This is a genomic window from Nonomuraea sp. NPDC050643 (assembly GCF_040654715.1).
GTDB lineage: Bacteria > Actinomycetota > Actinomycetes > Streptosporangiales > Streptosporangiaceae > Nonomuraea.
Genome location: NZ_JBFAIM010000053.1, coordinates 1 through 57,671 on the forward strand (window position 1 = coordinate 1; position 57,671 = coordinate 57,671).

Annotated in this window: 42 protein-coding genes, 1 pseudogene and 3 riboswitches; of the genes and pseudogenes, 15 read left to right on the plus strand and 28 right to left on the minus strand. The window is 72.6% G+C overall.

Annotation, left to right across the window (positions count from 1 at the left end; translation table 11 throughout):
- Window positions 1-15: 15 nt before the first annotated feature.
- Window positions 16-7,944 carry an amino acid adenylation domain-containing protein gene (locus AB0I15_RS46585; protein WP_358111981.1) on the plus strand — a complete coding sequence of 2,643 codons (7,929 nt, stop codon included), beginning with the start codon at window positions 16-18 and terminating at the stop codon, window positions 7,942-7,944.
- 63 nt (window positions 7,945-8,007) lie between these two features.
- Here AB0I15_RS46585 and sbnB read toward each other — a convergent pair whose 3' ends face one another.
- Window positions 8,008-9,033 (minus strand): 2,3-diaminopropionate biosynthesis protein SbnB, encoded by a 1,026-nt coding sequence (gene sbnB / locus AB0I15_RS46590; protein WP_358111731.1) that lies wholly within the window; start codon window positions 9,031-9,033, stop codon window positions 8,008-8,010.
- Window positions 9,030-10,013 carry a 2,3-diaminopropionate biosynthesis protein SbnA gene (gene sbnA / locus AB0I15_RS46595; protein WP_358111734.1) on the minus strand — a complete coding sequence of 328 codons (984 nt, stop codon included), beginning with the start codon at window positions 10,011-10,013 and terminating at the stop codon, window positions 9,030-9,032. Before sbnA ends, sbnB begins: the two co-directional genes overlap by 4 nt.
- Before the next feature lie 186 nt (window positions 10,014-10,199).
- Between sbnA and AB0I15_RS46600 the strand changes: the two genes are divergently transcribed.
- Complete coding sequence (locus AB0I15_RS46600) at window positions 10,200-11,675, plus strand: amino acid adenylation domain-containing protein (RefSeq protein WP_358111737.1); 1,476 nt, start codon at window positions 10,200-10,202, stop codon at window positions 11,673-11,675.
- Between the two features lie 51 nt (window positions 11,676-11,726).
- On the opposite strand, the gene AB0I15_RS46605 is transcribed toward AB0I15_RS46600, so the two are convergent.
- Window positions 11,727-12,128, minus strand: coding sequence for a cold shock domain-containing protein (locus tag AB0I15_RS46605; protein WP_358111740.1), 402 nt, complete (start codon window positions 12,126-12,128; stop codon window positions 11,727-11,729).
- A gap of 100 nt (window positions 12,129-12,228) precedes the next feature.
- A complete protein-coding gene (locus AB0I15_RS46610) occupies window positions 12,229-14,103 on the minus strand; it encodes an ABC transporter ATP-binding protein (protein WP_358111743.1) in 1,875 nt (624 codons plus the stop codon).
- A gap of 275 nt (window positions 14,104-14,378) precedes the next feature.
- Here AB0I15_RS46610 and AB0I15_RS46615 point away from each other — a divergent pair, with 275 nt between their 5' ends.
- Window positions 14,379-14,591, plus strand: a complete 213-nt coding sequence (locus AB0I15_RS46615) for an MbtH family protein (protein ID WP_345572647.1) — start codon at window positions 14,379-14,381, stop codon at window positions 14,589-14,591.
- A gap of 106 nt (window positions 14,592-14,697) precedes the next feature.
- Here the strand turns inward: AB0I15_RS46615 and AB0I15_RS46620 are convergent, their stop codons facing one another.
- The gene (locus AB0I15_RS46620; protein WP_358111747.1) at window positions 14,698-15,795 is read right to left on the minus strand and encodes a ParB N-terminal domain-containing protein; all 1,098 of its coding nucleotides are present in this window, start codon (window positions 15,793-15,795) and stop codon (window positions 14,698-14,700) included.
- 903 nt (window positions 15,796-16,698) lie between these two features.
- On the opposite strand from AB0I15_RS46620, the gene AB0I15_RS46625 reads away from it, so the two are divergent.
- On the plus strand, window positions 16,699-18,309 hold the full coding sequence (locus tag AB0I15_RS46625; RefSeq protein ID WP_358111750.1) for a transposase: 1,611 nt from the start codon (window positions 16,699-16,701) through the stop codon (window positions 18,307-18,309).
- 57 nt (window positions 18,310-18,366) lie between these two features.
- Here the strand turns inward: AB0I15_RS46625 and AB0I15_RS46630 are convergent, their stop codons facing one another.
- A complete protein-coding gene (locus AB0I15_RS46630) occupies window positions 18,367-19,527 on the minus strand; it encodes a cytochrome P450 (RefSeq protein ID WP_358111753.1) in 1,161 nt (386 codons plus the stop codon).
- A 171-nt stretch (window positions 19,528-19,698) separates the two neighbouring features.
- On the opposite strand from AB0I15_RS46630, the gene AB0I15_RS46635 reads away from it, so the two are divergent.
- Both AB0I15_RS46635 and AB0I15_RS46640 read left to right on the plus strand, forming a co-directional pair.
- Window positions 19,699-20,772, plus strand: coding sequence for a hypothetical protein (locus AB0I15_RS46635; RefSeq protein WP_358111755.1), 1,074 nt, complete (start codon window positions 19,699-19,701; stop codon window positions 20,770-20,772).
- Window positions 20,769-21,356, plus strand: a complete 588-nt coding sequence (locus AB0I15_RS46640) for a type VII secretion system-associated protein (RefSeq protein WP_358111758.1) — start codon at window positions 20,769-20,771, stop codon at window positions 21,354-21,356. Before AB0I15_RS46635 ends, AB0I15_RS46640 begins: the two co-directional genes overlap by 4 nt.
- A 27-nt stretch (window positions 21,357-21,383) precedes the next feature.
- On the opposite strand, the gene AB0I15_RS46645 is transcribed toward AB0I15_RS46640, so the two are convergent.
- The 5 genes from AB0I15_RS46645 to AB0I15_RS46665 form a co-directional block, all read right to left on the minus strand.
- On the minus strand, window positions 21,384-21,725 hold the full coding sequence (locus AB0I15_RS46645; RefSeq protein WP_358111761.1) for a hypothetical protein: 342 nt from the start codon (window positions 21,723-21,725) through the stop codon (window positions 21,384-21,386).
- Window positions 21,722-22,126 carry a YbaB/EbfC family nucleoid-associated protein gene (locus tag AB0I15_RS46650; protein ID WP_358111763.1) on the minus strand — a complete coding sequence of 135 codons (405 nt, stop codon included), beginning with the start codon at window positions 22,124-22,126 and terminating at the stop codon, window positions 21,722-21,724. The genes AB0I15_RS46645 and AB0I15_RS46650 overlap by 4 nt, the downstream gene beginning before the upstream one ends.
- A gap of 45 nt (window positions 22,127-22,171) precedes the next feature.
- Window positions 22,172-25,867 carry a WD40 repeat domain-containing protein gene (locus tag AB0I15_RS46655; RefSeq protein WP_358111766.1) on the minus strand — a complete coding sequence of 1,232 codons (3,696 nt, stop codon included), beginning with the start codon at window positions 25,865-25,867 and terminating at the stop codon, window positions 22,172-22,174.
- 111 nt (window positions 25,868-25,978) lie between these two features.
- On the minus strand, window positions 25,979-26,308 hold the full coding sequence (locus AB0I15_RS46660) for a hypothetical protein (RefSeq protein WP_358111769.1): 330 nt from the start codon (window positions 26,306-26,308) through the stop codon (window positions 25,979-25,981).
- Window positions 26,309-26,454: 146 nt separating this feature from the next.
- Window positions 26,455-27,093, minus strand: coding sequence for a methyltransferase domain-containing protein (locus AB0I15_RS46665; RefSeq protein WP_358111772.1), 639 nt, complete (start codon window positions 27,091-27,093; stop codon window positions 26,455-26,457).
- A 254-nt stretch (window positions 27,094-27,347) separates the two neighbouring features.
- Here AB0I15_RS46665 and AB0I15_RS46670 point away from each other — a divergent pair, with 254 nt between their 5' ends.
- Entirely contained in the window at window positions 27,348-27,839 is a 492-nt protein-coding gene (locus AB0I15_RS46670; RefSeq protein ID WP_358111775.1) for a hypothetical protein, read from the plus strand.
- 108 nt (window positions 27,840-27,947) lie between these two features.
- On the opposite strand, the gene AB0I15_RS46675 is transcribed toward AB0I15_RS46670, so the two are convergent.
- The 11 genes and pseudogenes from AB0I15_RS46675 to AB0I15_RS46725 all read right to left on the minus strand — a co-directional run bounded on the left by AB0I15_RS46675 (window position 27,948) and on the right by AB0I15_RS46725 (window position 40,271).
- Window positions 27,948-28,970: a hypothetical protein gene (locus AB0I15_RS46675; protein ID WP_358111779.1), complete on the minus strand. Its 1,023-nt coding sequence runs from the start codon at window positions 28,968-28,970 to the stop codon at window positions 27,948-27,950.
- Between the two features lie 74 nt (window positions 28,971-29,044).
- Entirely contained in the window at window positions 29,045-30,319 is a 1,275-nt protein-coding gene (locus AB0I15_RS46680) for an amidohydrolase (protein ID WP_358111782.1), read from the minus strand.
- Window positions 30,316-32,319, minus strand: coding sequence for a hydantoinase B/oxoprolinase family protein (locus AB0I15_RS46685; RefSeq protein ID WP_358111785.1), 2,004 nt, complete (start codon window positions 32,317-32,319; stop codon window positions 30,316-30,318). The genes AB0I15_RS46680 and AB0I15_RS46685 overlap by 4 nt, the downstream gene beginning before the upstream one ends.
- Window positions 32,316-34,397: a hydantoinase/oxoprolinase family protein gene (locus AB0I15_RS46690; RefSeq protein WP_358111788.1), complete on the minus strand. Its 2,082-nt coding sequence runs from the start codon at window positions 34,395-34,397 to the stop codon at window positions 32,316-32,318. The genes AB0I15_RS46685 and AB0I15_RS46690 overlap by 4 nt, the downstream gene beginning before the upstream one ends.
- Before the next feature lie 17 nt (window positions 34,398-34,414).
- Window positions 34,415-35,215 (minus strand): ABC transporter permease, encoded by an 801-nt coding sequence (locus tag AB0I15_RS46695; RefSeq protein WP_358111791.1) that lies wholly within the window; start codon window positions 35,213-35,215, stop codon window positions 34,415-34,417.
- Window positions 35,208-36,113: an ABC transporter permease gene (locus AB0I15_RS46700; protein ID WP_358111794.1), complete on the minus strand. Its 906-nt coding sequence runs from the start codon at window positions 36,111-36,113 to the stop codon at window positions 35,208-35,210. Before AB0I15_RS46700 ends, AB0I15_RS46695 begins: the two co-directional genes overlap by 8 nt.
- Window positions 36,110-37,303, minus strand: coding sequence for an ABC transporter ATP-binding protein (locus AB0I15_RS46705; RefSeq protein ID WP_358111796.1), 1,194 nt, complete (start codon window positions 37,301-37,303; stop codon window positions 36,110-36,112). The genes AB0I15_RS46700 and AB0I15_RS46705 overlap by 4 nt, the downstream gene beginning before the upstream one ends.
- Window positions 37,282-38,382, minus strand: a complete 1,101-nt coding sequence (locus AB0I15_RS46710) for an ABC transporter substrate-binding protein (protein WP_358111799.1) — start codon at window positions 38,380-38,382, stop codon at window positions 37,282-37,284. The genes AB0I15_RS46705 and AB0I15_RS46710 overlap by 22 nt, the downstream gene beginning before the upstream one ends.
- A gap of 56 nt (window positions 38,383-38,438) precedes the next feature.
- Window positions 38,439-38,560: riboswitch (SAM riboswitch) on the minus strand.
- 128 nt (window positions 38,561-38,688) lie between these two features.
- The gene (locus tag AB0I15_RS46715; protein WP_358111984.1) at window positions 38,689-39,702 is read right to left on the minus strand and encodes a hypothetical protein; all 1,014 of its coding nucleotides are present in this window, start codon (window positions 39,700-39,702) and stop codon (window positions 38,689-38,691) included.
- A 124-nt stretch (window positions 39,703-39,826) separates the two neighbouring features.
- A pseudogene (locus AB0I15_RS46720) lies at window positions 39,827-40,033 on the minus strand (hypothetical protein); the annotation flags it as partial.
- A gap of 64 nt (window positions 40,034-40,097) precedes the next feature.
- Complete coding sequence (locus tag AB0I15_RS46725) at window positions 40,098-40,271, minus strand: hypothetical protein (RefSeq protein WP_358111802.1); 174 nt, start codon at window positions 40,269-40,271, stop codon at window positions 40,098-40,100.
- A 132-nt stretch (window positions 40,272-40,403) separates the two neighbouring features.
- A riboswitch (cobalamin riboswitch) is annotated at window positions 40,404-40,614 on the minus strand.
- Between the two features lie 74 nt (window positions 40,615-40,688).
- Window positions 40,689-40,813: riboswitch (cobalamin riboswitch) on the plus strand.
- 60 nt (window positions 40,814-40,873) lie between these two features.
- On the opposite strand from AB0I15_RS46725, the gene AB0I15_RS46730 reads away from it, so the two are divergent.
- On the plus strand, window positions 40,874-42,361 hold the full coding sequence (locus AB0I15_RS46730) for an ATP-binding cassette domain-containing protein (RefSeq protein WP_358111987.1): 1,488 nt from the start codon (window positions 40,874-40,876) through the stop codon (window positions 42,359-42,361).
- Between the two features lie 78 nt (window positions 42,362-42,439).
- On the opposite strand, the gene AB0I15_RS46735 is transcribed toward AB0I15_RS46730, so the two are convergent.
- Window positions 42,440-43,210, minus strand: a complete 771-nt coding sequence (locus AB0I15_RS46735; RefSeq protein ID WP_358111805.1) for a TetR/AcrR family transcriptional regulator — start codon at window positions 43,208-43,210, stop codon at window positions 42,440-42,442.
- A gap of 91 nt (window positions 43,211-43,301) precedes the next feature.
- On the opposite strand from AB0I15_RS46735, the gene AB0I15_RS46740 reads away from it, so the two are divergent.
- On the plus strand, window positions 43,302-44,042 hold the full coding sequence (locus tag AB0I15_RS46740) for an NAD(P)-binding domain-containing protein (protein WP_358111808.1): 741 nt from the start codon (window positions 43,302-43,304) through the stop codon (window positions 44,040-44,042).
- 65 nt (window positions 44,043-44,107) lie between these two features.
- Here the strand turns inward: AB0I15_RS46740 and AB0I15_RS46745 are convergent, their stop codons facing one another.
- Both AB0I15_RS46745 and AB0I15_RS46750 read right to left on the minus strand, forming a co-directional pair.
- Window positions 44,108-44,635, minus strand: a complete 528-nt coding sequence (locus tag AB0I15_RS46745) for an RICIN domain-containing protein (protein ID WP_358111811.1) — start codon at window positions 44,633-44,635, stop codon at window positions 44,108-44,110.
- Between the two features lie 129 nt (window positions 44,636-44,764).
- Window positions 44,765-46,819 (minus strand): glycogen debranching N-terminal domain-containing protein, encoded by a 2,055-nt coding sequence (locus tag AB0I15_RS46750; RefSeq protein ID WP_358111814.1) that lies wholly within the window; start codon window positions 46,817-46,819, stop codon window positions 44,765-44,767.
- Window positions 46,820-46,962: 143 nt separating this feature from the next.
- Between AB0I15_RS46750 and AB0I15_RS46755 the strand changes: the two genes are divergently transcribed.
- Genes AB0I15_RS46755 through AB0I15_RS46770 form a run of 4 tightly spaced genes read left to right on the plus strand, consistent with a single transcriptional unit; the run spans window position 46,963 to window position 51,127 of the window.
- Window positions 46,963-47,952, plus strand: a complete 990-nt coding sequence (locus tag AB0I15_RS46755; protein WP_358111817.1) for a LacI family DNA-binding transcriptional regulator — start codon at window positions 46,963-46,965, stop codon at window positions 47,950-47,952.
- 33 nt (window positions 47,953-47,985) lie between these two features.
- Complete coding sequence (locus tag AB0I15_RS46760; RefSeq protein ID WP_358111820.1) at window positions 47,986-49,236, plus strand: extracellular solute-binding protein; 1,251 nt, start codon at window positions 47,986-47,988, stop codon at window positions 49,234-49,236.
- Complete coding sequence (locus tag AB0I15_RS46765) at window positions 49,233-50,276, plus strand: sugar ABC transporter permease (protein ID WP_358111823.1); 1,044 nt, start codon at window positions 49,233-49,235, stop codon at window positions 50,274-50,276. The genes AB0I15_RS46760 and AB0I15_RS46765 overlap by 4 nt, the downstream gene beginning before the upstream one ends.
- Entirely contained in the window at window positions 50,273-51,127 is an 855-nt protein-coding gene (locus AB0I15_RS46770; protein WP_358111826.1) for a carbohydrate ABC transporter permease, read from the plus strand. Before AB0I15_RS46765 ends, AB0I15_RS46770 begins: the two co-directional genes overlap by 4 nt.
- Window positions 51,128-51,139: 12 nt before the next feature.
- Here the strand turns inward: AB0I15_RS46770 and AB0I15_RS46775 are convergent, their stop codons facing one another.
- The 3 genes from AB0I15_RS46775 to AB0I15_RS46785 all read right to left on the minus strand — a co-directional run bounded on the left by AB0I15_RS46775 (window position 51,140) and on the right by AB0I15_RS46785 (window position 55,301).
- A complete protein-coding gene (locus tag AB0I15_RS46775; RefSeq protein WP_358111829.1) occupies window positions 51,140-51,880 on the minus strand; it encodes a YoaK family protein in 741 nt (246 codons plus the stop codon).
- A 157-nt stretch (window positions 51,881-52,037) separates the two neighbouring features.
- Window positions 52,038-54,011 carry an APC family permease gene (locus tag AB0I15_RS46780; protein ID WP_358111831.1) on the minus strand — a complete coding sequence of 658 codons (1,974 nt, stop codon included), beginning with the start codon at window positions 54,009-54,011 and terminating at the stop codon, window positions 52,038-52,040.
- A 483-nt stretch (window positions 54,012-54,494) separates the two neighbouring features.
- Entirely contained in the window at window positions 54,495-55,301 is an 807-nt protein-coding gene (locus AB0I15_RS46785) for a hypothetical protein (RefSeq protein WP_358111834.1), read from the minus strand.
- A gap of 209 nt (window positions 55,302-55,510) precedes the next feature.
- On the opposite strand from AB0I15_RS46785, the gene AB0I15_RS46790 reads away from it, so the two are divergent.
- Both AB0I15_RS46790 and AB0I15_RS46795 read left to right on the plus strand, forming a co-directional pair.
- Complete coding sequence (locus tag AB0I15_RS46790) at window positions 55,511-56,710, plus strand: sensor histidine kinase (RefSeq protein WP_358111837.1); 1,200 nt, start codon at window positions 55,511-55,513, stop codon at window positions 56,708-56,710.
- Window positions 56,707-57,411, plus strand: a complete 705-nt coding sequence (locus AB0I15_RS46795; protein ID WP_358111840.1) for a response regulator transcription factor — start codon at window positions 56,707-56,709, stop codon at window positions 57,409-57,411. The genes AB0I15_RS46790 and AB0I15_RS46795 overlap by 4 nt, the downstream gene beginning before the upstream one ends.
- The last annotated feature ends 260 nt before the right edge of the window (window positions 57,412-57,671 follow it).

Here is a 57,671-nt window from a genome sequence, read left to right on the forward strand (position 1 = left end):
GATGTGGGGGTGGTGGTGCCGATTGGTCGGCCGGTGGCGAATACGCGGGTGTATGTGCTGGATGGGGCGTTGAATCCGGTTCCGGTGGGGGTGGCTGGGGAGTTGTACATCGCTGGTGGTGGGTTGGCGCGTGGGTATTTGGGGCGGGCGGGGTTGACGGGGGAGCGGTTCGTGGCTGATCCGTTCTCGGCGGGTGGGGGGCGGTTGTATCGCACGGGGGATGTGGTGCGGTGGAACGCCGATGGTCAGGTGGAGTATTTGGGCCGGGCTGATGAGCAGGTCAAGGTGCGGGGTTTCCGGATCGAGTTGGGTGAGGTGCAGGCTGTGGTGGCCGCTCATCCGGGGGTGGGTCAGGCGGTGGTGGTGGCTCGGGAGGATGTTCCGGGTGACAAGCGGTTGGTCGCCTATGTGGTGCCGGCCGATCCGGATCCGTATCTGGCCGAGTCGGTACGGTCGTACACGATGGATCGGTTGCCGTCCTATATGGTGCCGTCGGCGATCGTCACGCTGGATGGTCTGCCGCTGAACGCCAACGGCAAACTCGACCGCAAAGCCCTCCCCGCCCCCGACTACACCGGACGAACAGGACGAGGCCCGGCCGACCTACGCGAAGAGATCCTCTGCGGCGTGTTCGCGCAGGTGCTGGGCCTGCCTGAGGTGGGCGTGGACGACGACTTCTTCGCCCTGGGCGGCCACTCGCTGCTGGCGGTGCGGCTGGTCAGCCGGGTCCGATCGGTCCTGGGTGTCGAGGTGCCGCTGCGGGCGCTGTTCGAGGCCCCGACGGTGGCCGGACTGGCCGCCGGCCTGGACGAGGCGGGCACGGCGCGCATCTCGCTGACGGCGGCGGAACGGCCGGACCGGGTGCCGCTGTCGTTCGCCCAGCGGCGGCTGTGGTTCATCAGCCAGCTCGAAGGGCCCAGCGCCACCTACAACGTGCCGATCGTGCTGCGGCTCGGCGGCGGGGTGGAGGTCGAGGCTCTGGGTCTGGCGCTGCGGGACGTGGTCGGCCGGCACGAGGTGCTGCGGACGGTCTTCCCCGTCGCCGACACCGAACCCCACCAGCGCGTCGTTCCCCTCGACGAGCTCGGCTGGACCATGTCGACCGCCGAAGTGCCCCCGTCGGACCTGGACCACGCGGTCGCCCAGGCCATGGAGCACACCTTCGACCTCACCACGGAAGCACCCATCCGCGCCTGGCTGTTCCAGGCCGGGCCGGACGAGCGGGTGCTGGTCGTGGTGATCCACCACATCGCCGGCGACGGCTGGTCGAGGGCGCCGCTGGCCCGCGACTTCTCGCTGGCGTACGCGGCCCGCTGCGAAGGCCGGGCCCCGGTGTGGGAGCCGCTCCCGGTCCAGTACGCCGACTACGCGCTCTGGCAACGCGAACTCCTGGGCGACGAGACGGATCCCGGCAGCCTGGTCACCCGCCAGCTCGCGTACTGGCGGGACGCCCTGGCCGGTGCCCCGGAGGAGCTGGCGCTGCCGTTCGACCGGCCACGCCCCAACGTGGCCTCCCATCGGGGGCACAGCGTGCCGCTGCTGGTCCCGGCCGAGGTGCACGCGCGGCTGGTGGAGGTGGCGCGGGCCGAGGGCGTCACGATGTTCATGGTGTTGCAGGCCGCGCTGGCGGTGCTGCTGTCGCGGCTCGGCGCGGGCACCGACGTCCCGATCGGCTCCGCGAACGCCGGCCGTACGGATGCGGCGCTCGAAGACCTGATCGGCTGCTTCGTCAACACCCTCGTCGTACGCGTGGACCTCTCCCACGACCCCCTGTTCACCGATCTGCTCGCCCGGGTCAGGGAACGCGGCCTGTCGGCGTTCGCGCACCAGGACGTGCCGTTCGAGCGGCTGGTGGAGGAGCTGGCCCCGTCGCGGTCGATGGCCCGGCATCCGCTGTTCCAGGTGGTCCTGACCAAGGGCGACACCGTGGACGCGGTCCTGGACCTGCCCGTCGTTCGGCCCGGCGCCGCGTCGGCGGGTGAGCGGGCGGCCAAGTTCGACCTCGACGTGATGGTGAGCGAGGCGTTCGACGGGCAAGGTGCGCCTGCGGGGGTGCGCGGTTCGGTGACGGTGGCGACCGATCTGTTCGACCCGGAGTGGGCCGATCGGATCACCCGCTACTGGGTCCGCGTCCTGGACACCGTGAGCACCGACCCGCGGACCCGGCTCAGCGAGGTCGATCTGCTCGGGGAGACCGAGCGGCGTCGGGTGCTGGAGTCGTGGAACGACACCGCGTCGGGTGATGCCGGCGCGCCGGTGGTGGAGCTGTTCGAGGCTCAGGTGGTGCTTCGGCCTGACGAGGTCGCGGTGGTCGCGCCGGACGGTCAGGAGGTCTCCTACGCGGACTTGGACGAGCGGGCCAACCGGCTGGCGCATGTTCTGGCTTCGGAGGGTGTGGGCGTCGAGTCGGTGGTCGGGGTGTGTCTGGATCGCGGAGTGGATCTTCTGGTGGCGTTACTGGCGGTGTGGAAGGCCGGGGCCGCCTACGTGCCGATCGATCCGCGTCAGCCGGTGGAGCGGATCGCCTACATGCTCACCGACAGCCGTGCGGTGCTGACCGTCACGAGTGAGGAGATCGCCGAGGAGCTTCCGGCCGGGCGGAACAGGCAACTGATCCTCGACGACACCTTCACGACCCTGCGCCTGTCGGCGGCCCCCACGGCCCGGCCGGAGCGGGTCATCAACGGCGCTCAGACGGCTTACGTCATCTACACCTCCGGTTCGACCGGGCGGCCGAAGGGTGTGCTGGTGACTCAGGGGGCGCTGGCGAACTATGTGGCTTCGGTGCCGGGCCGGCTTGGCATGTCCGGCGGCCGGTATGCGCTGGTCCAGGGCCAGGCGACGGACCTTGGGAACACGGTGGTGTTCGCCGGCCTGGCCACGGGTGGGCAACTCCACATCGTCGGCGAGGAGGCGGCCACCGACCCGGCGGCGCTGAGCGCGCTGCTGGCCCAGCGGCGCATCGACTTCGTCAAGATGGTCCCCTCGCACCTGGCGGCGCTGGGCGTGTCCGCCGAGTTGTTGCCCGGCAGGTCGCTGGTGCTGGGTGGGGAGGCCGCCGCGCCGGGCTGGGTGGATGAGTTGCTGGCGGTGGCCGGGCAGCGTGGTTGTGCGGTGTTCAACCACTACGGTCCGACCGAGGCGACGATCGGTGTGGCGACCACCCGCCTGCGTGGGGGACAGGTCCCGGTGGGGTCGCCGGTGGCCAACACGAGCCTGTACATCCTGGACGAACACTTGACACCCGTCCCGCCGGGCGTCACCGGAGAGCTGTACATCGCCGGAGCGCAGCTCGCACGCGGCTACCTCGGGCGTGCCGGGTTGACGGCGGAGCGGTTCGTGGCCTGCCCCTTCGGCGGCGGGCGCATGTACCGCACGGGTGACCGGGCTCGCTGGACCGGCGACGGCCAGGTGCTCTTCGCGGGCCGGGTGGACGACCAGGTCAAGATCCGCGGCTTCCGGGTGGAGCCCGGCGAGGTCAGCGCCGTGCTGGCGACCTGTCCGGGCGTGGAACAGGTCGCCGTGGCGGCCCGCGAAGAGACGCCCGGCGACATGCGCCTCGTCGCCTACCTGGTCGCCGACGACCCCGAGGACGCCCGCGAACTCCCCGCGCTGGCCCGCCGGTTCGCCGCCGACCGCCTCCCCGACCACCTGGTCCCCTCCGCCTGGGTGATGCTGGACGCGCTGCCGCTGACCGGCAACGGCAAACTCGACCGCCACGCCCTCCCCGCCCCCGACTACGCCTCCGCCCAGGCGGCGGGAGGCCGGCAGGCGGCCACGGCGCAGGAGGAGATCCTGTGCCTGGCCTTCGCCGAGGTCCTCGGCCTCGACGGCGTCGGCGTGGACGACGACTTCTTCTCCCTCGGCGGCCACTCCCTGCTCGCCGTCCGCCTGGTCAGCCGCATCCGCGCCCTGCTCGGCATCGAGATCGAGATCCGCGCCCTGTTCGACACCCCCACGGTGGCCGGGCTGGCGGCGGGGCTGAACGCCGCCGGCCAGGCCCGAGCACCCTTGACGGCGGGCGCCCGCCCCGACCACATCCCCCTGTCCTACGGCCAGCGGCGCATGTGGATCATCGCCCAGCTCGAAGGCCCGAGCGCCACCTACAACATCCCCGTCGCGGTACGCCTGTCCGGCCACGTGGACGCCCGGGCCATGGCCGCGGCCTTCCGCGACGTCCTCGACCGTCACGAGGTCCTGCGTACGGTGTTCCCGGCCGCCGACGGCGAGCCGTACCAGCGGATCGTCCCCATCGACGACCTCGGCTGGGAGCTCACCACGACAGAGGTGGCCCCCGGGGACCTGGCGGCGGCGATGGACGAGGCGCGGGCGCACACCTTCGACCTGTCCTCCGAGGCGCCGATCCGGGCCTGGCTGTTCACCACCGGCCCCGAGGAGCACGTGCTCGTCGTGGTGGTCCACCACATCGCCGGGGACGGCTGGTCGTGGGCGCCGCTGGCCCGCGACGTCTCCACCGCCTACGCCGCCCGCCGTGAGGGCGCCGCGCCGCGGTGGGAGCCGCTGCCCGTCCAGTACGCCGACTACGCGCTCTGGCAACGCGACGTGCTGGGCGACGGAGACGACCCCGGCAGCCTGATCTCCAGCCAGGTCGCCTACTGGCGCGAGACGCTGGCCGGTCTGCCCGAGGAGTTGGAGCTGCCGTTCGACCGCTCGCGGCCGGAGGTGGCCGGGCACCTGGGGCGGCGGGTGCCGCTGGAGATCCCGGCCGACGTGCACGCGCGGCTGCGGGAGGTCGCCCGTGCCGAGGGCGTGACCATGTTCATGATGCTGCACGGCGCCCTGGCCGTGCTGCTGTCGCGGCTCGGCGGAGGCACCGACATCCCGGTCGGCTCGGCGCTGGCGGGACGTACCGACGAGGCGCTCGACGACCTGGTGGGCTACTTCGTCAACACCTTCGTGCTGCGCACCGACCTGTCCGGCGACCCCACGTTCCGCGAGGTGCTGGGCCGGGTCAGGGAGGCCGGGCTCGGCGCGTTCGCCCACCCGGACGTGCCGTTCGAGCGCCTGGTCGAGGAGCTGTCCCCGGCCAGGTCGCTGGCCAGGCACCCGCTGTTCCAGGTGATGTTGCTGCTGCAGAACACGGCCGGTGCCGCGCTCGACCTGCCCGGGCTCGACGCCGGGCGGCGGGCCGCGTCCGGGGAGCCGGCGCCGGAGGGCGCGTCGGTGGTGAAGTTCGACCTGGACGTGAGCGTGGGCGAGACGTTCGACGCCGACGGCGCCCCGGCCGGCCTGCGCGGCGCGGTCATCGGCGCGGCGGACCTGTTCGACCACGCATCGGTCGAGCGCATCGCCGAACGCCTGGCACGGGTGCTCGCCGCCCTCGCCGCCGACCCGGGCCTGGCGCTCAGCGCGGTGGACGTGCTCGACGCCGCTGAACGGCGGCGCGTGCTCACCGACTGGAACGACACCGCCGCCCCCGTACCGGACACGACGGTCGTGGAGCTGTTCGAGGCGCAGGCCGCCCGCACACCCGGCGCGACGGCCCTGACCTCCGGCGAGGTGGAGCTCACCTACGCCGAGCTGGACGCCCGCGCCAACCAGGTGGCCAGGCACCTGATCGGCAGGGGCGTCGGGCCCGAGTCGATCGTGGCCGTCGTCTTCGAACGCGGCGTCGACCTGGTGGTGGCGCTCCTCGGCGTGATCAAGGCCGGGGCCGCCTACCTGCCGATCGACCCGGCCTACCCCGCCGCGCGCATCGCGTACGTGATCGCCGACTCCGGCGCGGTGTGCCTGCTGACGGGCCAGGACATGCGCGAACGGCTGCCCGCGTTCGAGATCGGCGACGGCGTGCCCGTCGTCCTGGTCGACGACCCGGCGATACGGGCGGAGGCGGGCACGAGGCCCGAGGTGGCCCTGCGGCCCGAGCACCCGATGTGGGTGATCTACACCTCCGGCTCCACCGGCCGCCCCAAGGGCGTGCTCGTCGAGCACCGCGCCATCGTCAACTTCCTGCGGTCGATGCGGGACATGTTCGCGCCGACGGCGGACGACCGCCTCCTGGCGGTCAGCACCCACGGCTGCGACATGGCCGGCTTCGAGTTCTACGTGCCGCTGGTGAGCGGCGCCCGCGTCGTCCTGGCCGCGCAGGAGCAGGTGCTCGACCCGTGGGCGCTGCGCGCGCTGATCCGCTCCACCGGAGCCACGATGGTCCACGCGACCCCGAGCCTCTGGCGCGGCCTGGTCGCCGACGCCGGCGACGAGGTGGACTGGACGCGCGTCCGCGCGATGATCGGCGCCGAGGCGCTCCCGGCCGACCTGGCGCGCACGCTGCTCGGCAGGACGCCCACCCTGACGAACCTGTACGGCCCGACCGAGACCACGGTCTGGTCCACCGCCAAGGAGCTCGCGGGGGCCGGGGCCGACGTGTCCTCGATCGGCACCCCCGTCGCCAACACCCAGGTCTACGTGCTGGACGACGCCCTGCAGCCCGTCGCGCCCGGAGTGGCGGGCGAGCTGTACATCGCGGGCGACGGCATGGCCCGCGGCTACCTCGGCCGCCCCGGCCTGACGGCTGGACGCTTCGTGGCCTGCCCGTTCGCCGCGTCCGGCACGCGCATGTACCGCACGGGCGACGTGGTGCGCTGGACTCCCGGCGGCGAGCTCCAGTACGTCGGCCGCTCCGACGACCAGGTCAAGATCCGCGGCTTCCGGGTGGAGCTGGGCGAGATCGAGGCGGTCCTGGCGGCGCACCCGCACGTGGCGCAGGCCGTGACGCTGGTGCGGGAGGACACGCCCGGAGACCAGCGGCTGGTGGCCTACGTGGTGCCCGGCGCCGGCGCCGACGACGGGCTCGCCCAGGCCGTACGCGCCGCCGCCCAGGAACGCCTGCCCGGCTACATGGTGCCCGCGGCCGTCGTGGTGATCGACAGGCTGCCGCTGATGCCGAACGGCAAGCTCGACCGCAAGGCGCTTCCGGCCCCCGACGTCACGGTCGAGGAACGTACCGTCCACTGGGACGTCACCTCGATCGCGGCCGGCATGTGCGAGGCGTTCGCCGAGGTCCTCGGCCTGGCAAGCGTCGGCGTGGACGACGACTTCTTCGCCCTCGGCGGCCACTCGCTGCTCGCCGTCCGGCTCGTGGAGCGGCTGCGGCGGCGCGGCGTGACGATCGCGGTCCGTGACCTGTTCGTCGCCCCGACCGTGGCCGAGCTGATGAAGCGGATGACGCTGTCGTCCGTGAGCGACGCGCTCGACGTGCTGCTGCCGATCCGCACCGAAGGCGACCGCCCGCCGTTCTTCTGCATCCACGCCGCCGGCGGCCTGAGCTGGTGCTACATGCCGCTGGCCCGCCACGCCCAGCCCGGCATCCCGCTGTACGGGGTGCAGGCCCGCGGCCTGGACGGCGTTACGGAGTTCGCCGGTTCCGTCCGGGAGATGGCCGCCGACTACGTCGAGCAGATCCGCTCCGTCCAGCCGCACGGCCCGTACCACCTGCTCGGCTGGTCGTACGGCGGCGGCGTCGCGCACGAGATCGCCGTCCAGCTCCGCGCCGCGGGCGAGGAGGTTGCCGCCCTGGTCCTGCTCGACCAGTACCCGTGGCAGCCCGACGAGGAGGCCGCCGACGAGCACGACGACGATCCCGACGCCGTGCTGGAGCGCCAGATGGACATCGTGCGCTGGCAGGCGGGCAACGGCTTCGGCGCGGCCACCGAGGAGGAGATCCGGACGTTCGCCCGCCTCCTGCAGAACCATCGCCGGCTGCGCCGCGGCTTCGAGCACGGGCTGTTCGACGGCGACGTCCTGCTGATCGTCGCCGAGGAGGGCAGGGCGGGGCAGGTGCCCGACCCCGAGCTGTGGCGGCCGTACGTGACGGGCGAGATCGCGCTCGCGAGCATCGCCTGCACCCACTACGAGATCGCCAAGCCCGACACCCTGGCCGAGGTGTGGTCCGCGGTGTCCGGCTGGCTGGGGCTGGACGACTGAGACAGCGAGAGCCCGCCCCCGGCGGCCGGGGGCGGGCTCGGTAAGAAGAAGGGACGCGGCCGGTCAGCCGTGGCGCTTCAGCTCGTGGAAGAAGCCGGGCACCGTCATGAGGTCGCCCGACGCGCTCACCTCGTCGTAGACGTACCTGGCCACGGCGAGGTCGAGCACCCCCAGCCCGAACGGCGAGAACACGACGGGACGGCCGGCCGGGGGAGTGACCCGGCCGTCGAGCACGTCGCAGAGGGTGCCGTCGACGAAGGACCGGCCGCCGCTGAGCTGCTCGGCCAGGTGCGGCGACGTACCCGCCTTCAGGCAGTGCTCGACGTCGTCGAGGATGTTGCAGGACGACAGGATGATCTCCGGCGAGAGGTCGCGCAGCGAGACGTGCAGCACCAGCGGGTTGTGCGCCAGCAGCCCGGGGTCGTGCAGGTGCGGCTCGCCCGCGACCGTGGCCAGCACGACCAGGTCCGACGCGGCGATCAGTGACTCGGCGTCGTCGTGGATCGTGACCCGCTCCTCCCCGGCGCGCGCCAGGTAGCCGCCGAAGCCCTCGGCGTGCCCGCGGTCCAGGTCGAACACGCCCACCTCGTCGAAGGACAGACCGCCCGCGACCAGGTAGGTGTGCACGTAACGGGCGATCAGACCGGTGCCCACGAAGGCGGCGCGGCGCGGGGTCACGCCGCGGGCGGCGGCGAGGGTCGTGGCCGCCAGCGCGGCGGAGGCGGCGGTGCGGGCCGCGCTGATGATCGAGCTCTCCAGGCAGGCCAGCGGATATCCGTTCGCGGTGTCGTTGAGGATCAGCACGGCCGAGGCCCGCGGCAGGCCCGCCGCCACGTTCTCGGGGAACGAGGAGATCCACTTGATGCCGTGAACGTCGACCGGTTCCCCGATCGACGCGGGCAGCGCGATGATGCGGGCCGACGGCCGGTCGGGAAAACGCAGGAAATAGGAGTCCGGATTGACCGTACGGCCTTCGCCGTGCAGCCGGTACGCCGCCTCCACCACGGCCGTGACCTGCTTCTCCTTGCCGTGCAGGACACCGGCGACCTGCTCTCCTGAGACGACGGCGAACGACGGGACCTGAGTCATGGGTGTGCGCTCCAGTGGGATCGGTCGGGCGGGCCGGGAGGGCCGAAGTGCTCGCGCAGCCAGCCCTCCTCGTAGATCGAGTCGAGGTAGCGCTCGCCGAGGTCGGGGGAGACCGCCACCGCGACCGGCTCCTCGCCCGGATACTTCTCCTCCAGCCAGCGCGTGGCGCCGCTCACGACGGTGCCCGTCGAGCCCCCGAACAGGAAACCCCGGGCGGCCAGGTCGTGGCAGGCGCGGATCGTGTCCGTCTCCGGCACGTGCACGACGTCGTCCACCCAGGACTCGTCGACCAGCTCGGGCCGTACGCTCGTGCCCAGCCCCGGCACCATACGGCGCTCCGGGAGGCCGCCGAACGTCACCGAGCCGACGGCGTCGACCGCCACGATCGTCACCGGCGCGCCGCGCTCCTTGAAGTAGCGGGCGCAGCCCATCAGCGTCCCTGTGGTGCCCGCGCCGACGAACAGCACCTCCAGGCCGGGGAAACCGCGCGCGATGGCGGGGGCGGTGTGCCGGTAGTGGGCCCGCCAGTTGCCCGGGTTGGCGTACTGGTTGAGCCATACGTGACGGCTGTCGGAGGCGCACAGGTCACGGACGAACCGGATGCGGCTTTCGAGATAGCCGCCGTTGGGGTCCTGCGCCTCGATCACCATGACCTCGGCGCCCAGCGCGCGCATCAGCCGCCGCGAGGCGGTGTTGCAGCGCGGATCGGTCACGCACAGGAACCGCAGCCCTTTGTCGGCCGCGACCATCGCCAGCGCGATGCCGAGATTGCCCGAAGACGACTCCACCAGCACCGAGTCCGGCCGGATCAGGCCGTCGCGCTCGGCGGCGGCGACCATTTCCGCGGCCGCCTTCAACTTGACCGACCCCGCGAAGTTGAATCCCTCGCATTTCAAATAAAGCGGCGCCCCGGTCACCGTCCGCAGATCTAGGAAAAGGTCTTCGACATTGAACTCTTGCGGAGTTTTGATAACTGGCACTTCGCCGAATCCCCCAGTTGGACGGGAATGGACGCGACAGAAAAGGTCAGGGGGGTCTGAACGAGCGGCCGTACTTTTGTTCCCGGCTCTGCACAACCTTGATCGTCGTAGCTCGGATTACCATACTTGAGGGCATCTCGGACCGGCAAGGCCCGGCTATTCCCCGGCATTTATCGGAGCGTGTAAATGACATTCGCGGACGGACTGCTCGGCCTCGCCGAGCTGCCTCGGCTCCCCATCTCGCCGCCGGAGATCAACCGCGCCCGCGAGCTGGCGATGAGCCGCCCCCACGAGGTGGACCTCGCCGACGCCGTGATCACGCTGGTGGAGCGAACCGCCGCCGCCGGCGACCGCTCCGCGGTCGCGGACGAGCGCCGCCGCCTCACCTACGCCGAGCTCGCCCTGGAGGCGCGCCGCCTGGCCGCCCTGCTGGAACACGAGGGCGCGGGGCCCGGCACGGTCGTCGCCGTGGGCGGCGAACGGAGCGCCGCGGTCGTGGCCGCGTTCCTGGCGATCGAGCTCGTCGGCGCGGTCTACGTGCCGGCCGACGGCACCTGGCCGGCCGCGCGCGTGGCGGAGGTGCTCGCGCGGGCCGGCGCCGTACTGCTGCTGGACACCGGCCACGAGACGGTGACGCCCGCGCTCGCCGAGGGCGCGCGCTCCGCCGGCGTGCGCCTCGTCCGCGTGGCCGAGGCCGGCCGGCACGAGCCGTGGCGGGGCCCGGCCCGGCTCGACGGGCCTGACCAGCCGCGCTACATGCTGTTCACCTCCGGCTCCACCGGCCGGCCGAAGGGCGCGGTGGTCGAGCACCAGGGAATGCTCAACCATCTCCATGCCAAGGTCGTCGACCTGGGCCTGACCGGGAGCGACGTGGTGGCGCAGACCGCGCCGCTCGGGTTCGACATCTCCATCTGGCAGTTGCTCTGCCCGCTCGTCGTCGGCGGCCGGGTCAGCGTCGTCAGCGACGCGACGGCGTACGACTCGGTGGCGTTCGCGCGGCTCGTCCGCCGGGAGGGCGTCACGGTCGTCGAGCTGGTGCCCACGATGGTCCGCCTGCTGCTCGACGACCTGGCCGCCGCCCCCGACACGGGCCCGCTGGACGGCCTGCGGTGGATGCTCGCCACCGGCGAGGAGCTGCCCACCGAGGTGGCGCGCCGCTGGCTGAGCGAGATGCCGCACGCCGGGCTGGTCAACGCCTATGGGCCGACCGAGTGCTCCGACGACGTCACCCACCACACGGTCACGGCCGCCGACCTCGGCCTGCTGCGCCTGCCGATCGGCACCCCGATCGTCAACGCCCGCCTGTACGTCCTGCGCCACCAGGACGACGGCTGGCACGCCTGCGAGCCGGGCGAGACCGGCGAGCTGTTCGTCGGCGGCGTCTGTGTGGGCCGCGGCTACGCCGGCGACCACGACCGCACCCGTGAGGCCTTCTTCGTCGACCCCTTCGAGGCCGCGCCCACCGGGCGCCTCTACCGGACCGGTGACGCGGTGCGGGCCCTGCCGCAGGGCGCGCTCCAGTACCTCGGCCGGGTCGACCGGCAGGTCAAGATCGCGGGCGTACGGATGGAGCTGGGCGAGATCGAGGCCGTCTTCCAGCGGCACCCCAGCGTCGGCGCCGTGGCCGTCGTCGTGCACGACTTCGCCGGCCCGGCCCGGTGAACGCGGAGAGGGCGGACGCCGGCGACCGGCGTCCGCCCTCTCACCCGTGTGTCAGCCCTCGGCCCAGCCGTGGTTCTTGGCGGACTGGAGCAACCCGGCGCGGATCTGCAGGATCTGGTCGCCGGTGAGCGACGGAGCCTCCGTGAGCAGGATCTCCGTGACCTCCCTGACGTACTCGTCGGCGTCGAGCACGTCGCACATGGAGTCGTCGTCCACCGCCGAGCCCAGGCCCACCGCCGGGGGAGCCGTGACGGCCGCCGCGGTGACGCCCTCGGGCAGCCGCACCCGCGACGCCTTCGGCCCTCTGTCGCCCTCTTCGACCTCGAACACGACCGTCAGCCCCGCCCGCACCGCGGACTCCGGCAGCAGCATGTCGTTGACGTGCAGGAACACGTCCTCTCCACCATCATCGGGGGCGATGAACCCGTAACCTCTCGCCCCGTCGAACTTCACCACTCGACCAGAAACCACTACAACCCCCAAACGAATCGGGCCCCTTGCCCGAACACCTCAATGCCGAAGATAGATCTGCCTCCGCGCTCAGGGCGAGCCGTCATCGGCTGCCGGCCGCCTGCTGAGCGAACTGCGTGCGGTACAGATCGGCGTACAGGCCACCGCCCAGCAGCAGCTCCTCGTGAGTGCCACGTTCGCGGACGCGGCCCGCGTCCACTACCAGGATATGGTCCGCGCCGCGGATCGTGGACAACCGATGGGCGATCACCAGCGAGGTCCGCCCGGCCAGCGCGGTCTCCAGCGCCCGCTGGATCGCCGCCTCCGACTCCGAGTCGAGGTGCGCGGTCGCCTCGTCCAGCACGACGATCGGCGGCGCCTTGAGCAGCAGCCTGGCCAGGGCCACCCGCTGTTTCTCACCGCCGGACAGGCGGTGGCCGCGCTCGCCGACCACGGTGTCCAGACCGTCCGGCAGGGCGCGGATCGTGTCCCAGATGAGCGCCGCCTCGCACGCCTCGATCAGCTCCCGCTCGCTCGCGCCGCGCCTGGCGTGCTCCAGGTTGGCCCGCAGGGTGTCGTGGAACAGGTGCGCGTCCTGGGTGACCACGCCGACCGCGTCGCGCAGCGACTGCAGCGCCAGGCCGCGGACGTCCTGGCCGCCGATGCGCACGCTGCCCTCGGTGGCGTCGTAGAGGCGGGGGACGAGCTGGGTGATCGTGGTCTTCCCCGCGCCCGACGGGCCGACCAGCGCCGTCAGCTTCCCGGCCGGCGCCTGGAAGCTGACCTCCCGCAGCGTCCACGCCTCGCTCGCCCGATCCGGTACGCGCGCCGCGACGGACTCCAGCGAGGCGAGGGACACCTCGTCCGCGCCCGGGTAGCGGAAGCAGACCCCGTCGAAGACGATGTCCGGCGCCGCGGGCCCCGACGGCTCCGGCCCGTTCAGTGCCCGCGCGCCGGGGCGCTCGGTGATGTGCGGCTCCAGGTCGAGCACCTCCAGCACCCGGTCGAAGCTGACCAGGGCCGTCAGCGCCGTCGCCTGCATGGAGGCCAGCAGGTTGATCGGCCCGTAGAGCCGCATCAGCAGGGCCACCATGGCCACCAGGGACCCGAGTTCGAGCGAGCCGGCGATGGTCAGCACCCCGCCCAGGCCGTAGACGACGGCCGTGGTGAGCGCCGTGAGCACGGTGACGACGATGGCGAAGATCCGCCCGTACACGACGCGCAGGGTGGAGATGTCGCGTACGCGGGCGGTCTTCCTGGCGAAGGTGTCCAGGTCGTCGTCCGGGTGGCCGTACAGCTTGGACAGCAGCGCCCCCGACACGTTGAAGCGCTCGTGCATCATCGAGCTCATGTCGGCGTCCAGCTCCATCGACTCGCGGGCGAGCCGCTCCTGCCGCCGCGCGATCAGCCGGGCCGGCAGCAGGAAGAACGGGATCATCAGCAGCGCCGCGAGCGTGATCTGCCAGGACAGGTAGAGCATCGCCACGAGGATGAGCACCAGCGTGAGCAGGGTCGAGACCGACTGCGAGAGCAGGGTCGTCACGGCCTGCCGGGCCCCGATCACGTCGGTATTGAGCCTGCTGACCAGCGAGCCGGTCTGCGTGCGGGTGAAGAACGCCAGCGGCTGGCGCTGGATGTGCGCGAACACCTTGGTCCGCAGGTCATAGACCAGGCCCTCGCCGATCCGGCCCGAGCACCACGCCCCCACGTACGCCGCCCCTGCCTCGACCAGGGAGAGCCCGGCCACCAGCAGGCACAGCCACACCACCGTGTCGGTCCGCCGGGGCAGGATGCCGTCATCGATGATCGCTTTGAGGATCAGCGGGCCGGTGGCCGTGATGACCGCGACCGTGACGGTGGCCACCATCAGCAGGGCCAGGAACCAGCGATAGCGCAGGGCGTACGGGAGGATCCGCCGTACCGTGCCCGGTTTCACCCGCTGCCGGGTGATGGAGTCGTCGAACCGCAGCCCCGTCACCCTTTTCGCCGATCTTTTCGCCGCCAATGGACACCTGCCTCGCTGTCGATGGGAAACCCTCGGGTGATCGGCGTCGGCTCCGGGCGCGCCCGGTCAACTGCCGCGTCGGCGCGGTTGAACGGGGAACCGCCGAAAGTTGACTGGCGCACGGCGCCTGCGTTCATAGTTGATTCCAGCGGGGCCGAGCGACGCATCACGCGGCCACCGAACGCCGGACCGGAGTCGTGCGGACCTCCGTTCCCCGGCGCCACCCACACCCGAGAAAGGACGACGTGGTGACGAATCCGTTCGACGACCCGGATGCCCAGTACCTGGTCCTGGTGAACGACGAGGGACAACACTCCCTCTGGCCCATCTTCGTGGCGGTGCCGGAGGGCTGGAAGACGGTCTTCGGGCAGGCAGGACGCCAGGAGTGCCTCGACTACATCGAGAAGTCCTGGACCGACATGCGCCCCAAGAGCCTGATCGAAGCGATGGAGAAGAAGTAACGATCCGTCCCGCGACGTCGCCGACGCACCTGAGGTGGTCGGCGACGTCGGCGTTTCCGGGCGGTCCGCGCCGCGTTCCCCGTTCACGGACGACGCCCGGCCGCCGCTACTGGCCGACCGCCTTCCAGGCCAGGGACTGGTCACGCTCGTCGAGCTGCTCCGCGAACTCCTGCCACGTGACGGAGTACTGGCGGGCCAGCTTGACCACCAGCGCCTCCCAGTGGGGCGGGACCGCGGCGATGAGCTCGGACCAGCACTCCATCGCCATCGCGGTCTGCTGCAGCAGCCGCAGCAGTTGGCGGCCCTCCTCCTTCAGGCGCAGCGAGGGGTCGCGCAGCAGTTTGTCCAGTATCACGGCGGGTTCCGCCCGGGCCGGATGCGTCACCGGGCCATGCTCCGAGCGCCGCCGCCCGACCTGGTCGGGCACCGGACCGTCGGGAGAGGACACCGCGGGGACGACCGTCGGTTTGGCGTTCGTCAGCCGGGCCATCGTGGGCGGCTCGTTCGACAGCATACGTTTGCGGACATCGCTCGCCGTGGCCGGGGAGATCCCGGCGAGCCGGGCCACCTCCCGGAGCGAGGCGTCGGGATTGCGGGCGATGACCTCGGCCGCGCGTAACCGGCCGCTGTCGCCGCTGAGCGGGCGGACCCTGCCATCGCGTCCGATGCGGGCGTTCAACTGCGGCAGCGAGTCGGTTGAACGGCGCCGGATCGAGGCCACGGCCTTCGCCCCGAGCCCCGACGCGCGGGCGATGGCACGGTCGGACATGTGCGGATGAGAGGCGACGATACGGGTCGCGGCGGCGCGCCGGTCGGCCTGGGACAGCGGGAGACCGTGGGCGATGTTCGCCTGCACCGCGCGGAGAAAGGCCTCCTCCTCGGTGCCGTCGAAGAATTCGACGTCAATGGTCTCCTGTCCCCGTATCAGGGCGGCGAGCAGACGGTGCATTCCGTCGATGACGCGCCTGTCGGAGTGGCGGACGAGGATGGGGGGAAGAGGGCCGTCGATTTCGGCCAGCCGCGCTACGTGCTCCTGGTCCTGCCCCTGCAAGCGGGGCGACTCACCAGGCATGAGCGTGGCGATGGGAACGGAAACAATCTTCGGTTCACGGGCTTCGGGGAGTGCGGTCACTCCGGAGGAGCGGGTGCTCGCGGGCTCCAGAATCGGGCCAACTCCGACTTCGTCCAATTGCAAAACTTTCACCCCGTCACTGAAACTTATAAAGCTATCCCCGCGAATTTCCGCTGCAGGATGGGACGCATTTCCGCATGACTGTGCTGTCGCCTTTTAGAGAAGTGTTGACGCGGATACCGGCCTGACGCCGCCTGACACCGGAGGGGGGAGCGAAGCCTCCCGTTCGCCCGTCCTCACCTGTGTCTTTCAACGGAATGCGACCGGTCGATCACGCGCGGGAGGGGCGGGGCGGCAGGCCCGGAGGGCCGCCGAAAGGGCCAAGTGCTCATGATCTACCATCATCCACATAGTGCGTCAGTATGCCAAGTCTGATGAGTTGAGAGACCTGTCAATTGATTCATTGCGCTATATAGGCGGTTTATTTCTTCGGTAAGACCGCGTCCCGGATCGATGTCAAGGCGATCGGTGCGGCTCGTACGCCGGTGAATCCCCTGATCAACCGCTCGCCCGGCGCGTACGGCGGGGCCCCTGCCTAGATACACGCTGGTTGACCCTTGATCTATCAGGTTCGATCGAATTGCTGACCAGGGGCTGCGCCTGTACGGGCGCCCCGGGACGGCGTGCTCGCGCCGGGAGTGCCAGGAGCGCCGGGCCTGCGTCCCGGGTCCGCGTCGCGGCCTTCGCCCGGCTTCCAACCTGGCCGCCCATGGCGCTGTGCGCCTTGACCGGACGCCGGCGGGGCGGCCGGGTGGCGGGCGCGGATCGCTTGTGCGCGCCGGTTCCGCGCGGCGTCCGGCCGAAGAAAGCACGCCTGACGTTGGATCGTTCCGGGACGGGGCACAGCCGACGGGACAAATCGGTCATGCGGGCCTTTATATTAATTCTATGCGAGGTGGCATTAGGTTCTGACACATGTACTTACGGTCGACCCCTCGACGGAATAAGGACGGTTCCGTAGTCCGCTACCTGCAGTTGGCGCACAACGCGTGGGACCCGGCGACGAAGCGCTCGAAGGTGCAGGTCATCTACAACTTCGGCCGCGACGACGCCTCCAACCGTGAGGCGCTGGTACGGCTGGTCGCCTCGGCGATCAAATTCCTCGACCCCGCCCAGATCCTCGCCGCGGCGGCCGACGGGCTGGAGCTCGTGGACTCGCGCCCGCTCGGCGGGGTGTGGGCGCTCGACGGGCTGTGGCGGCAGTTGGAGATCGACAAGACGTTCCGGCGGATGCGTAAGGACAGCGGGCTGGACGCCTCGGCGGAGCGGGTGTTGTTCGCGCTGGTCGCCAACCGGGCCCTGGCGGACTCGCCGGGCCTGCCGGCCGCTCGATGGGTGAACGAGGACGTCTTCGTCGACGATCTGCCGGCCACCACCGAGGACGCCTGCCACCGGGTGACCGGCTGGTTGTGCGAGGTGTCCCACAGGCTGGAGGAAGAGGTCTTCCACCGGGTCGTCGACCGCCTCGACCTCGAGGTCGACCTGCTGTTCTTCGAGTCCTCCGAGGGGGGTTTCCGGCTTGCGCGCGACTTCGCCCCGGATTCGGCCGGCTACGAGGAGCTCAAGGGCAGGGGGAGGTCCGGCTTCTCGTGCCTCGGCCCGCCCCGTGCCTGTCGCGGGCCCCACCAGAGCGTCATCGGCATGGCCGCCACCCGCACGGGCATCCCGGTGCGGGTCTGGTGCTGGCCCGGCTGCACGGACGACGCGGAGATGATCCGGCAGGCCAAGGAGGAGATGAAGGGCTGGACCCTGTCCAGGGTCATCTGGACCGCCGACCGAGGGTGCCCGGTCGCCGCCAACCGGCGCGCGCCGCGTCAGGACGACGACCACCACTACATCATCGGCGAGAAACTGCGCTCCGGATCGGCCGAGGCCGACGCCGCCCTGTCCCGTCAGGGCCGCTACCAGCGCGTCACGGCGAACCTGCGGGTCAAGGAGGTCCACATCGCCGCGGACGAACGCTTCGTGATCTGCTGCGACGCCACGACCGCGCAGCGGGACGCGGAGGTGCGCGCCCGCCTGGTGGAGGAACTCTCCGAACTGATCGCCGACACCGACAGGCTGTCGTTCGCCGAACGCACCGACCTGCACATGGAGATCTCCGCCAATGCCGACATGTACCGCTATTTGCGGTTAACGCCGGGCGGGTTGCTGCGCATCGACGTCAAGACCGTCAAAGCCGAGGAGAACCTCGACGGCAAATACCTGGTCCGTACCACCGACCCCGAGCTGTCGGCCGAGGAGATCGCGCTCGGCTACATGCACCTCCTCGCCTTCGAGAGCGGCTGGCGCGATCTGCACGCCGACCTGCGGCCGATCTGGAGCCGCGGGGAAACGGGCGTCCACTCCTACCTGATGATCACCTGGCTCGCCCTCCTCCTCGTCCGCATCGCCGAGAACCGCACCGGCCTGCCGTGGCAGCGGCTGCGGCGCGAGCTCGACCGCATCAAGCTCGGCACCTTCGCGGCCCGGGAGGGCACCCTGCGGCAGCGTACCGAGATCACCGAGGACCAGCACGACCTCCTCGCGGCCCTGGCCCTCACCCCGCCGCCGCGCATCCTCCAGATCATCCCCGCGAGCCGCTGACCCACGCGGGGGCCGATCACGCGATCGGCCCCCGTTCCCCGTTCCGGGGCCCGGCGGTCACGCGGCTCGGAGAGGGAGGTGCGCCAGGGTCCTGAGCCAGTTGTTGGGGCGGGGGACGGGATCGCCCGCCGGCGCCAGCGTACGGACCCGGCGGACGAGGGTGGTGAGCAGGATCTCGGCCTCGAACCGGGCCATCGCCGCGCCGACGCAGGCGTGGACCCCGGTGCCGAAGGACACGTGGCCCGCCGGCCGGCGCAGGTCGAAGTCGTCGGGATGCTTCCAGGCGCGGGGATCGCGGTTGGCGGCGCCCAGGAAGCACAGCACCTTCTCACCCGCCGGGATCCGGGTGCCGGCCAGCGTCGTCTCCCGCGAGGTCGTGCGGAACAGCAGGGGCGCGGGCGACGCGTGGCGCAGGCTCTCCTCGAAGGCGGGCCGTACGAGTGCGGGGTCGGCGCGGAGGGCGTCCCAGACCTCGGGGTGGACGGACAGCAGGCGCAGGGTCCAGGCCACGCCGTGCACGGTGGTGTCGATCCCCGCCGACAGCAGCGAGCGGATCAGGAGCGCGGCCTCGTCGGCGGTGATCTCGCCCCGGTCGGCGGCCTCGTACAGGTGCGCGCCCAGGCCGCCGGGCCGCAGCGCGTCGCGCCGGCACTGCTCGGTGAGCCAGGCGGTGACCTGGGGAGCCCGCTCCATCGCCTTCTCGAAGAGCCGGTTGCGCGGGCCGAGGGCGTTGAAGACCATGTCGCCGTACAGGAGCAGGTTCTCCCTGTCGTCCGCGGTGATGCCGACGGCGTCGGCGAAGACGCGTAACGGGTAGGGCTGGGCCAGGTCGGTGACGGCGTCGAAGGAGCCCTGGCGGATCGCCTCGCCGACGAGCCTGTCCGCGTGCCGCTCGAACTCGGGCCGCAGCGCCTCGATCGCGCGCGGCGACATCACGCGGGCGATGGCCCGGCGGACGGACGTGTGCGCCGGCGGGTCGGCCTCCAGCAGCAGGCTCCGCGTCCGCCACGGCTGCTCCTTCAGGAAGTTCGCCAGCCCGATCCCCGCCGAGGAGCAGAAGGTCTCGAAGTCACGGATGACGTGCTGCGTCTCGGCATGGCGGGCGGTGGCCCAGATGCCGTAGGCATCGAGGAGGAACACCGGGCCGGCGGCGTGCAGCCGCTCGTAGAAGGGTTCCGGGTCGTGCTGGAAGGCCGCGCCGAAGGGATCGACGTCCATGGTTCTCACATCCTCTGCACACGAGTACTGCATGCAAGGAAACCCGCCGGCGCGAGGTCAGGCCAGACCCATGACGCGCCGCCGACGAGCGTCGCCGCGGGCCGCGTCCCCCCTACAATGATCGTCTCGGATTCGTGATCATCCGTAGCGTCCCGTGGCGAGGAGGGCACCATGGCGTTGCAGCCGCCCCCCGAGCTGGCCGCGCTGCTCAACCTGCTCGTCTCGTGGCCGCTGATCGACGAGGACGCCCTGCACGAGGCCGGTGACCGGTGGATCTCCTTCGCGGTGACGGCCGTGCGCGTCTCCTCCGCCGCGGCCACGCACGCCGCCCGGACCACCGCGCGCAACGACGGCGAGGGGGTCCGGGCGTTCGACGGCGACTGGCGCGACACCTCGGGCCGCTCCGGCGACGCGGTCACCGCCGCGCTGCTCATCGGCGGTGCGCTGCAGCTCTCGGCGATGATCGTGTTCGCCATGAAGGTGGCGCTGATCGTCGTCCTCGTCCGGCTCGCGCTGAACCTGTCGCGGCTGGCCGCGGCCTCGGGGCCCACGGCCGGCGCCTCGCTGGCGGGCGTTCCCGTCGTCGTGGGCGGCGCCCGGAGCGCCGCGCGGGAGATCGTCCGCAAGCAGGGCGACCTGCTGGAACGCAACGCGCTGCGCCTGTTCGACCGCGCCTCCGCGCTGCTGCGCAAGCCGCCCGCCAAGGTGGGGGCGGCGGCGATCCCGCCCGGCAAACGGCCGCCGACGCCCGTGCGTGGCCCCGGCAACGTCCTCGAGGCGGCGGCCGACAAGAGCGTCGACGTCAAGAGCATCACGCCGTACCCCATCTGGCGCCGCAGCCGCGAGCCGGTCTACCGCGCCTCCGACAGCCCTCCGGACGAGGTCTTCGAGCAGGGGTTCCACCCGCCCGACCCGTCGATGACCAACCTGTCCGACCACGTGCTCAAGAGCACGCCCTCCGCCTTCGTCGGGACCAGCAGGCGCAGGGACATCGACGGCGCGTTGCCGCGCAGCCACGTCTACGAGGTGGACGCCCCCGGCGGGATCGACGTCCAGGAGACCGTGCGCGCCGCCGGCCATCTGGCCCACGAGCGCGAGATCGCCTGGCCCGGCGGCGTGCACCGCAGGTACATCTCCGGCGCCTGGGCACAGGGGGCGCCGAGGACGCCGGAGAACTTCATCCCCAACCCGCACTACGACCCCTATCCCGGCCATCCGGGGCTGTCGCCAGGAGGATCGCCGTGACCGACACCCCGCCGCCCTCACCGCCGCCCCCACTGCCGCCCCCACCGCCGGTCACCGACGACCTGCGGCGACAGGCCCGCCGGAGCCCGGGCTCCTGGATGTACGCGATCGATCCGTACTTCGACCCCGACGGCGAGGTCCCGCCGTACGGCATCGCCGGCGCCTGGCAGGTCGACGAGCGCGGCGAGATCACCGGCGAGTTCCGCCACAACCCCCGCTACCGGCCCTCGCCGGTGGCGCTGGGCCACCCCGAGCCCACCGACCCGCTCGACCGTGCCGTGCAGCTCGCCTCGACCGGCTATGCCGACGGCCACGACCTCGTCCCGCTGCTGCTGGAGGCGGAGGTGATCGTGGCCGCCGGCCCCGGCGGCGAGGTGCCGGTGTTCGACACGGGGGAGGGCCGGGCCGCGTTCGCCTACACGGCCCAGGCCCACCTGCCGGACGCCCGGCCGGACGGCGCCACGGGCTGGCAGCGCATACGCGGCCGCGACCTGGTCGCGCTCCTGCCGCCGGGCGTCGGCGTCGCCGTCAACACCGAAGGGCCGGCGGGCGTGCTCCTCGCCCCCGGCGAGCTGCACCGCTGACCCGCGCCTCCGGGCGGGCTCGTCCCGTCACATCCGTTCGATGATCCGCCGCACCTGGTCGGCGTCGTCGGCGGTGCGCTGCTCCACGTCCCGGTAGTTCGCCCGCATGACGTGCACGTCGTCTCCCGAGGTGACCTGCCGCTCGCCCAGCGCCTCGTACACCTCCAGCGCCTTCCTGGTGACCGCGAGGTAGCCGGCCTGGACCATGCTCCCGGCCTCCCCGCCCCAGGGGTCGGCGTCGGTCTCGAGATGGGCGCGCAACGCCGCCACCGCCTCCAGCCAGGTCGCGCCCGTCTCACCCAGCCCCGTGCCGGTGCCGCACAGGTCGGAGTGGGAGATCTCCGGCCCCTCGCCGAAGCCCCCGCTCACCGCTCCTCCACCCGTCGCACGACCAGCTCGACCCCGTCGGCGAACTCGTCCAGCCGCCGCATCACGTCGGCGTGCACCCTCTCCATGGTCCCGGCCAGCGCCCGCGGATCGGTCAGCTCGGCCGCCTCCAGCTCCGGCAGGCCCGCCCGCAGGTCGTCCAGCGCGGCGTTGACCGCCACGAGGATCTCCCGTGCGAGGTCCTCCGACGCCATCCGCATGACCCGGGGGTTGAGGTGCAGCTCGCGCAACCGTCCGTCCGGCGCGGCCACGGCGCGCACCTGCCCGCCCGCCGCCTCCCCGTTCCCCTGCACGGGCGCCTGCGCGCGCGGTTCGGCCGCCCGCGCGAGCGCCTGGACGGTCTCTGCCAGCATCTCGCCGATGCGCTGCCCGTTCTGGTGCATGGTTACCTTTATCGCACGCCCGCGGATGCGCACCACCCCACCCGGTCAGGGGCATACCTGCCGGAACGGCTCCCCGGCCGCGTAGCGCTGCCATTCGGCCCGGGTGAAGGAACGGCCCGCGTTGGCGCACACCGCGTCGGCGGGCTCGGCGGGGGCGGCGACGTGCCACAGCCGCAGCGTCTGGTCGGCGCCCACCGTGGCGAGCATGGTCCCGTCGGGGCTGTAGGCGGCCCTGACCACCATCTTCGTATGACCGGTCAGCGGCAGGCCGATCTGGCGGAGGGCCGCCAGATTCCAGAGCCGTGCCGTGCGGTCCGCGGAGCCGGTGACGAGGGTCTCGCCGTCGGGGCTGAACGTCATCGCGGTGACGGCGTCGGTGTGACCGGTCGCGATGGCTCCGGTCTGACGCTGCCCTGCCACGTCCCACAGGTGCACCGTCCCGTCGGACGCCGAGGTGGCCAGGGTCCCGCCGTCGGGGCTGAAGGCCAGCGCGGCGCCGCGGCTCGTGACGCCGGCGGGCAGCGGGGCGCCGATCTGGCGGTGCGTGGCCACGTCGAAGAGCCGCACGGTACGGTCGTTGCCCGCCATGGCCAGGATGGCGCCGTCGGGGCTGAACGCCTTCGCGGTGACGAAGTCGGTGAAGCCGGGGACGGCGATGCGGGGTCCGACCTCCCGGTGGCCCGCGACGTCCCAGAACCCGACGGAGGCGCCGGGTAACGAGACGACGAGGAGCCCGCCGTCGGGGCTCAGCTCCACATTGACGCGGAGCGTGGCCGAGGAGCCGATCTGACGGCGGGTGGCGGTGTCCCACAGCCGGATGGTGCCGTCGTTGCTCGCCGTGGCGAGCGCCCTGCCGTCGCGGCTGAATCTGGTCGCGTAGACGCTGGCGCTCTCGCCGGGCAGCGGATCGTCCTTGGGCCGCAGGCGGCGACCGGCCTCACGACGGCCGGCCACGTCCCAGAACCGGACGGCGCGATCGGCGCCCTTCGCACCGAAGGCCGCCATGGGATCGGAGGCGGCCAAGGTCCTCCCATCCGGGCTGAACGCGACGCCGTACCCGGCGGGCAGCTCAGGGCCGATCTGGCGGTGCACCCTGGGGTCCCACAACCACACCCTGCCCTCCCTGCCGGCGGCCGCCAGGGTCCTGCCGTCCGGGCTGAACGCCATCCTGGTGAGGTCCGATCGCCTGCCGGTCAGCGCGGGCCCCACCAGCCGGCGACGCGCGGTGTCCCACAGCCTGGTGAGGCCGTCCGTTCCGGCGGTGGCGAGCCGCGTGCCGTCGGGGCTGAAGGCCATGGCCGTGAAGCCGCGGCCGTTGCCGGGTTCGTGCAGGGCGCCGCCGATCTGCTTGCGGCCGGCGAGGCTCCACAACCGGATGGTACGGTCCGCGCTCATCGTCGCGAGCGTCGACCCGTCCGGGCTGAGGGACATGTCGTTGATGTCGCCGGTGTGCCCGGTGAGCGCCTTCCCGATCTGACGGTGCGTGGCGGTGTCCCAGATCCGCACGGTGTCGTCGGCCCCGGCGGTGACCAGGCGTCTCCCGTCCGGCGTGAAGGCCACCTCGTTGACGGATCCGCGGACGGACCCGGCGCGGCCGAGGGTGGCGCCGCGCTGGCGGCGGGCGGCCACGTCCCACAGCCGGACGGTGCCCACGGCGGATGAGGTCGCGAGCGTCCTGCCGTCGGGGCCGAACTCCATCGCCCGCACCGCGTCGCCGGTGTCCATCGGGGCGCCCAGCGGCCGGTGGGTGGACACCTCCCAGAACTGGACCTTGCTGAGGCAGACCGTGGCCAGCACCTTCCCGTCCGGGCTGAAGGCCACCTGGAAGCCCGCGAAGCACGGGATCTCCCGGTGGACGATCGGGGCGCCGAGCCGCCTGCGTGACGCCGTGTCCCACAGCGTCACGACGCCGTCGTCGCTTCCGGTCGCGACGATCGAGCCGTCGGAGGTGAACAGCAGCTCGGTGACGGGTTTGTCCTGCGCCGCGAAGACGCCCCGGTCCGCCCGCGCGGCCACGTCCAGCATGCGGTGGCGGGCCTCCGGGGTCCGGTTGATCCGCCAGGCCGTCACGGCCAGCAGCGCCGACGTCACCGGGTCGTCGGCGATCTCGCTCCGCGCGGCCAGCTCGCGCGAGACCGCCAGCCGTCGCTGCCGGTCGGCGTTGCCCGCCGCCAGATCGGCGTCGCCGGCCGCGTCGACGGCCATGATGGCGGCGACCAGGGCGAGCACCGACAGCACCGCCAGCCCGGCCATCACCAGCGCACGGCGGCGTCCCGCCCGCCGCGCGGCCCGGGTGGAGGCCGCGACGAAGCCCGTCACGGTCGGGCCGGGCGGCGGGAAGCTGCCGGGGTCGCGGTCCCAGCGGCCCTGGCTGTCCTGGACCGCCAGCAGCCGGGCGCCGCGATAGAGGAAGGCGGGGTCGCGGTGGTTGCCGGCCCACTGCGTGGCGTCCTCGACGAGCCGGTCGTACACCGCCTGCGCCGTCATGTCGGGCTCGAGCCACTGCCGCAGCGTGGGCCAGGCGGTCAGCAGGACGTCGTGGGCGATCTCGACGTCGCCCTCGTGCAGGGTGAGCAGGCGCTGGCCGGCGAACGCCGAGAGCAGCTCCTCGATCTCGGCACGGCGCTGCGCCGAGTGCGCGGACGCGGCGGCGTGGATCTCGGCCGTCGTCGCCCGCCGCCGCGCCACCTGACCGCCTGCGGTGATCAGCGTCATCCGCCTGAAGATCCGGAGCGCGGTCTTGCGGTCCTCCGGCGACAGCCCGGCGAGCACCCCGTCGGCGGTGTGCCGCACGGAGCTGCGGACCCGGCCGGACTCCTCGTATCCCCGGATGGTCAGCCGGCCGTTCTCGCGCTTCTCCCAGGTCTTGAGCAGGGCCTGCGACAGCAACGGCAGGGAGGCGGCCTCGAACCCGTCGCCGAGGCGCAACTCGCTCAGGATGACCTCCACCAGGCCGGGCTCGATCGCCAGCCCCGCCGCGGCGGCGGGTCCGGTGATGGCCAGCCGGAGGTCCGACTCCGTCATCGGCTCGACGATGACCTGGCCGTCCTGGAGGGCCTCGGCGAACTGCGGGTAGGCCGCGCATCGGTCCCAGTAGTCCGCGCGCACCCCGATGATCACCCCGGCGCGCGGTGCGCCCTCGGCCATGGCGTGCAGGGCCCGTACGTAGGCCTGGCGCTCGTGCTCGTCGGTCACGACGGTGAACAGTTCCTCGAACTGGTCGACCACCAGAACGAAGCGGCCGGCCCCGGCGACAGCCGCCCGCGGGTCGTCGCGAAGCGCCTCGTACACCGTACCGGCCTGCCCGCCGTACGTCTGCGCCCACGCCTCGGCCAGCGCGCGCAGGGGGTCGGCGGTCGGCGTGAGCAGCAGCCGGGGCCAGGATCGCGAGCCGGGGACCGAGAGCATCCCCTCGGCCAGCGCCGGTATCAGCCCGGCCCGCAGCAGCGACGACTTGCCCACCCCCGAGGGACCCGACACCAGCAGGACGCACCCGTGCTCTTTCAGCCGTGGCCCGAGCCGCTCCAGCAGGTTGCGGATCGCCCGCCGGCGCCCGAAGAACAGCTCGCTCCTGTCGCTCTCGAACGGCGCCAGCCCCTGGTACGGGCACAGGCCGTCCCACGCACGGGACGAGCGCCGGCGGGCACCGGACGCCCCTCGCCGCCGGAGCCCCTCCGCCACCCGCGCCCGCACCCAGGCCAGCGCCCGGCGGAGGCCACCGCCCGCATCCGCTGTCCGCATGGCCCTCATTCTCGCCATGCGCGACCACAGTGATCAATCGCGGAGCCTGCCCTTCACAGGGCCGGCCGCCCCTGCCCGTGGGCGGGGGCGGCCCCGTTATCCGTCGGCGCCCTACGCGGACACGTCTTCGCAGCGGACGGCGACCACCGCGAAGAACACGAGACTGCGCGGATCCTGGGAGACCACCGACTCGAACACGTCGCACGCCGTGAACCCATGGTCCGCCGCGTTCCGCCGGGCGGCGGCCTCGGCGTTGGCGAGCGCGGTGTCCTCGTCGAGGCCCTTGCCGAACCCGTCGAACAGCACGCCGCGCTGCACGGTGGTGGCGGTGGTGGTGGTCGCCGTGTTCATGGTCGCGGCCAGCGCCGCGGCGGGCAGCGCGGCGACGACGGAACCGGCCAGCGTCGCCGTCGCCAGCGCGGCCATCAGCCTTCTCGTCAAGCACGTCATGGGATCTCCCCGTGGTTCGATCGATGGACCTACACGCGGAAGGCGTGCCATCCCGTTCCACCGGTCCCCGGATCACGACTTGACGGCTCCGCCGATGAGATCGGCCGCGACGGGCCGGGGAAGAGGGTGGGCGCGGTTCAGCCCGTCACCGTTCCGGTGCCCTCGCTCGCGCGGGCGCGGGGACGGCGGGCCACGTAGACCACCGCGGGCGGCAGGTTGCGCCAGACCGTCGCGGTCGTCACCACCTCTTCGAAGTGCGTCCGCAGGCCGCCGGACAGCCGCCTCGCCGGAGGCGCCCAGCGCGTCCAGGTGTAGGCGAACTGGGTGTAGACCCCGGCGGGGGACAGCGCGCGGGCGACGGACTCGATCAGCGGGGGCCGCCCGGCGTAGGCGACCCACGGCAGACCGCTGACCACCACGTCCACCGGCCCGACGCCGAGGCCGGCGAGCACGCCGGGCAGGCGTACGGCGTCCTCGCACACCACCTCCACCGACGGGTACGCCCGCGCGATCTCCGTGGCGAACCTGTCGTTGAGCTCGATCACGACGTGCCGGCCACGGCCGCCCAGCCGCCGCTGGACGGCGGAGGTGAAGGCGCCCGTCCCCGCGCCGAGCTCGACCACCACCGGCTCGCCGCGCTCCGGGACGCCCACGACCATCTGCGCCGCGAGCCGTGCCGAACTCGGCAGCACCGACGCCGTCCGCAGCGGCGATCTGAGGAACTCCCGCAGGATCCGGCCGCTGCCGAGGTCATGGTGTCCCTGCTCGATCGCCATGCTCCCGCTCCCCGAGTCCGCTCCGCCGCGCCGCTCCGATCCTCGCGCACGTGTGGCGGTGCGCACATGGCTCGCAGGTGAACACTGTCCCGCCCGCGCGCCACGTCCCGCGGCGGGATCGGTCAGGCCCGAATGGCCATATGGGCCCGGTGGTGGCGCGGGTGCGGGTGCGACGGTTGCGCAACACCGCCCGGCACGATCTGAGCATCAGTCGGGCGGCACGGTGCCGCCCCGGATATGAGGAGTGATGCGGCATGTCTGCTGCGATTCTCAAGAAGGTACGCGGCCGGTGGGCGATCTGGGTCGCGGCGGGGGCCGCGCTCGCCGGCCTCGGCTTCGCGGTCCCGGCGTCGGCCGCGGTGCCGCCCGAAGTGATCATCGTCGACACGTTCGCCACCCGGACGGTGACGGGCGCCGCGAACGTCTTCTTCGACTTCAACGTCCCGGCGGGGAGCTGGACCGCCGAGGCCACGCTCACCGGCCGCAACAACACGGCCGTGGCGTCCGGCCTGGCCTGCACGCTGCTGATCATCAGCGAGAGCAGCACCAACAACGCCCGCACGGTCGCCTCGCTGGGCCCGAACGGCCAGCTCGCCAGCCTGTCGGCGGTCACGGCGCGCACCGTGGGCACCTCCGGGATCGTGCGGCTGTCGTGCAACGCGACCACGACCTCGAACATCTCGGTGTTCAACGTGAGCATCATGGCGACCCGCGTCAACACCCTGACCCGCGTGAACCTCGGCTGAGCCCGCGGCCGGCCCGGTGACGGCCCGGTGACGGCCCCCGACGTTCGTGCAGGCAGCGCACCGCGGGTCGCTGCCTGCCGGCACCGATCCGCCCCCGGGGGCGTGGGCTCAGAACGCGATGAACCCGTACAGCGCGAGATGGTTGGACTTCGTGCCGCTCACGGTGTGGTCGACGCTCGACGGCTGTACGGCGCCCTTGACGAACAGGTAGTCGATCTTCCTGGAGCCGGAGGTCGCCTTCGCCCCATAGCCGGTCATGCCGAATCCGCCGAGCGTGGTGGAGGCGATGTTCGCACGGTTCGCGTCGATCCCGACCACGCGGATCGTGGAGGAGTTCATCAGGCTCGTGGCGTCCGCGCCGAGATGAATGCCGGAACCGCCGATGCCCTTGTCGCCCGCACCCGCGCAGGCATTGGCGCCGTTCTGCTCCGGGAGGTGCATGGTCGCGGCGAAGACCGTCGTCCCCGTCTCCTTGATGGTGAACTTGGCCGCGATGGCACTCGTACGCTTCCATTTGTGGGCGTTGGTGGTGCCGGCATCGTTGCTCGGCGGCTTGTACAGCGTGCATCCGGCCCCGCCGCCGTACGATGTGCCGGGCTTCAACCAGCCCGCGCTCCAGTATTTCGAGACGTCGCCCGTCGCGAGGCTCAGCGTTCTGGTGTTGTAGAGGATCCCGTTGGTCTGCTTCTTCTTCAGGTCGCCGAGATCCTGCTGGCTGCACTTGTGCGTGCTGCCCCACGGCTCGGGGTCGTCCCAGGCCACGATCGCCCGGTAGGTGCCCGCCGGATAGCCGAACTTGGCCGAGAGCTGGTCGGCGTAGGCCGTGGCCTGCCCGGTGCCCCGCACCTGCTGCACGATGAGGAGATCGGGAGCCCGTACGCCGGAGGTGCCCGTCGCGCCGTTGTCGTCGACCAGCATGGACGTGAGGTGGGCCGGGCCCGAGACCCGGGTGCACGAGCCGTCGGCGTTGTTCCGCACCAGGTTCTCGATGTTGTTGTTGTAGACCCGCAGGACCCGATCGGCCGCCGCCTCGGGCGTGGCGCCGGCCTGCGCGACCGAGGCGGTGGTCGTGGTGAGCGAGACGGCCGCCGCGAGCGCCGCCGCACAGAGAGATCGACGATTGATGAGCATGGTCGCAGAGTCAACCATGATCGTCGCGCCGTGGGGAGTGCGCACGGCGGGCGGTGCCGGCGCTTGCCCGGAGGTCACCGGGGCGGGTCGGTCGCGAGCCAGGCCAGGGCCGCCGTGATCAGGGACTCGACCCCGGCGCGCAGCGTGGGGAAGATCACCGGCGCGAAGGCGGGGGAGTGGTTGCCCGGCACGTCCTCCGTCAGGCGGCCCTCCCGCCTGGCCCGCTCGAACACCTCCGGGTCGGCGCAGCCCAGGCCCCAGAAGACCGAGGGCGCCCCGGCCGCGGTGCCGACGACGCCGAAGTCCTCGCTGCCCATCAGCGGCGCCATGTCCGTCACGCGCTCGGCGCCGAAGCGGGCGGTGAGCGCCCGCCGCACGCGGGCGGTGGCCTCGGGGTCGTTGACGGTCAGCGGGAAGGCGTTGAGGGTGCGGAGCTCGGGCGGGCGCGGCGCGCCCGACGCCTCGGCCTCCGCGCGCACCACGCGTTCGACCCCGTCCAGCAGCCTGCGCCGGACCTCCGGCGAGAACGAGCGGAGGTTGACGGTGATGCTCGCCTCGTCGGCGATGACGTTCTCCTTGTGGCCCGCGTGGATCTGGGCCACGGTCAGCACGGCGCGCTCGAACGGCGACACCTCGCGCGAGACCACGGTCTGCAGCCGCATGACGGTGGCCGCGGCCAGGACCACCGGGTCCACGGTGCGCTCGGGCTGGGAACCGTGACCGCCCCGGCCGTACAGGTGGATCTCGATGCTGTCGGCGGCGGCCAGGATCTCGCCGGGGCTGATGAGCACCGTGCCCGCCGGATAGGGGAAGACGTGCTGGCCGAGCACGACGTCGGGGCGGCCGATCAGGTCGAGCAGCCCGTCGTCCACCATGGCCCGCGCCCCGCCCGCGACCTCCTCCGCCGGCTGGAACAGCGCCACCAGCGTGCCCCGCCAGTGCTCGCGCCCGTCGGCCAGCGCCTGGGCGGCGCCCGCCAGGCACGTCACGTGCATGTCGTGGCCGCAGGCGTGCATGACCGGGATCCGCCGGCCCTCGGTGTCCCGCGTGGTGGCGGTGCTCGCGTACGGCAGGCCGGTCGCCTCCGCCACCGGCAGCGCGTCCATGTCGGCGCGCAGCACCACGGTCGGCCCGTCGCCGTTGCGCAGCACGCCCACGACGCCCGTCCCCCCGACGCCCGGGAGCACCTCGAACCCGGCCGCGCGCAGCCGGTCGGCGGCGACGCCGGCCGTGCGCTCCTCCTGGAAGGACAGCTCGGGATGGCGGTGCAGGTCGCGGTAGAGGCCGGCGAGCTCGTCGCACGCGGCGTCGTCGAGCCCGGCCAGGACACCCTCGGTGGCAGCGGTCATGCGGAAGCCCGTTCCAGTTCGGCGATCTCTCCGGAGAGTGTACGGCGCGCGTCCTCGACCTGCTCGGCCGTGGGCGCCGCCCGGGGGAAATCGCCGGGCAGCCCGGCCAGCACGGCGGTGTAGAGCGCCCTGCGGCGCGGGGTCCGGGCCGGCGGCGGCAGCCGGAACAGGGCCGCCACCAGGCGGTCCACGCTGGCGGTGTCGAAGACCGACTCCCACGCCTGCCGCTCGGGCCCGGCCGCGGCGACCGGCCGAGGTTCGGCGCGGAGCGCCCGCGTGGCCTCCTCGTCCACGACCGGCACGCCGTCCGCGGTCCCGGCCAGCACGACGCCGTACGTGCGCCGCGCCGCCTCCGGGGTGACCACGCCGCGCTCGACGTCGCTCAGCACCGCTTCGAGGTCCCGGGCGTAGGGGTCGCCGTAGCCGCCCGCGCCCGAGGTCAGCAGGGTGACGACGTCGCCGGGCTCCAGGGGCAGCATGTCGATCTTGTAGTGCCGGCGCTCGCGCGGCGTGCCCGCGTTGACGATCAGCTCCGTGGGCGCTCCCGGGCCTCCGCCGCGCACGCCCCAGGGCCGGAAGCACATCCGCTCCAGCCCCCTGGCCAGCAGCTTCGAGCCCTCACCGAGCACCCGGAAGGTCAGCTCGAGCCCGCAGCCGCCCCGCCAGCGGCCCGCGCCGCCCGAGTCGGGACGCAGGCCGTAGGTGAGGATCTCGACCCCGATCTCCGTCTCCACGGTCTCGACCGGGTTGTTGGACAGGTTCGAGATGCCGCTGTCGCGGCCGTCCACGCCGTCCGCGCCCTCGCGCGCGCCCGTCCCGCCCACCATCGGCTCCAGGACCTGGACGTTCTGCCGTGCGCCACGCTGCTCCGCCACCACGACCGGCACCACCAGCCCGCTGGAGGCGGCGGGCAGCACGTGCGGGGCCGCGAGCCCGAGCGCGCCGCCGACCGCGTCGTTGACCCGGCTGGCCGAGGCGTGGCGCACGCCCACGGCCGCCGGCGGCACCGGGTTGACCAGCGAGCCCTCCGGGGTGGTGACGCTGATCGGCGCGATGAGCCCCGCGTTCAGCGCGATGCCCGGGTCGAGCGTGCAGATGAGCGCGAGCACCCGCGTGGTGATCCAGGCGTGCGGCCGTCCCAGCGTCGCGATGTTGAACGCGGCCGCCACCTGCGGATCCGTGCCCGTGAAGTCGAGGTGCAGGTCGCCCCCCGCGAGGGTGGCGGTGACCGACAGCCGCACGGGGATGCCGGACACCGCGTCGTCGTCGAGGTAGTCCACGAACCGGTGGGTTCCGTCGCCCAGGCCCGCCAGCGCGGCCCTGGCCCGGCCGGCCGTGTACGCGACCAGGTCGTCCTGGGCGGCCAGCACCGTCTCCGTGCCGTGCTGGGCGATGACCCCGGCCAGCCGCTCGCCGCCGGTACGCAGGGCGGCGCGCATCGCGCGGATGTCGCCCTGGTTCGCCTCGGGCGTACGGCTGTTGGCCGTGATCATCGCCTCGACGTCCCGGACCGGCACGCCGGCGCGGACCAGCTTCACCGGCGGGATCTGCAGGCCCTCCTGGAAGATCTCGTCGTTGACCGGCGACAGGCTGCTCGGCACCCGGCCGCCGATGTCGGAGCAGTGGATGAACGCCCAGCCGTACCCGATCAGCTCGCCCTCGTGGAAGTACGGCTCGATGAGCTGGATGTCGGTCAGGTGCGTGGCCAGCCCGCCCGACCGGTACGGGTCGTTCGTGATGACCACGTCACCCGGCTCCAGCGGCCCCGCGGCCTCGACGGCGGTCAGCACGTTCAGCCCGACGAAGCCGGAGACGCCCATGCCCTTCGGGTAGGCGACGAAGCCGCCGTCGAGCCCGGCGAAGGCGCAGCAGAAGTCGGCGGTCTCCTTGACGTACAGGGACCGGCTCGTGCGTTGCAGGGTGAGGCACATCTCCTCGGTCATGGCCGCCAGCCGGTTGCCGACGATCTCCAAGGTGACGGGGTCGAGCCGCACGTTCATGCCTTTCTGCGACGGAGGTGGAGGTTGCCCGCGCGATCGACGTCGCCGGACCAGCCGGGGGGCACGACGACGGTGGTGTCGTCCTGCTCGACGATCGCCGGGCCGGTGAACGCGTCGCCGACGCCCAGCGCGGCGCGCAGGTGCACGGCGGCGTCGTGCCAGGCGCCCGCCAGCAGGACCCTGCGGTGGCCGGTGGGGCGGGGCGCGCCCGTGCCCGCCGGCACGGTGACGGACGGCAGCTCGGCCATCGGGCTCACGACGCCGAGCCGGGCGGTGCCCAGCTCGATCGGGGCGCGCTGGTCGCGGAAGCCGTACAGACGCTCGTGCTCGGCGTGGAACGCCTCGGCGACGGCCGCCCCGGCGTCCAGGCGGATCGCGTCGAACGGGCCGGTGCCGTCGGGCGTGACGGGCAGGGGGACGCGGAGCTCGTAGGCCTGGCCGGCGTAGCGCATGTCGGTCGCCGCCGACAGCCGTGCCGCAAGGCCCGCGCCGTGCTGCCCGGCGAGCCAGTCGTGTGCCTGCCGCGACAGCTCGGCGAGCACGTCGGCCAGGCGCGCGGCCCCGGCAGCGTCCAGGGGGCGGCGCAGGCTGCGGGCGAAGTCGCGGCGCAGGTCGGCGCCCGCCGCGCCCAGCGCGCAGAACGTCGCCGCCGTCGGCGGCACCACGACGTGCGCCACGCCGACCTCCTCGGCCAGCATGGTGGCGTGGGTCGGGCCCGCGCCGCCGAACGGGACGAGCGTGAACCGCCGGGGGTCGAGACCGCGCTGCGCCATGATCTTCTGCAGCTCGGTCGCCATGCCGGCGGTCGCCACCCGCAACGCGCCCGCCGCCACCTCCTCGGCGTCCCCGCCCGGGCTCGTGGGGGAGCCCAGAGCGATCTCGGACAGGGCCTTGGCGGAGGCGGCGACGTCCAGGGGCATGCGGCCGCCCAGGAAGGTCGCCGGGTCGATCAGCCCCGTCACCAGGTAACAGTCGGTGACGGTGGGCCGGTCCCCGCCCCGCCCGTACGCGACCGGCCCCGGATCCGCGCCCGCGCTGGCGGGCCCGACCTTGAGCACCCCGGCCCCGTCCGCCCAGACGACGGAGCCGCCGCCCGCCCCGATCGCGTTCACGGCGACGACGGGCAGGATCAGGGGCAGCCCGCCCACCGTCGTGTGGGTGGCCAGGTCGGGCGTGCCGCCGACCGTCACGGCGATGTCGCTGCTGGTGCCGCCCATGTCGAAGGTGACGATGCCGGCGATGTCCGACTCACGCGCCAGCCGCGCCGCCGCGGCCACCCCGGCGGCCGGGCCCGACAGAACGGTCTCGATCGGCCGCTCGGCCGCCGAGCGCAGGCTCATCGACCCGCCGTTGGACGCGCTGATGAAGATCGGCGCCGTCACCCCGAGCGCACGCACGCGCCGCTCCAGCCGGGTGAAGTACTCCTCCATGAGGGGCTGGATGTAGGCGTTGAGGCAGGCCACGAGGGCCCGCTCGTACTCGCGGACCTCCGGCCAGACGGTCGCCGAGGCCGTCACCGGCAGAGCGGGCAACCGGTCGCGCAGGCTCTCCGCGACGCCCTCCTCGAAGGCGGGGCGGGTGTAGCCGTGCAGGACCACGACGGCCGCCGCGTCCGCGCCGATCGCCTCCAGGCGCGCGGCCACCCGGTCGAGGGCGGCGGCGTCCGGCTCGGTCACGGGTTCGCCGCCGGGGCCGAGCCGGGCCGGGATCTCGACGATGCGGTTGCGCGGGACGAGGGGCTCCTCCTTGCCCGCGTACAGGTCGAACGAGGACGGCATGCGGCTGCGGCCGATCTCCAGCAGGTCCCGGTAGCCCTCGGTCACGACCAGCGCGATGCGTGCGCCGCGGCGCTGGATGATGGTGTTCAGCCCGATGGTGGTGCCGTGGGTGACGCCCGCGACCTCCTCGGGCCGCAGACCGGCCCGCACGAGGATGGCCGCCAGCCCGTCGGCGACCGCCAGCGAGGGGTCGGCGGGCGTGCTCGGCTCCTTGTGGTGGACGACCAGCCCGCGCTCGGGCACGACGGCGACCAGATCGGTGAACGTGCCACCGACGTCGATGCCGATCCTCGCCGTCACCGGGCTACCTGACGAGCTCACAATGCCTCCGAGATACGAGCGAAGCGATCGGCCACCACCATCACGACCACGCTCGCGGCCATGAGCAGGGTGGACACCGCGGCCATGGACGGATCGAGCTGGTACTGCACGGCCGAGAAGATGCGCAGCGGCACCGTCGTGGTGTTGGCGCCCGCCACCAGCGCCGTCACGGCCACCTCGCCCAGGGAGGTGACCCCGGCCAGGATCGCGCCCGCGAGGATGCCGGGCCGCAGCAGCGGCAGCGTGACGGTGAAGAACACCCGCACCCGGCCCGCGCCCAGGCTCGTGGCCGCCCGTTCGAGGACCGGGTCGAGCTGGGCGGCGCTCACCATGACCGCGCGTACGACGAAGGGCAGCGCCACCAGCGAATGCGCCAGCCACAGGCCCGGCAGCGAGTTGATCAGGCCGACGCCGTGGAAGTAGTAGAGCAGCCCGAGCGCGATGATGATCTCCGGCACCATCAGCGGCGACAGCGCCAGGCCCGTCAGCAGCCTGCGGCCGGGGAACGAACCCTGGGTCAGGCCATAGGCGGCCAGTGTCCCGATCACCACGGTCGTCGGCACGACCAGCACCACCAGCAGCCCGCTCAGCCGGAACGAGACCTGCCAGTCGGGCGAGCCGAGCACCTCGGCGTACCAGCGCACCGACACCCCCGACGGCGGGAACGCCATCGACCCCGAGGGGTTGAACGAGCTGACGACCAGCACCACGAGCGGCGCGATCAGGAACAGGAAGACGATCGCCGCCAGGACCCCGCCCGCCAGGCGTACGGACCTGTCGTAACCCCGCTCACCCATGCAGCCGCCTCTCCCAGATCCGGAACGCGCCGGCCATCAGCGTCGTGGACACGACGGTCAGGGCGAGCAGCGCGAAGCTCAGCGCCGCCGCCACCGGGTAGTCGAACACCGTCGACACCTGCTCGTAGACGCGGATGCCGGTGAGCGGCTGCGTCACCCCGCCGACCAGCAGCGGCGTGATGTAGATGCCCATGGCCAGCGCGAACACGATCAGCGCGCCGGTGACCACGCCGGGCAGGCTCAGCGGGACCGTGACCCGCAGGAACGTCCTGACCGGGCCCGCCCCGAGCGTCTGCGACGCGCGGTGCAGGTTGCGGTCCATGCCGCCGAGCGCCGTGGTCAGCGGGATGATCGCGAACGGCAGCAGCACGTGGGTGACCGCGACCACGACCGCCGGATAGCTGGTGAGCAACTGGGCGGGCTGGTCGCGCAGCCCCGTCGCGACGAGCGCCTTGTTGACGATGCCGTTGCCCGACAGCAGCACCACCCAGCCGTAGGTGCGCACGACCACGCTGGTCAGCAGGGGCGAGATCACGATGACGAACAGCAGGGTCCGCAGCGTGCCGGGCCGCTGCCGGGCCAACGCGTACGCGGCCGGGTAGGCCAGCAGCACGCACAGCACGGCCACCAGGAGCGCGGTGGCCGCCGTCTGCAGGAGCGAGCCGTAGAAGTACGGCTCGGTGAGGACACGTCCGTACTGGGCCAGGGTCCAGCCGGGGAGGGCGGCGTTGAAGGCGCCGACCGGGCTGAAGCTCAGGCGCAGCAGACCGGCGAGGGGGACCAGGAACAAGGCCGCCAGGAAGACGACCAGCGGAAGGACGTGGACCCAGCCCCGCCGCCGCTCACCCGCCCTCGGCGCGCGGGCCGTGACCGTCCCGCCCCGTGAACCGGGCGTCATCGGGCCTCCGCCTCCTGGCCGGGCCCTGTCTCCAGCGCCTCCTGGGCGAGCCCCGTCTCCAGGACGATCACGTCGGCCCGGTCCCAGCTCGCCACGACCGAGGTGCCAGCGCCCGGCGGGTCCGCCACCCCGGCGCCCGTGTCGGCGATCTGCGCGCTCAGCGTGCGCCCGTTGGCCAGCCGCACCTCCACGTGCCAGGCGTCACCGGCGAAGGCCCGGTAACCCACGGTCCCCGCCGCACTCGCACGGCCTTCGGCCAGAGCGGTCTCGGGCAGGGTCAGGCGGATGCGCTCGGGACGGATCGCGACCACCGCGCGCTCGCCCCGGCGCAGGCGGGGCGCGTCGCCGTCACCGTAGCCGTCGCCGCCGGTCAGCCCGGCGACGACCAGCCCGCCGAGGTCGAGGCCGGACTCCGTCACCGTCCCCTCAAGGACGTTGGCGGCGCCGATGAACTGGGCCACGAACCGTGTCGCCGGCCGCCGGTACACCTCGTCCGGCGTCCCGATCTGCTCGATCCGCCCGCCGTTCATCACGGCCACCCGGTCGGACAGCGCCAGCGCCTCCTCCTGATCGTGGGTGACGAACACCATCGTGGTCCCGATGCGCGCCTGGATGGCCCGCAGTTCGACACGCATCTCCCGCCGCAGCTTGGCGTCGAGGTTGGACAGCGGCTCGTCGAGGAGCAGCACGGCGGGCCGGATGGCCAGGGCGCGCGCCAGCGCCACGCGCTGCTGCTGCCCGCCGGAGAGCTGCTTGGGCCGCCGCTCGGCGTACCCCTCCAGCCCGACCAGGCGCAGCGCCTCCCGCACCCGCTTCTCGCGCTCGGCCCGGTCCAGCCGGCGCACGCGCAGGCCGTAGGCCACGTTGGCGGCCACGGTCATGTGCGGGAAGAGCGCGTAGTTCTGGAACACCATCCCCAGCCCGCGCCGGTACGGCGGCCGGTCGGTGACATCGGCGCCGTCGATCACGATCCGTCCCGCCGCCGGCCGGACGAAGCCCGCGATGGAGTTGAGCAGCGTCGTCTTGCCGCAGCCGCTGGGCCCGAGGATGGACAGGAACTCGCCCTTGCGGATGGACAGCCGGTCGAGGTCGAGCACCCGCGCGCCCTCGTACCCGGCGGCCAGGCCCTCGATCTCGACGTGCCCGGCCTCTTCCTCGCACGTCTCGGTCACCCGAAGATCTGGTTCCACCGCTGCTGCCATTCGTTGAGCTTGGGGGTGGCGACGGCGTAGTCGACCCAGGTGAACTTCTCGAAGACCTCGGGCCCGTGCTCCACCCGCTTCTCGAAGGGCTCGCCGTAGTCGATGGAGTCGTTGCCGGCCGCGTACCAGGTGCCCTCGGCGAACGGCTTCTGGTTCTGCGCCGCCGTGAGGTAGTCGAGGAACTTGGCGGCCAGCTCGCCGTTCTGGCTGCCACTGGCCACGAAGTACGAGGTCAGCGCGCCCACCGGACCCGACTTGGGATACGCGTAGCCGATCGGCGAGCCCGCCTCGGCCATGGCGAAGGCGCGGCCGTCCCAGAAGGGCATGATCCAGGCGTCGCCGTTCTCCATGACGGTGGCGGCGTTGCCCGCGTTGGCCGGGAAGGACGACACGCAGTCCTTGAGCGTCTCCAGCTTGGTGAACGCCTTGTCCACGGCGGCGGGGTCCGACAGCGTCCCGCCGTCACTGGTGACCAGGGCGGAGAAGAACTCCAGACCGGGGTTGTAGGTCAGCGGAGGCAGGGCGATGTGCCCGCAGTACTCCTTGTCGAAGATGTCCGACCAGTCCTGCGGCGGGGTCTTGATCTTGTCGGTGCGGTAGAGGAGACCGGTGGAGCCGGTGGTCAGCGGCACGCCGTACTGCTTGCCCTGGTAGGCCGACTTCCCGCTGAGCACGGGGTCGAGCTCCTTCCAGTGCGTCAGCCTGGCCGTGTCCAGGGGCTGGAGCAGGCCCGCCGACGCGGCCGGCAGTGAGGCGTCGGGGGTGAAGGCGATGACGTCGAAAGGCGGGTTCTTGCCTCCGGCCGCGCGCAGTTTGGTCAGCCATTCGGCGTTGGCGCCGTACACCAGGTTGACCTTGGCGCCGGTGTCACGCTCGAACGGTTCCACGAACGACTTCTTGAACAGTTCGCCCCATGCGCCCGCGAACGCGGTCACCGTGATCTGCTGCTGCCCGCCGGAGCCCGTGCCGGTGTTCGACGAGCCGCCCGTGTCCACGCCGCCGCATGCCGAGAGCGTCAGCGCCAGCACCGTGCCCGCTCCCGCCAGCAGAGTGAGTCCGCCCTTCATCTTTTCCTTCCCATCGGAAACAGCCGGCCAAGGGCGCGGGGCAGGGCACGGCTGAGGGACCGCACTTGCCGCCGGAAGCACCATTCGGCTCGACGACCATGTCATCACCCGGGGCACCCCGCCGCGGTCGGGAGGGTTGCCGTCCAGCAAGCCGGGGCTTAGCACTGGACTCGTGACATAAGCGACTATAACAGTAGGTTTTGTCGAAAATCTCTCTGGGGTAGTTTTCGCCTATTGTACGGTTTCTGTGACTTTTGGACACTTTGGGGTCGAACGCGGGTCAGGCACGGTCATACCGCATGACCATCACCTGGGAGGGACGCCGAGCCCGTCGCGTACGGTGCGGGCGGCGGTGACCATGTTGCGCAGGGCCGACTCGATCTCGGACTGTTCGCGCATCCGCAGCCCGCAGTCCGGATTCACCCAGAGCCGTTCGGGCCGGATCGAGCGGAGCAGCCGGCGCAGCGCCCGCTCCATCTCGCCGGGCTCCGGGACGGTGGGGGAGCGGCTGTCGTACACGCCCGGCCCGACACCGCCCCGCAGCAGGGCGGCGCGGGGCCCGTCCGGCGGCGTCGCGCCGGAGTGGGCCGCCTCGACGCTGGTGACGTCGGCGTCCAGGGCGTCGATGGCGGCCACCACCTCCTGCGACCACGACTGGCAGATGTGCGTGTGCACCTGGGTGGTGTCGGCGATGCCCGAGGTGGCCAGCCGGAACACGCCGACGGCCCAGGACAGGTAGAACGCGCGCTCGGCCTGGCGCAGCGGCAGCAGGTCGCGCAGCGAGGGCTCGTCCACCTGGACGACGCCGATGCCGGCGGCCTCGAGGTCGTGGATCTCGTCGCGCAGCGCGAGCGCGAGCTGCCGGGCGATGTCGGCCCGGGGCAGGTCGGTACGGGCGAACGAGCGGGCCAGCATGGTGACCGGGCCGGTGAGCACACCCTTGACCGGCCGGTCGGTGAGCGACTGGGCGTAGGTCGTCCAGCGCACGGTCATCGGCGCCGGGCGGGAGACGTCGCCGTACAGGATGGGTGGGCGCACGCACTGTGTGCCGAGGGTCTGGACCCAGCCCTCCCGGGTGACGGCGAAGCCGCGCAGCCGCTCGGCGAAGTAGGTGACCATGTCCTCGCGTTCGGGCTCGCCGTGCACGAGCACGTCGAGGCCGAGCCGTTCCTGGAAGGTGATCACGCGCTCGATCTCGGCGCCCACCACGCCCTCGTAGCCGGCCTCGTCGATCCGGCCAGCGCGCAGGTCCGCCCGTGCCCGGCGGACCTGCTCGGAGGCGGGGAACGAGCCGATCGTGGTCGTGGCCAGGGACGGCAGCCGGAAGCTGCGGCGCTGGGCCGCGGATCTGACGGACCGGTCCGCCCGGGGACGGCCCGTCCAGGTGACGGAAGCGCCCGGGCACGGCGTCCACCAGGACGGCGGTGTCGAGCACCTGGTCGTAGAAGGAGAAGGTGCCGGCGGGGATCTGGCCGAGACCGGCCGCGCGCAGGTCCGTCCAGACCGACCGGCGCAGCCGCGCGCCCGCCCGCAGCAGCCCGGCGGCGTCCAGGCGGCCCGCCCAGTAGTCCTCCGTGGCCGTGCTCAGCTCGTGCCGGGGTCCGATGCGGGGGTAGCCGAGCACAGTGGTGCCGGGCACGGGCGATGTCATGACTGCTCTTTCTCGTCGGTGGTCGAGGACGGGCGAGGGCCCGGAGAACCGGGCCCCGCCCGGGTCAGCCGGCCTTGAAACCGGTGACCTCGGTACGGATCCGGCGGGCGGCGGCGACCAGGTTCTCCAGCGAGGCGCGCACCTCGGGCCGGCCGCAGGTCTTCAGCCCGCAGCCGGGGTTGGCCCACAGACGGTCGGCGGGGATGGCGCGGCCGGCCCAGTGGCCCTCGACGGCCATGGAACTCTCCTTCGCGAGTCACGGGAGACCTCGACGGATTCCCGGGGCGAAGGGCGCGACCGCAGGGCGGGCATGAGGCCTGCCCGCGGGTCCGCCCGGCCCGCCCTCGAGGCCGTCGACGTCGCCGCACGCGGGGTGCGCGCGGGCAGTGGCAGGTCTTCGGACTCGTGGGCGTCCTGCTCTTGTCCTACTGGCCGTCGCTTCCCCGGTCTCGTGAGGCCGAGTGCTGATGACGGCGGTCGTTCCCACTCACCGCTGCGGGGCAGTCCCGGAGTCGCACCGGGTTCCCTCTTGCGACGCGTCTGCCTGGCGGGCAGGGCGAACCGACTGCAGCACCCACCTTAGGGCGCGGACGATCCACCGGTGACGTCAGGTCCGGCGAAGGCTGTGAGAGCATGCGGGTGAAGGCGACGGCGGACGAGGAAGCCGGTGCGATCCCGGCGCGGTCCCGCCACTGTGATCGGTGAGCGATCCCCGAGCTGAGGCCACTGCCCGAGGGCGGGAAGGCCGGGGTGAGCGTCGACCCGAGAGCCAGGAGACTCACGCGGTCGCCTCCTCGGAGGATTTGGGGCGGATCTCCCCAAGAGAGGACGGTGACGGCCATGCCGTACGGGGCGCTGCTGCTGCGCGCGCTGTGCGCCGGATACCCGGCCGGGGGCGGGCGTCCCGAGCGACGCGTGCTGGAGGGGCTGGCCGCCGTCGCCCTTCCTGGGGAGCTGACCGTGCTCGTCGGCCCGGCGGGCGCCGGCAAGTCCACCCTGTTGCGCACCATGGCCGCCCTGCAGCCCGCGCTGTCGGGCGAGGTGCTGACCGTCGGGTCGCCTCCCGCGCTCGTACCGGCCGCCGACCTCTCCGCCTGGGAGCGGGTGCCGGCGGCCGACGCTTTGGCGCGGGGGCCGGCGGCCATCCTGCTGGACGAGCCGGCCGCCTCGCTCGACGCCGCCTCCCGGGACGCGTTCATGGACCGGCTGCGGCGGCTGGCCGGGCGGCGTCACCTGGTGATCGTGGCCTCCACGGACGACCTCGCACTCGCGCTGCGCGTCGCCGACCGCGTCTGGCTGCTCGAACCCGGCGGCGCCCTGCGCTCCGAAACCCCGCAGGAGCTGAGACCGACAGGGCCGCCCGGCACGCCGCCCGACGGCGGGGAGCTTCGCTGCGGCACTCCGGCGTCCGAGGGAGGCGGGTTCGCGTCCGACGCCGGCGAGCTCTGCTGCGACCCGGCGTCCGACGGCGGCCTCGGGTCCGACGATGGCGAGCTGTCCTGCGATCCGGTGGTGACCGGGCCGCTGGTCGCGGAGGAGCGCGTGCTTGCCACGGCCGTCGCGGACGTCGGCTCGCTCGGTGGCTACTTCGACCTTGCGCCGCCGGGTGCGGGGGAGTCCGGCGAGGGGGGCTGGCGCCCGCTCTCCGACCTGTTCGCCGGGTCCCCCGCGCTGGCTGCGAAGATCGACGAGGTCGCGGAGCGGCTGGGCACCTCCGAGGCCAGGATCGCCGCGTCCATCCTGTTCCAGGGGCTGGCGGCGCGTCTGTGGTCGCCGCCGTTCGGTGTGGCGGTCGCCCACGGCCTGCTGCTCGACCTCGCCCCGGCCGACCTGTGGTGGCGGCCCGTCCCCAGCGGCCCGCTGCCGCTGCGCACGACCCGCCTGTCAGGGCGGCACGTACGCGATTCAGAGAGGCACGTACGCGATCCCGGGCGGTCGGCGGCCTGGCTCTACCAGCGCGTGGTCACCGGTCAGCTCGAACCGCTGGCCGAAAGCGTCGCCGGGCTCGTCAAGCTGGCACCTGGGCTGCTGTGGGGCAACGCCGCCTCCGCGCTGGCCGGCACCGTCCGCGCCGTGGCCCGGTGGCGTCCGGACCTGGCGGGGACGGCGGCCGGCCTGGGCCGCGAGCTCCTGGAGATCGGACGGCTGCGCGGCACCGGCGTGCTGGCCGAGCCCGCGCCCGCCCAGCCGTTCTTCGTCCGGCGTAGCTGCTGCCTGTACTACCGCCTGCCCGGCGGCGGCAAGTGCGGCGACTGCTCCCTCATCCCCGACGAGGCCCGCCGCGCGGATTGGGCGCGGACGATCCGAGAGGCCGGACAAACCTCGTAGCCGCCTTGGGGCGGGACCGGGGCGTTCAGAGTGCCGGCCGGCGGCGAGCGTTCAGGGTGCCGGCCGGGCAGCGTGCGCTCAGGGTGTCGGCCGGCAGGCCGGCGTGACGGGAACGTCCTGGTGGAGGGCCGCCAGGAGCGGCCACGTCGAGGCGGCCATCTCGGCGGGCGGATGCGGGCAGCCGCGCCGGAGCCACTCGGCGGCCACGCCGATGAGCGCACCGGCGATGAAGGCGGCCGGCACGTCGAGCGGCACACCACCCTCCGAGCCGGCGGGTTGCGGCAGGTCGGCGGATCCCGGCGCGGCAGCCCCGGTCGCGGTGCGGCGGGCAGCGGTGCCAGGGATGGAGGTGCCGGGGACGGTGGTGCCGGGGACGGTGGTGCCGGGGTCAGCGGTCCGGCGGGGGGTGGTGCGGGGGGCGGCGCCTTGGTGGGCGGCGGTGTGGACGGCCTCGGTGATGCGGCGGAGGACGTGGTCGATGACGCGGGCGCTGCCGTGCGGCCCCAGCAGGCTGCGGTAGAGGCCGGCGTGCTCGGCGAGGCTGGCGAAGAAGGACTGCAGCGACCGCGTCGGATCCTGGCCGTGGTCGGCCGGGTCGAGGGCGGGCAGGGACTCGATCAGGTCGTCGATCATGGCGGTGCAGGCGGCCTCGGCCAGCTCGTGCACGTCGCGGTAGTGGTCGTAGAAGGCCGACCGGCTCACCTCCGCGCGCTCGGCGACGTCGGCGATGCTGATCTGGGACAGATCCCGATCCTCGACGAGCCGGATCAGGGTGCGTTGCAGGGCCGCCTGGGTGCGCCGCACGCGCCGGTCGATCCTCGGGGCGTTGCTGTCTCCGGCCGTGACCACGCCTGTCACCCTAGCATCACCCAACATCTGTAGGAATTCTTGCAGACGTAAGATAACTTGCGGATGTAAGCAAACTTGGAGAGCTGACACCATGACGAAGACTCTCGGACTCATCGGCACCGGCATGATCGGCAGCGCGCTGGCCCGCCTCGCGGTCGCCGCCGGCCTGGACGTCGTCCTGAGCAACTCCCGTGGCCCCGACACCCTCGCCGGCCTCGTGACCGAGCTCGGCGCACAAGCCCGCGCGGCCACACCCGCCGAGGCCGCCGAAGCGGGCGACCTGGTGGTGGCGACCGTTCCGCTGCGCGCCTACGATCGGCTGCCCGCCGCCGCTCTGGCGGGCAGGACCGTGATCGACACGATGAACTACTATCCCGAGCGCGACGGCCGCATCGCCGAGCTGGACGCGGGCGAGCTGACCTCCAGCGCCCTGGTCCAGCGGCACCTGGCCGGCTCACGGGTGGTCAAGGCGTTCAACAACATCGACTTCCACCGCCTGTTCACCCACGCCCGGCCCGCGGGCGCGCCCGACCGCAGCGCCCTGCCCGTCGCCGGTGACGACCCGGCCGCCAAGGCCGACGTGGCCGCGTTGCTGGACGCCCTCGGCTACGACACGGTGGACACCGGCACCCTGGCCGAGAGCTGGCGCAGTGAGCCCGGCACGCCGGTGTACGTCCAGCCCTACTTCCCCGCACGTCCGCCCGAAGGGCTCGGCGGGGAGGAGGCGTACCGGTGGTTCCTGGAGACGCCGGGCGTCGCGGTGCCCGCCGGCCGGGTCCGGGCGCTGATCGACGACGCCGTACGCGGAAGCGCGGGCGGGCGGCTTCCCTGAGAACGAGTCCCGCCGGGACGGGGACCAGGCGCCCTCCCCCCCTGAAGAAGCGCCTGGTCGTGGGCTCAGGCGGTGCGCTTGGCCCAGAAGTGCCCGCCGATCGGCCCGAACAGCGACAGCGGCGCCTGCGCCGACTGGCTCTGCCCCAGGTGCCGCAGGGTGGCGACGTTCTTGGTCGGCAGGGTGCCGCCAGGACCCGCCACCGCGGTGGGGTGGAACCACTTCTGGCTGTCGGTGTTGTTGCAGGTGGCCACGATCACTTCCACGGTGTTCTTGGCGGTCAGGCAGAGCGGGGAGCCGCTCTCCAGACTGGCCCGCAGCGTGTAGATGAAGGCCGCCTGACCGCCGCCCGAGGAGGAGGTGGCCGTCTGCGCCCACTGACCGAACCTGCTGTTGCTGTCGGGCCGCAGCACGACGAAGGAGCCGTTGAGGTTCGCCGCCGCGGTCATGACCAGCTTGGAGGCGTTACCCCGGTACTCGAGCTCCTTGAAGGTCTCGGCCTGCGCCGGCGAGGCGAGCGCGGCGCCGATCCCGGCCACGCACAAGGCGGTGGCCAGTACGGCGATACGTCTCGGGCTTCGTGATCTGAACATCTGTCCCCCTGAGGAAGGCGACCCGCCGAATTGCGGGCCTCAGGAAGTAGACCTGCCGAGGGGCCGTCCGGTCGGCGCACAAGTACGCACTGCGCCGGTAATCCCGGATACACCTGACAGGTCCCGGGGTCAGTGTGAGGGGAGGAGATCCATGCCGTCGGGGAGCCCCGTGACCGTGGTGGCGCCGTCGCGGGAGACGTTGACCTCGACGTCGTTTCCGCCCACGTTGAGCCCGCCGAAGCTCAGCGCGCCGAGCGGGGCGCCGGGCAGCGGGCGGAGGAGCGCCTGGCCGGCGGGGAGGTCGGGGTAGAGGCCGAGGGCGGCGTGGGCGATGGTGACGGCGGCGGCGGCGGACCAGGCCTGGGGGCGGCAGGCGGCCGGATAGGCGACGGGGCGGAGCACCTCGTCCTGGGCGTCGCCCGCGTACAGCTCGGGCAGGCGGTAGTCGAAGGTCTCCGCGGCGGCGAGGAGGCCGTCGGCGAGGACGGCGGCCTCCTTGGCGAAGCCCTCGCGGGCCAGGCCCGCGATCACGATGGCGGTGTCGTGGGGCCAGATGGAGCCGCAGTGGTACGACAGCGGGCTGAACCCGTCCGCACCGGCCGACATCGTCCGCAGCCCGAAGCCCTCCGCCATGTCCGGCCCGGCGAGGAGGGAGGCGATCTGGGCGGATTCGTCCGCCGAGAGCAGCCCGGAGCCGAGGAGGTGGCCGATGTTGCTGGTGAGGGAGTCCACCGGGCGTTTGTCGCGGTCGAGGGCGAGCGCGGGGAAGCGTCCATGGGGGCCGTCCACCCAGAACGCGGCGCGGAAGCGGGTGGCCAGGCTCCCGGCGTACGCGCGCCACCGGTCGGCGCCCGGCCGGTCGAAGGCGTCCAGGAGGGCGGCCGCGTCGAGGGCCGCCCGGCAGGCGTAGCCCTGCACCTCGGCCAGCGCGATCGGCGGCTCGGCCAGGCGGCCGTCGTGGAAGCGGACGGCGTCGCCGGAGTCCTTCCAGCCCTGGTTGGCCAGCCCCCGGCCGCCGGCGTCGATGTACTCGAGGAACCCGTCACCGTCGGGGTCGGCGTGGTCGGCGAGCCAGCCGAGGGCCGCCTCCAGGTGCGGCAGCAGCGGCTCGACCTCGGCGGCCGGCAGGCCCCAGCGCCAGGCGTCGTGCAGGAGGCTGATCCAGAGCGGGGTGGCGTCGATGGTGCCGTAGTAGGCGGCGGGCAGGCGCCGGTCCTCCCCGCCGAGCGGGAACGCCTCGCGGCGCAGCTCGTGCATGATCTTGCCGGGCGCCTCGCCGGTGTCCGGGTCCAGGCGCGTGCCCTGGTGGCGGGCGAGCACGCGCAGGGTGCTCCCGGCCAGCCGGGTGCCGAGGGGGAGCAGCATGCGGGCGGCCCAGATGCTGTCGCGCCCGAACAACGTCAGGAACCACGGCACGCCCGCGCCGAGGAAGGTGTCGCCGGGTGCGCCCGGCTCGGCCAGGCGCAGCGAGCGCAGGTCGGCCAGCGACCGGTCGAGCAGCCGGGTGATGCGGCGGTCGTCCGCCTGGACGCGCGGCGCGTTCCACTCGGGCGGGCCGGCGGCCGGCACGACCACGGCGGCCGGGTCGTCCACCGCGACCGCCCACCTCAGCGTCGTACGCCCGCGCGGCGGCAGCGCGACCTCCCAGCTCAGCCGCGGGCTCTTGCCGGCCTTGAGCGCGGCGCCCGGCGCGGTGACGTCGACGCGGATCCGCTCGGAGCGCCAGGACAGCCGCTCCTCGCCGGACGGGTCGGCCGCCATGGCGACCCCGGTGGCCCGCCCCGACTTGACCGTCTCGATGGGGGCGAAGTCGCAGGCCAGCTCGATGGCGACGGTGGCGCTCACGGGCACGGAGGCGGTGGAGACGATCTCCACGCTCTCCTCCATCCCGTACGGCGTCAGCTCGCGCACCCGGGTCAGGCGGACCGTGGGATCGGCGCTGCCGCGGTCGCCGAGCCGGCGGGCCAGGGAGACGAACCGCGAGCGTCCCGCCCCGGCCGCGGTGTGCCCGACGGCCTCGGGTTCCCGTTCGTCGACCAGGAGCCGGGCCAGCGACAGCACGCGGCGGTCGGCGCGGAAGAGCCCCTGCACACCGGCCTCGCGGATCTGCCCGTCGGCGCCGCTGAGCGCGCTGGCGGGCGCCAGGACCGTACTGACGAGATCGTGCAGCAAGGGCTGTAGCACTACGACTCCCTCTTGACAGGAACGTGTCGGCGGTGCATCTTTCGTAACACTCCGCACATTTTTGAACGATCTAATCTTGCCTTACGGAACTTTGAACGTTCAAGCCCTAAGAAGGGTGCTCCATGGCCGAAAAGGTGACAATCATGGACGTGGCCCGGGCCGCGGGCGTGTCACGGCAGACCGTGTCGAACGCGCTCAACAGCCCCGAGGTCGTCCGCGACGAGACCCGCCGCCACGTCCTGGAGGTCATCGAACGCCTCGGTTACCGGGCCAACCAGGCCGCCCGCCAGATGCGCACCGGCCGCTCCCGCCTGATCGCCATCCGCATCGACCCCGGCGGCGACGGCATCAGCGGCTCGGTGCTGGACACGTTCCTGCACGGGCTGACCGAGACCGCGGCCAGGGCCGGGTACCGGGTCATGCTCTACACCGCCGCCGACGACCGTACGGAGATCGCGACCTTCGAGGAGCTGCTCGGCTCGTTCGAGCCGGACGCGTTCGTGCTGACGGCCACCCACCACGACGACATGCGCGCGTCGTGGCTGCTGGAGCGGCGGCTGCCGTTCGTGGCGTTCGGCCGCCCGTGGAGCGAACTGCCGGACGCCCGCCACCCGTGGGTGGACGTGGACGGCGCCGCGGGCACCGAGGCGGCCACCCGCCACCTGCTGGCCACCGGCCACCGGCGGATCGGCTTCGTCGGCTGGCCGCCCGGATCCGGTGTGGGCGACGACCGGCGCGCCGGATGGGCGCGCGCGATCGCGGCGCGCGACCTGCCCGCCGACGCCCTGAGCAGGGCCGTCGAGGACGGCATCGAGAACGGCGACCGCGCCGCCCGCGACCTGATCGAGGCCGACCCCGGCGTCACCGCCCTGGTGTGCGCGAGTGACTCCCTGGCGCTCGGCGCCCTCAACGCGGCCGGCTCCTCCGGCCGGCCCGTCGCCGTGACCGGCTTCGACGACACGCCCGTCGCCCGGGCGGTCGGCCTGACCAGTGTCCACCAGCCGCTCGGTGAGGCCGCGGCCGCCTGCGTCAATCTGCTGGCCCGCGCCCTCAACGGCCCCGACGACCCCGGCCGCGAGACCGAAGGGCACGTGCTCCTGCAGCCGTCCCTGATGGTCAGACGGTCGGGATGACCTCCCGCCCCCACGCGAGAACAGGACCCCAAGATGAAGAGAACCCGCAGGGCCGCCGCGCTGGGCAGCCTCGCCTGCGCCTGCATGCTCCTCGTCGCCGGCTGCGGCAAGGGCTTCGACGACGCCCCCGCCCAGTCCGCCCCGCAGACCTCGGGACCCGCCCGGCTCGAGATCCTCATCGGCTCCTCCGGCGAGCCCGAGACCGCCGCCGTCAAGCAGGCGGCGGAGGCGTGGGCCTCCGCCTCCGGCGCCACGGCGACGGTGACCCCGGCCCAGGAGCTGCAGCAACAGCTCGGCCAGGCGTTCGCCGGTGACGACCCGCCGGACGTCTTCTACGTGGACGCCGTGCGCTTCGCCGACTACGCCAGCGTCGGCGCCCTCGAACCGTACGCGGACAAGATCAGCCGGCCGGACGACTTCTATCCGAGCCTGCGCACCGCCTTCACCTACAACGGCAGGTTCTACTGCGCGCCCAAGGACTTCTCCACCCTCGCCCTGATCGTCAACCAGGACCTGTGGTCGAAGGCCGGGCTGAGCGACGCCGACGTGCCCACCACGTGGGAGCAGCTCACATCGGTCGGCGAGAAGCTCAAGGCGAAGGGCATCACCCCGCTGGCGCTCGGGGACACCCGCGACCGCATCGGCGCGTTCATGGTGCAGGCCGGCGGCTGGATCACCAGCCCCGACGGCAAGCAGGCCACCGCCGACAGCCCGCAGAACCTGGCGGCGCTCGACTACGTCCGGACCCTGCTGAACGGTGAGCTGGCCCGCTTCCCGAGCCAGCTCGACGCGGGCTGGGGCGGCGAGGCGTTCGGCAAGGGCAAGGTCGCCATGACCATCGAGGGCAACTGGATCAAGGGAGCGCTCAAGGCCGACTTCCCCGACGTCAGGTACGCCGCGTACGAGCTGCCCGCCGGCCCCAAGGGCAAGGGCACGCTGTCGTTCACCACGTGCTGGGGGATCTCGGCCAAGAGCCCGTACAAGGAGCAGGCGATCGCGTTCGTCGAGGCGATGGTCAAGGCCGACCAGCAGATGGCCTTCGCCAAGGCGTTCGGCGTCATGCCGTCGCGGCAGTCGGCCAAGAGCGCCTACACCACCGCGTTCCCCGCCGACGCCCCCTTCGTCAACGGCGCCGAGTACGCCCAGGGGCCGGTCAACGCGCCCAAGATGGACAGCGTGCTGGCCGACTTCGACACCGGCCTGCAGAAGCTCACCTCGCAGACCCCGAAGACGCTGCTGCAGCGGGTGCAGAAGAACACCCAGGCCGCGCTCGGCACGTCATGACCGGGCGCAGGCCCGGCGCCGCGCGCGAAGCCCTGGCCGGCTGGCTGTTCGTGGCCCCGGTCGTGCTGATCCTGGGGCTGTTCATGCTGGCGCCGATCCTCATGGCCATGTGGGTGAGCCTGACGGACTGGAACGGGCAGGGCAGTCCGTTCCAGTCCGGCGTCCCGTACGTGGGGCTGGACAACTACACCCGCCTGTTCACCGAGGACGGGCTCGCGCGGCAGGACTTCATGACCAGCGTGCGCAACAACGTCTACTACGTGGCCATCGTGGTGCCCGTACAGACGGTGCTGGCGCTGGGCCTCGCCCTGATCGTCAACGCCCGGCTGCTGAGAGGGAAGACGTTCTTCCGCGCGGCGTTCTTCTTCCCGTCGGTGACCAGCTCCGTCGCCATCAGCGTGGTGTTCCTGTTCGTGTTCGCCAACTCGGGGGTGGTCAACGGGCTGCTGGCGCTGTTCGGCGTGGACGGGCCGCAGTGGTTCGCCGACTCGCGGGGCGTGCTGCACCTGGCGATGGGCGCGGTGGGGCTGGTCGACCCGGCCGCCCCGCCGGACGCGCTGACAGGCGGCGGGCCGTTCGGGCTGTCGTGGTGGGAGTGGCTGTCCGGGCCCAGCGTCGCCATGACGACGATCATCGTGCTCGTCGTGTGGACGACGTCGGGGACGTTCATGCTCATGTTCCTGGCGGCGCTGCAGGACGTGCCGGTGTCGCTGGAGGAGGCCGCCATGCTCGACGGGGCCGGCCGGTGGAACGTGTTCCGCCACGTGACGCTGCCGCTGCTGCGGCCGACCCTGTTCCTGGTGCTGACGCTCGGGCTGATCGCGACGTGGCAGGTCTTCGACCAGATCTACGTGATGAGCCAGGGCAATCCGGCCAAGACCACGCTCACCCCGGCGTTCCTGTCGTACCAGACCGCGTTCCGCACCTTCGAGTACGGCTCCGGCACGGCCATCTCGTTCGTGCTGTTCGCCATCATCGTGCTGCTCACCCTGGTCCAGCGGTGGGTCATGAGAGATCGGATCGGGAGGCGCCCGGCATGACCCGCGACCCGCGCACCGGCGCCCGCGCGCTGGCCTCGACGTTCACCGGCTACTTCATCCTGGTCTTCTTCGCGCTGGTGTTCCTGTACCCGTTCGTCATCCAGATCGGGACCTCCTTCAAGACCGAGCCGAACGCGGCGGCCAACCCCCTGTCACCGATCCCCGACCCCGTCACCCTCGCCGGATACGAGCGGGTGTTCGCCGGCACCGACCTGCCGCTGTGGCTGGGCAACTCGGCGCTGGTGACGATCGTGGTCACGGTCCTGCGGGTGCTGCTGGACTCCATGGCCAGCTACGCGCTGGCCCGGCTGCGCTTCGGCGGCCGGCGGGCGCTGTTCGCGGCGATCGTGGCGATCATGGCGGTGCCCGGCGTGGTGCTGTTCATCCCGAAGTTCCTGGTGCTGAACCAGCTCGGCCTGTACGACAGCTACACCGCGCTCATCCTGCCGGTGATCGTGGACGCGGCCGGGGTGTTCATCATGAAGCAGTTCTTCGAGTCGATCCCGCCCACCGTGGAGGAGGCCGCGCGGGTGGACGGGGCCGGGGTGTTCCGCACGTTCTGGTCCGTGGTGCTGCCGATGTCCAGACCCGCGCTGATCACGCTCACCATCATCTCCTTCCAGGGCACCTGGAACGAGTTCCCGCACAGCCTGGTCGCGGTGCAGGACCCCGCGCTGTTCACGCTGCCGCGCGGGCTGGCCGACCTGGTGAGCGGGTCGCTGGGCAAGGGCACCCAGTATCCGCTCAAGCTGGGCGCGGCCGTGCTGGCGACCGTACCGGTGGCGGTGGTGTTCGTGGTGTTCCAGCGGTACTTCGTACGCGGGGCCAACGAGGGCGCGGAGAAGGGGTGAGGCGCTTCCTGCTCAGGTCGGGTGGCGGCTGTGCCGGTGGGCGATGAGGGCGATGCTCGTGAGCAGGACCAGGGCCGCCGCCACCGCGGGTACGGGGCCGACGGTCAGATGCAGCGCGGCACCGGCCAGCGCACCGAGGAACATCGCCACGATGGAGACGAACCGCCGAAAGGCCGCCCGCCCCGGCACGTCGGCGGCCAGGCCGGTCAGAGTGGTGGTGAGGACGTTGGTGGTCAGATCGGGCACCGCCAGGCCGCGTACGGACGCGTTCTGCAGGCCCATGCCGCACCCGAGCAGCCCGATGAGCGCCGCCCGCGCCCCCGCCCCCTCGTGGCCCGCCAGCAGGGCCACGACGAGGGCGGCCGCGACGAGGGCCGCGTGCACGGTGGTGGCGGCGGCGAACGCGCGCCGCGCCTCCCCCATGCGCCTGGTCACCTGGCCGGCACTCCACGCGCCGGTGACGAACGACGCCAGTGCCAGGGGCGACGCCCATTTCGACAGGTAGGGGTCGCCGGCCAGGGCGAACCCGAGGAAGACGATGTTGCCGGTCATGTTGGCGACGAAGACGCGGCCCAGCCCGAGGTAGCTGACGGCGTCCACAAGGCCGGTCACCAGGGCCAGCGGGATCAGCAGCGCGGGCAGGACACCGTGGGGGTCCGTGCCGTGGGGGTTTGCGTCGTGCGGGTTCGTGCTGCGTGGGTTCGTGTTACGCGGGAACAACCCGTCGGCGATCCACCGCGACCAGCCCTTCACGGGCCCTCCGCGACGCGCGCCCCAGATCGCCGGTGCGGCGGCGGGACCATGCTCGTGCGGCGAGGGCGAGGGGCGTTTTCGGTGGGTGGGTTCACGTTCGCCCCGCGAGGCCGTGGGGCGGCTCGGTCGCTGGATGCGCGCTCGGCAGGGCGTGATCTCATGCCGGGTTTCGGGGCAGGTTCCTGGCCAGTGCGGCGAGGCGGGTGGCTCGCGGTGGAGGGTAGGGCTCCGCGGCGCGACGTTCGCCCGAGGCGAGCCGGTAGGGCACGAGCGTGACCATCACCCCGGCGATCAGCAGCAGCCGCTCCCGCAGGCGCGCGGCCAGCCGGTTGTGCAGGACGTGCTCCCACCAGTGGCCGATCACGTACTCGACGATGTAGACGGTCACGATCTCGCCGGGGTGCCGGTCCAGCCGCTCGCGTACGTGCTGGAGCACCGGCCCCACGGTCGTCCGGTACGGCGAGTCGATCAGCGTGAGCGCCACGCCCGGGGCATAGTGCTCCCAGCCGTCGCGCAGCTCCCGGGTCACCTCCTCGTCGATGCACACGTGGACCGCCTCCAGGCCGGCCGGGCGGGTGGCGGCGGCGTACGCCACGGCCTGGAGGGCGGGGCTGCTCAGCCGGGACACCAGCACCATGGCGTGGCCCCCGGCCGGGCGGGCCAGGGGCGCGGCCGGGCGGGTCGCCTCCCGTACCCGGTCATAGTGCCGCCGGATGCCCTTCATGAGCAGGAACAGCGTGGGCATGGCCAGGCACACGATCCACGCCCCGTTGAGGAACTTGGTGACCAGGACGATCACCAGCACCACGGCGGTCACGACCGCTCCGACCGCGTTGATCGCCTGGCGGCGCCGTACGCCCGGCGAGAACGGCCGGCCGGTCCGCTGCCAGTGCCGCACCATGCCGGCCTGGCTGAGCGTGAACGATATGAAGACGCCGATGATGTAGAGCTGGATCAGGCGTGAGCTGTTGGCGTCGAAGGCGATGAGCAGGATCGCCGCGGCCGTGGCGAGCAGCAGGATCCCGTTGCTGAAGACCAGGCGGTCGCCGCGCTTGTGGAGCTGCCTGGACAGGTAGGAGTCCGCGGACAGGATCGAGGCCAGCATGGGGAACCCGTTGTAGGCGGTGTTGGCCGCCATGATCAGGATGGCCGCGGTGGTGGCCTGGAGGAAGGCGTACAGGAGGCCGCCGCCGAAGACGGCGTCGCCGATCTGGGCGAGCGCGGTGGGCTCGACGTAGTTCGCCGGCGTCCCGGCGAGCCGGCCGGGATGATCGGGGTCGGTCATCCGTACGCCCGTGAACAGCGCCAGCACCGTGATGCCGGAGAACATGGTGATCGACAGGACTCCCATGATCGCCAGCGTGTTCGCCGCGTTCCTGCTCTTGGGCGGCCGGAACGCGGGGACGCCGTTGCTGACGGCCTCCACGCCCGTGAGCGCCGTGCAGCCCGAGGCGAACGCCCGCAGCACCAGGAAGATCGCCACCACGCCGACGGGCTGGTAGAGCGGGTCGACGGCGAAGTCCGCACTGACGGCGCGCGGCCGGTCCCCGGTGGCCAGCCGCCACGCCGCGACCAGGAACAGCAGGTAGACGGCGGCGATGAAGGCATAGGTGGGTACGGCGAACCCGCGCCCCGACTCCCGCGTGCCGCGCAGGTTGATCAGGGTGAGGAGCACGACGAAGGCCACGCCCAGGGCCGCGGACCAGCCCTCCATCGCCGGGACGTACGAGGTGATCGCGTCGACGCCGGCGGCGACGGACACGGCCACCGTCAGCACGTAGTCGACCAGCAGCGCGCTCGCCGCGACCAGGCTGGCGTCGACCCCCAGGTTCTCCCGGCTGACGATGTACGCGCCGCCGCCGTTGGGGTAGGCGTAGCAGGTCTGCCGGTAGGACACGATGATGATGACCAGCATGACCACGATGGCGGCCGCGATCCAGCCGGTGACGTGCAGCAGGGCCAGGCCGCCGAGGGTGAGGGCCATGATGATCTGCTCGGTCGCGTACGCCACCGACGAGATCGGGTCGCTGCAGAAGACGGGCAGCGCGAGCCGTTTGGGGAGGAGTTCCCTGCCCAGGCTTCCGGTCCGGAGCGGCCGGCCGACCAGGACCCGCTTCGCCCACTCCCTCACGGGGCGGCGGTCATGTGCATCACCGCCTCCTTTCGATCACACAGCGTAATCGAGGTACACCGGCCCACCACCCGCGACATGCGGCCACCCACGCCCCAAGCTCCAACGACCCCCCTAAACACCTCCCACCACAGCCGAGCCAGCCCCCGCCCCCGCCGCCCAGAAGCCCCCCGCACCACCGCCACAGCGACTCGCGCCACCAGGAAGCCGCCTCCGCCATCGGTAAGGCGACTTGCACCGTCGGGAGGCCGCCCGCCCCTCCGGTACGCCGACTCGCGCCTCCGATATGGCGGCCCACGCTGCCCGGCACGTCGACCGCGCCATCGGTAGGGGCCGCGCGCCGCCGATACGGCTGCCCGTGCCGCGGGGAGCCGGCCGCGCCGCTGGTGTGCCCGACCTCGCGGCGCCGGGCGGGCGGTCGCGTGGTCGGGCGGCTCCGCGCGCCCCTGCGGCGCGGGGCTCGGCGCCGGCGGCGCGGGGCCTTCAGCCCCTGGGGCCGTAGAGGGCGCCCAGGACGAGCATGGCGATGATGGCGACGAGCCACATGATGGCTCGCCGGGTGGGCGGCGGGCCGCTGCGCAGCAGGGCGATGCCCATGGGGACCAACGCGATGCAGAGGCCGCCCACCGCGATGAAGGACTGCGGGATCTGGGTGCCTTTGAGCGTCCCGAGCGCGAGCATCGACATCAGGCCGAGCGCGACCGAGCGGCCCAGCCCCAGGGCGCCGGAGCGGTAGGCGGCGATGGCCAGCACGACCCAGCCGTAGAAGGCCGGTCCCGACAGCGTCCTGAACGGGTGCCAGCGCGTGTCCCGCCACGCCAGGTAATAGTCGTCAATGCCGTTGATCATCGCTTGCAGGCCGAAGCTGTCGGTCAGGTGAAAGGCCAGGTGGTCCGTACCGAATTGGAAGGTCCGGGTGAACAGGCCGACGATCACCAGGCAGCCGCCCCACAGTCCCCACAGCGGGCTGGTGGCGACGATCCGCTGGGCCAGCGTCATGATCGCCGGCCACAGCAGGATGACCCCGCAGGCGAAGCAGGCGTAGGCGGCGGTCAGGAGGGTGGGGTGCCGGGTGTAGGTGGCGAGCTGGTCAGGGAAGAAGTAGTGGAACGGGGAGCGCAGGAGAAGCCCGGTCATGAGCAGGGCGGGGCCGCAGATCAGCCCGATGGCGCTCATCCACCGCCCGGGGAACGGGTGGTGCCGGTCCAGGTTGGCCGTGGCGTTGGCGGCGAGCCGCCCGGCGTCGGCCTGCCGCCATCGTGTGATTCGCCCGCGAAGATCAACGTTCATGTGGTCCTACCCGTCTCGTTCGTGTCGGCGCGTCCCGGCGTGACATTTCCGGGCGCAGCAGCATCGTGATGGGCGGTACGGCGGGGGCGCGTCTGGCCCGGGTCGCATCTTGGCCGGCATGTACGAGCGGCGATACGACCCCAGTCGGACGCCAGATGTCCGACCGTGGTCAGATGCCAGGCGATCTGATCAGGCGATAACTTCTCGTCATGGATTGGGCACGGCGGTTCAGCGGAGGAGGCGTCGCCGACGCCGCGGTCGCGGTCATCGTGGCGCTGGTCGTCGGATACGCCATCGTCGACCCGCCGGGGCCGTCGTCGGCGTGGCCCGCCTGGTCGGCCTGGCCGGTGGCGGCGCTCGTGAGCTTCCCGATCGCCTTCCGCCGGCATCGGCCGTGGTCCATGCTCGCTCTGGCGTGCGCCGCGGGCGTGCTGGCGACCGTGGCCGGCGCCGTCGCGGCGGGCGCGATCTGGCTGTCTTTCGTGCCGACCGTGCTCGTGCTCTACCTGGTGGCCGCCACCGTCCCGGCCCGATGGTCGGTGGCGGGGCTGGCAGGCTGCGCGTGCTTTGCGGTGGCCGCGGTCCTGGTCTTCTACGCGCAGGTGCTCCCCGGCCTCCCGCCCGCGGCGACGCCCAGCGAGCTGCCGCCCTACTGGCCGGTGGAGATCGGCGCGATCAGCGTTTTCCTGGTCACCGGATGGGCCGTCGGGACGGCCGTCCGCTGGAAGCGCGACACGACCGCCCGCCTCGTCCGCCACCTCGCCGAGGCCGCGGTGGCCGACGAGCGCAGGCGCATCGCCCGCGAGCTGCACGATGTCATCGGCCACAGCATGAGCCTGATCGCCGTCAAGGCCACCGTGGCCAACCACGTGGCCGACGCCCGTCCGCAGGAGGTGCGCGCCGCGCTGGCCGTCATCGAGCAGACCAGCCGCAGCACGCTCACCGAGATCCACCGAGTGCTCGACCTCCTGCGCTCCGACGGCGATCCCCAGCAGCCCCCCTTATCCGTCCCCGGCCTCGCGGACCTGCCCGAGCTGGCCGCCCACGCCCGCTCGGCCGGGGTCGAGGTGGACCTGATCGTCCGCGACGAGACCGAGCTCCCTCCCGCGGTCGCGGTGTCGGTCTACCGGATCGTGCAGCAGGCGCTGACCAACGTCGTCACGCATGCCGCGCCCACCCGCTGCTCCGTCACCGTCGACATCGACGGGCGGGAGGCCGCGATCGAGGTCGTCGACGACGGTTCCCGCCATGGCCGGCCGCCGCGAGCGCGCCCCGGCGGCCACGGCCTCATCGGCATGCGCGAACGGGTCAAGATGTACGGAGGCACGTTCAGCGCGGGCCACCGTCCCGAAGGAGGCTTCCGCGTGACGGCTCGACTGCCCTACGACCCGAGCGGCACCAAGGCATGACCACCGACACTCCGGAGCACGGTTCGTCCCCGCCCGTCCGTGTCGTGGTCGCCGAGGACCAGATCCTGATCCGCGACAGCCTCAAGGTCCTCATCGACACCACGCCGGGCCTGGCCACCGTGGGCGAGGCGGGCACCGGCGCCGAAGCCGTGCTCCTGGCCCGTCGCAAGCGGCCCGACGTCGTTCTCATGGACGTGCGCATGCCCGACATGGACGGCATCGAGGCGACCCGCCGCATCTGCGCCGCCCCGGAGAGCGCCGGCGTCCGCGTTCTGATCCTTACGACCTTCGACCTGGACGAATACGTCTATGCGTCGCTCCGGGCCGGTGCCAGCGGCTTCCTCCTCAAGAGCGCCACCGCGACCGAGCTCCTGGCCGCCATCCACGTCGTCGCCTCCGGCGAGGCGCTGCTCGCGCCCACCGTGACCCGCCGGCTCATCACCGAGTTCCTGCAAGGCCCGCACCCCGCCCCGGTCGTGCGAGCCCTCGACGACATCACCCAGCGCGAGCGCGAGGTGCTCACCCTCATCGGCAAGGGCATGTCCAACGCCGAGATCGCCGCGCACCTCCACCTCACGGTCGGCACGGTCAAGACCCACATCGGCCGCCTCCTGGCCAAACTGCACGCCCGAGACCGAGCCCAGCTCGTCATCGCCGCCTACGAAGGCGGCCTCATCACCCTCCCCGACGGCCGCCGATGACCGAAACCCAGAAGAGGCCCTCGGCACGCGACACACCAGCTCACGACATGGTTGCTCCGGGCAACGCGTCTTTCCGACGGCGCCGTGCCACCCTCGCACGTTCTCGACCCAGCGATCATGCCGCCGGGCAGCGCGCCCGGCGATCAAGCGTGAGCGCCGCCACAGCGGAGGGCCGCGGGCCTGCGTCCGCGAAGGGGGCACCGGCCAACGGCCGGGCGGCGAGGAGTCACATCCCCCGGGGTGATGGTTGCGGGGTGTGG

Coding starts and splice junctions, on each gene's coding strand:
- sbnB (WP_358111731.1), bottom strand. CDS start 9,033: ATGACTCAGGTCCCGTCGTTCGCCGTCGTCTCAGGAGAGCAGGTCGCC.
- AB0I15_RS46600 (WP_358111737.1), top strand. CDS start 10,200: ATGACATTCGCGGACGGACTGCTCGGCCTCGCCGAGCTGCCTCGGCTC.
- AB0I15_RS46630 (WP_358111753.1), bottom strand. CDS start 19,527: ATGGACGTCGATCCCTTCGGCGCGGCCTTCCAGCACGACCCGGAACCC.
- AB0I15_RS46635 (WP_358111755.1), top strand. CDS start 19,699: ATGGCGTTGCAGCCGCCCCCCGAGCTGGCCGCGCTGCTCAACCTGCTC.
- AB0I15_RS46650 (WP_358111763.1), bottom strand. CDS start 22,126: ATGCACCAGAACGGGCAGCGCATCGGCGAGATGCTGGCAGAGACCGTC.
- AB0I15_RS46655 (WP_358111766.1), bottom strand. CDS start 25,867: ATGCGGACAGCGGATGCGGGCGGTGGCCTCCGCCGGGCGCTGGCCTGG.
- AB0I15_RS46665 (WP_358111772.1), bottom strand. CDS start 27,093: ATGGCGATCGAGCAGGGACACCATGACCTCGGCAGCGGCCGGATCCTG.
- AB0I15_RS46670 (WP_358111775.1), top strand. CDS start 27,348: ATGTCTGCTGCGATTCTCAAGAAGGTACGCGGCCGGTGGGCGATCTGG.
- AB0I15_RS46675 (WP_358111779.1), bottom strand. CDS start 28,970: ATGCTCATCAATCGTCGATCTCTCTGTGCGGCGGCGCTCGCGGCGGCC.
- AB0I15_RS46680 (WP_358111782.1), bottom strand. CDS start 30,319: ATGACCGCTGCCACCGAGGGTGTCCTGGCCGGGCTCGACGACGCCGCG.
- AB0I15_RS46685 (WP_358111785.1), bottom strand. CDS start 32,319: ATGAACGTGCGGCTCGACCCCGTCACCTTGGAGATCGTCGGCAACCGG.
- AB0I15_RS46695 (WP_358111791.1), bottom strand. CDS start 35,215: ATGGGTGAGCGGGGTTACGACAGGTCCGTACGCCTGGCGGGCGGGGTC.
- AB0I15_RS46700 (WP_358111794.1), bottom strand. CDS start 36,113: ATGACGCCCGGTTCACGGGGCGGGACGGTCACGGCCCGCGCGCCGAGG.
- AB0I15_RS46710 (WP_358111799.1), bottom strand. CDS start 38,382: ATGAAGGGCGGACTCACTCTGCTGGCGGGAGCGGGCACGGTGCTGGCG.
- AB0I15_RS46725 (WP_358111802.1), bottom strand. CDS start 40,271: ATGGCCGTCGAGGGCCACTGGGCCGGCCGCGCCATCCCCGCCGACCGT.
- AB0I15_RS46730 (WP_358111987.1), top strand. CDS start 40,874: ATGCCGTACGGGGCGCTGCTGCTGCGCGCGCTGTGCGCCGGATACCCG.
- AB0I15_RS46740 (WP_358111808.1), top strand. CDS start 43,302: ATGACGAAGACTCTCGGACTCATCGGCACCGGCATGATCGGCAGCGCG.
- AB0I15_RS46745 (WP_358111811.1), bottom strand. CDS start 44,635: ATGTTCAGATCACGAAGCCCGAGACGTATCGCCGTACTGGCCACCGCC.
- AB0I15_RS46755 (WP_358111817.1), top strand. CDS start 46,963: ATGGACGTGGCCCGGGCCGCGGGCGTGTCACGGCAGACCGTGTCGAAC.
- AB0I15_RS46760 (WP_358111820.1), top strand. CDS start 47,986: ATGAAGAGAACCCGCAGGGCCGCCGCGCTGGGCAGCCTCGCCTGCGCC.
- AB0I15_RS46765 (WP_358111823.1), top strand. CDS start 49,233: ATGACCGGGCGCAGGCCCGGCGCCGCGCGCGAAGCCCTGGCCGGCTGG.
- AB0I15_RS46770 (WP_358111826.1), top strand. CDS start 50,273: ATGACCCGCGACCCGCGCACCGGCGCCCGCGCGCTGGCCTCGACGTTC.
- AB0I15_RS46785 (WP_358111834.1), bottom strand. CDS start 55,301: ATGAACGTTGATCTTCGCGGGCGAATCACACGATGGCGGCAGGCCGAC.
- AB0I15_RS46790 (WP_358111837.1), top strand. CDS start 55,511: ATGGATTGGGCACGGCGGTTCAGCGGAGGAGGCGTCGCCGACGCCGCG.
- AB0I15_RS46795 (WP_358111840.1), top strand. CDS start 56,707: ATGACCACCGACACTCCGGAGCACGGTTCGTCCCCGCCCGTCCGTGTC.